Source organism: Mesorhizobium sp. M0052, from assembly GCF_040323255.1.
Lineage (GTDB): Bacteria > Pseudomonadota > Alphaproteobacteria > Rhizobiales > Rhizobiaceae > Mesorhizobium.
In genome coordinates, this window is record NZ_JAMYUS010000018.1 from 1 (window position 1) to 57091 (window position 57091).

Annotated in this window: 51 protein-coding genes and 1 tRNA gene (1 of these 52 cut by a window edge); 29 read left to right on the top strand and 23 right to left on the bottom strand. The window is 62.7% G+C overall.

Annotation, left to right across the window (positions count from 1 at the left end; genetic code table 11):
- Positions 1-132 precede the first annotated feature (132 nt).
- The gene (locus NKJ77_RS22735; RefSeq protein WP_023672168.1) at positions 133-1236 is read right to left on the bottom strand and encodes a saccharopine dehydrogenase family protein; all 1104 of its coding nucleotides are present in this window, start codon (positions 1234-1236) and stop codon (positions 133-135) included.
- Positions 1237-1386: 150 nt separating this feature from the next.
- Here NKJ77_RS22735 and NKJ77_RS22740 point away from each other — a divergent pair, with 150 nt between their 5' ends.
- Positions 1387-1815 (top strand): Lrp/AsnC family transcriptional regulator, encoded by a 429-nt coding sequence (locus tag NKJ77_RS22740; RefSeq protein WP_023726713.1) that lies wholly within the window; start codon positions 1387-1389, stop codon positions 1813-1815.
- Positions 1816-1991: 176 nt separating this feature from the next.
- Here the strand turns inward: NKJ77_RS22740 and NKJ77_RS22745 are convergent, their stop codons facing one another.
- The 5 genes from NKJ77_RS22745 to NKJ77_RS22765 form a co-directional block, all read right to left on the bottom strand.
- The gene (locus tag NKJ77_RS22745) at positions 1992-4025 is read right to left on the bottom strand and encodes an aldo/keto reductase (protein ID WP_023698108.1); all 2034 of its coding nucleotides are present in this window, start codon (positions 4023-4025) and stop codon (positions 1992-1994) included.
- 29 nt (positions 4026-4054) lie between these two features.
- Positions 4055-5134, bottom strand: coding sequence for an ABC transporter ATP-binding protein (locus NKJ77_RS22750; RefSeq protein ID WP_352535793.1), 1080 nt, complete (start codon positions 5132-5134; stop codon positions 4055-4057).
- A 13-nt stretch (positions 5135-5147) separates the two neighbouring features.
- Complete coding sequence (locus NKJ77_RS22755; RefSeq protein ID WP_023672164.1) at positions 5148-5984, bottom strand: carbohydrate ABC transporter permease; 837 nt, start codon at positions 5982-5984, stop codon at positions 5148-5150.
- A gap of 13 nt (positions 5985-5997) precedes the next feature.
- Positions 5998-6858 carry a carbohydrate ABC transporter permease gene (locus tag NKJ77_RS22760; protein WP_023672163.1) on the bottom strand — a complete coding sequence of 287 codons (861 nt, stop codon included), beginning with the start codon at positions 6856-6858 and terminating at the stop codon, positions 5998-6000.
- 203 nt (positions 6859-7061) lie between these two features.
- Positions 7062-8330, bottom strand: a complete 1269-nt coding sequence (locus tag NKJ77_RS22765) for an ABC transporter substrate-binding protein (protein WP_023831917.1) — start codon at positions 8328-8330, stop codon at positions 7062-7064.
- 106 nt (positions 8331-8436) lie between these two features.
- Between NKJ77_RS22765 and NKJ77_RS22770 the strand changes: the two genes are divergently transcribed.
- Complete coding sequence (locus tag NKJ77_RS22770) at positions 8437-9306, top strand: helix-turn-helix domain-containing protein (protein ID WP_023831916.1); 870 nt, start codon at positions 8437-8439, stop codon at positions 9304-9306.
- A 192-nt stretch (positions 9307-9498) separates the two neighbouring features.
- Here the strand turns inward: NKJ77_RS22770 and NKJ77_RS22775 are convergent, their stop codons facing one another.
- The 5 genes from NKJ77_RS22775 to NKJ77_RS22795 all read right to left on the bottom strand — a co-directional run bounded on the left by NKJ77_RS22775 (position 9499) and on the right by NKJ77_RS22795 (position 13480).
- Entirely contained in the window at positions 9499-10887 is a 1389-nt protein-coding gene (locus NKJ77_RS22775) for a HAMP domain-containing sensor histidine kinase (RefSeq protein WP_023692904.1), read from the bottom strand.
- A gap of 56 nt (positions 10888-10943) precedes the next feature.
- Positions 10944-11615: a winged helix-turn-helix domain-containing protein gene (locus tag NKJ77_RS22780; protein WP_023672160.1), complete on the bottom strand. Its 672-nt coding sequence runs from the start codon at positions 11613-11615 to the stop codon at positions 10944-10946.
- A gap of 120 nt (positions 11616-11735) precedes the next feature.
- Entirely contained in the window at positions 11736-12356 is a 621-nt protein-coding gene (locus NKJ77_RS22785) for a cytochrome b (protein ID WP_245266152.1), read from the bottom strand.
- Positions 12357-13157 (bottom strand): COG4705 family protein, encoded by an 801-nt coding sequence (locus NKJ77_RS22790; RefSeq protein WP_031195614.1) that lies wholly within the window; start codon positions 13155-13157, stop codon positions 12357-12359. It lies immediately after the preceding gene.
- Positions 13158-13222: 65 nt separating this feature from the next.
- A complete protein-coding gene (locus NKJ77_RS22795) occupies positions 13223-13480 on the bottom strand; it encodes a hypothetical protein (protein WP_023685058.1) in 258 nt (85 codons plus the stop codon).
- A gap of 228 nt (positions 13481-13708) precedes the next feature.
- On the opposite strand from NKJ77_RS22795, the gene NKJ77_RS22800 reads away from it, so the two are divergent.
- Positions 13709-14341: a methyltransferase family protein gene (locus NKJ77_RS22800; protein ID WP_023685059.1), complete on the top strand. Its 633-nt coding sequence runs from the start codon at positions 13709-13711 to the stop codon at positions 14339-14341.
- Here NKJ77_RS22800 and NKJ77_RS22805 read toward each other — a convergent pair.
- Positions 14335-14550 carry a hypothetical protein gene (locus NKJ77_RS22805; protein WP_023672157.1) on the bottom strand — a complete coding sequence of 72 codons (216 nt, stop codon included), beginning with the start codon at positions 14548-14550 and terminating at the stop codon, positions 14335-14337. The two genes, NKJ77_RS22800 and NKJ77_RS22805, sit on opposite strands and share 7 nt — an antisense overlap.
- Positions 14547-15302: a COG4280 domain-containing protein gene (locus NKJ77_RS22810; RefSeq protein ID WP_352535794.1), complete on the bottom strand. Its 756-nt coding sequence runs from the start codon at positions 15300-15302 to the stop codon at positions 14547-14549. The genes NKJ77_RS22805 and NKJ77_RS22810 overlap by 4 nt, the downstream gene beginning before the upstream one ends.
- Before the next feature lie 95 nt (positions 15303-15397).
- Here NKJ77_RS22810 and NKJ77_RS22815 point away from each other — a divergent pair, with 95 nt between their 5' ends.
- A complete protein-coding gene (locus NKJ77_RS22815; RefSeq protein ID WP_023831912.1) occupies positions 15398-15550 on the top strand; it encodes a hypothetical protein in 153 nt (50 codons plus the stop codon).
- A 90-nt stretch (positions 15551-15640) separates the two neighbouring features.
- Positions 15641-16642: a LacI family DNA-binding transcriptional regulator gene (locus NKJ77_RS22820; protein WP_352446137.1), complete on the top strand. Its 1002-nt coding sequence runs from the start codon at positions 15641-15643 to the stop codon at positions 16640-16642.
- Positions 16643-16648: 6 nt separating this feature from the next.
- On the opposite strand, the gene ocd is transcribed toward NKJ77_RS22820, so the two are convergent.
- Positions 16649-17710: an ornithine cyclodeaminase gene (ocd, locus tag NKJ77_RS22825; RefSeq protein WP_023692901.1), complete on the bottom strand. Its 1062-nt coding sequence runs from the start codon at positions 17708-17710 to the stop codon at positions 16649-16651.
- Entirely contained in the window at positions 17707-18642 is a 936-nt protein-coding gene (gene rocF, locus NKJ77_RS22830) for an arginase (protein WP_352535795.1), read from the bottom strand. Before rocF ends, ocd begins: the two co-directional genes overlap by 4 nt.
- A 145-nt stretch (positions 18643-18787) precedes the next feature.
- On the opposite strand from rocF, the gene NKJ77_RS22835 reads away from it, so the two are divergent.
- The 5 genes from NKJ77_RS22835 (at position 18788) to NKJ77_RS22855 (ending at position 23422) form a co-directional block, all read left to right on the top strand.
- Entirely contained in the window at positions 18788-19228 is a 441-nt protein-coding gene (locus tag NKJ77_RS22835) for an Lrp/AsnC family transcriptional regulator (protein WP_023685065.1), read from the top strand.
- 98 nt (positions 19229-19326) lie between these two features.
- Entirely contained in the window at positions 19327-19587 is a 261-nt protein-coding gene (locus NKJ77_RS22840) for a hypothetical protein (protein ID WP_352535796.1), read from the top strand.
- Between the two features lie 229 nt (positions 19588-19816).
- Positions 19817-21031 carry a glycosyltransferase family protein gene (locus NKJ77_RS22845; RefSeq protein WP_023672150.1) on the top strand — a complete coding sequence of 405 codons (1215 nt, stop codon included), beginning with the start codon at positions 19817-19819 and terminating at the stop codon, positions 21029-21031.
- 1 nt (position 21032) lies between these two features.
- On the top strand, positions 21033-22277 hold the full coding sequence (locus tag NKJ77_RS22850; protein WP_352535797.1) for a glycosyltransferase: 1245 nt from the start codon (positions 21033-21035) through the stop codon (positions 22275-22277).
- Positions 22274-23422, top strand: a complete 1149-nt coding sequence (locus NKJ77_RS22855; protein ID WP_352535798.1) for a glycosyltransferase family protein — start codon at positions 22274-22276, stop codon at positions 23420-23422. The genes NKJ77_RS22850 and NKJ77_RS22855 overlap by 4 nt, the downstream gene beginning before the upstream one ends.
- Here NKJ77_RS22855 and NKJ77_RS22860 read toward each other — a convergent pair.
- The gene (locus tag NKJ77_RS22860; protein WP_084558991.1) at positions 23400-24071 is read right to left on the bottom strand and encodes a class I SAM-dependent methyltransferase; all 672 of its coding nucleotides are present in this window, start codon (positions 24069-24071) and stop codon (positions 23400-23402) included. The genes NKJ77_RS22855 and NKJ77_RS22860 overlap by 23 nt on opposite strands.
- A 266-nt stretch (positions 24072-24337) precedes the next feature.
- Here NKJ77_RS22860 and NKJ77_RS22865 point away from each other — a divergent pair, with 266 nt between their 5' ends.
- The 3 genes from NKJ77_RS22865 (at position 24338) to NKJ77_RS22875 (ending at position 28517) form a co-directional block, all read left to right on the top strand.
- Positions 24338-27052 carry an ABC transporter transmembrane domain-containing protein gene (locus NKJ77_RS22865; RefSeq protein WP_023672145.1) on the top strand — a complete coding sequence of 905 codons (2715 nt, stop codon included), beginning with the start codon at positions 24338-24340 and terminating at the stop codon, positions 27050-27052.
- A gap of 34 nt (positions 27053-27086) precedes the next feature.
- Positions 27087-27554, top strand: coding sequence for a cyclic nucleotide-binding domain-containing protein (locus NKJ77_RS22870; RefSeq protein ID WP_023672144.1), 468 nt, complete (start codon positions 27087-27089; stop codon positions 27552-27554).
- 111 nt (positions 27555-27665) lie between these two features.
- A complete protein-coding gene (locus tag NKJ77_RS22875) occupies positions 27666-28517 on the top strand; it encodes an MBL fold metallo-hydrolase (protein ID WP_352535799.1) in 852 nt (283 codons plus the stop codon).
- 1 nt (position 28518) lies between these two features.
- Here the strand turns inward: NKJ77_RS22875 and NKJ77_RS22880 are convergent, their stop codons facing one another.
- Both NKJ77_RS22880 and NKJ77_RS22885 read right to left on the bottom strand, forming a co-directional pair.
- Entirely contained in the window at positions 28519-29277 is a 759-nt protein-coding gene (locus tag NKJ77_RS22880) for a polysaccharide deacetylase family protein (protein ID WP_352535800.1), read from the bottom strand.
- On the bottom strand, positions 29274-30362 hold the full coding sequence (locus tag NKJ77_RS22885; protein ID WP_352535801.1) for a glycosyltransferase family 4 protein: 1089 nt from the start codon (positions 30360-30362) through the stop codon (positions 29274-29276). The genes NKJ77_RS22880 and NKJ77_RS22885 overlap by 4 nt, the downstream gene beginning before the upstream one ends.
- 74 nt (positions 30363-30436) lie before the next feature.
- Between NKJ77_RS22885 and NKJ77_RS22890 the strand changes: the two genes are divergently transcribed.
- From NKJ77_RS22890 to NKJ77_RS22920, 7 genes are all read left to right on the top strand, one after another.
- Positions 30437-31615, top strand: a complete 1179-nt coding sequence (locus NKJ77_RS22890) for a DUF3095 domain-containing protein (RefSeq protein ID WP_027050460.1) — start codon at positions 30437-30439, stop codon at positions 31613-31615.
- Positions 31616-31918: 303 nt separating this feature from the next.
- Positions 31919-33259 carry an adenylate/guanylate cyclase domain-containing protein gene (locus tag NKJ77_RS22895; protein WP_023726703.1) on the top strand — a complete coding sequence of 447 codons (1341 nt, stop codon included), beginning with the start codon at positions 31919-31921 and terminating at the stop codon, positions 33257-33259.
- A 151-nt stretch (positions 33260-33410) separates the two neighbouring features.
- Positions 33411-35306: an ABC transporter ATP-binding protein gene (locus NKJ77_RS22900; protein ID WP_023831902.1), complete on the top strand. Its 1896-nt coding sequence runs from the start codon at positions 33411-33413 to the stop codon at positions 35304-35306.
- Entirely contained in the window at positions 35303-37201 is a 1899-nt protein-coding gene (locus NKJ77_RS22905; RefSeq protein WP_023740137.1) for an ABC transporter substrate-binding protein, read from the top strand. Before NKJ77_RS22900 ends, NKJ77_RS22905 begins: the two co-directional genes overlap by 4 nt.
- 2 nt (positions 37202-37203) lie before the next feature.
- The gene (locus NKJ77_RS22910; protein WP_023672136.1) at positions 37204-38202 is read left to right on the top strand and encodes an ABC transporter permease; all 999 of its coding nucleotides are present in this window, start codon (positions 37204-37206) and stop codon (positions 38200-38202) included.
- Positions 38199-39380, top strand: a complete 1182-nt coding sequence (locus NKJ77_RS22915) for an ABC transporter permease (protein ID WP_023702557.1) — start codon at positions 38199-38201, stop codon at positions 39378-39380. The genes NKJ77_RS22910 and NKJ77_RS22915 overlap by 4 nt, the downstream gene beginning before the upstream one ends.
- A 147-nt stretch (positions 39381-39527) precedes the next feature.
- A complete protein-coding gene (locus NKJ77_RS22920; protein ID WP_023831901.1) occupies positions 39528-40007 on the top strand; it encodes a class I SAM-dependent methyltransferase in 480 nt (159 codons plus the stop codon).
- A gap of 15 nt (positions 40008-40022) precedes the next feature.
- On the opposite strand, the gene NKJ77_RS22925 is transcribed toward NKJ77_RS22920, so the two are convergent.
- A complete protein-coding gene (locus NKJ77_RS22925; RefSeq protein WP_023685078.1) occupies positions 40023-41438 on the bottom strand; it encodes an adenylate/guanylate cyclase domain-containing protein in 1416 nt (471 codons plus the stop codon).
- Positions 41439-41739: 301 nt separating this feature from the next.
- Between NKJ77_RS22925 and NKJ77_RS22930 the strand changes: the two genes are divergently transcribed.
- The 3 genes from NKJ77_RS22930 to NKJ77_RS22940 all read left to right on the top strand — a co-directional run bounded on the left by NKJ77_RS22930 (position 41740) and on the right by NKJ77_RS22940 (position 44589).
- Positions 41740-42561 carry a hypothetical protein gene (locus NKJ77_RS22930; RefSeq protein WP_023831900.1) on the top strand — a complete coding sequence of 274 codons (822 nt, stop codon included), beginning with the start codon at positions 41740-41742 and terminating at the stop codon, positions 42559-42561.
- A 136-nt stretch (positions 42562-42697) separates the two neighbouring features.
- Positions 42698-43216, top strand: coding sequence for a GNAT family N-acetyltransferase (locus NKJ77_RS22935; RefSeq protein WP_023672131.1), 519 nt, complete (start codon positions 42698-42700; stop codon positions 43214-43216).
- Entirely contained in the window at positions 43216-44589 is a 1374-nt protein-coding gene (locus tag NKJ77_RS22940) for a hypothetical protein (RefSeq protein WP_352535802.1), read from the top strand. Before NKJ77_RS22935 ends, NKJ77_RS22940 begins: the two co-directional genes overlap by 1 nt.
- A 20-nt stretch (positions 44590-44609) precedes the next feature.
- Here NKJ77_RS22940 and NKJ77_RS22945 read toward each other — a convergent pair whose 3' ends face one another.
- Complete coding sequence (locus tag NKJ77_RS22945; protein ID WP_023831899.1) at positions 44610-46373, bottom strand: adenylate/guanylate cyclase domain-containing protein; 1764 nt, start codon at positions 46371-46373, stop codon at positions 44610-44612.
- Between the two features lie 290 nt (positions 46374-46663).
- Between NKJ77_RS22945 and NKJ77_RS22950 the strand changes: the two genes are divergently transcribed.
- A complete protein-coding gene (locus tag NKJ77_RS22950) occupies positions 46664-49948 on the top strand; it encodes an adenylate/guanylate cyclase domain-containing protein (RefSeq protein WP_023672128.1) in 3285 nt (1094 codons plus the stop codon).
- A 19-nt stretch (positions 49949-49967) separates the two neighbouring features.
- Positions 49968-50648 (top strand): redoxin domain-containing protein, encoded by a 681-nt coding sequence (locus NKJ77_RS22955; protein WP_023672127.1) that lies wholly within the window; start codon positions 49968-49970, stop codon positions 50646-50648.
- A gap of 20 nt (positions 50649-50668) precedes the next feature.
- Here NKJ77_RS22955 and NKJ77_RS22960 read toward each other — a convergent pair whose 3' ends face one another.
- The gene (locus NKJ77_RS22960) at positions 50669-52891 is read right to left on the bottom strand and encodes an SAM-dependent methyltransferase (protein ID WP_023831898.1); all 2223 of its coding nucleotides are present in this window, start codon (positions 52889-52891) and stop codon (positions 50669-50671) included.
- Positions 52892-53019: 128 nt separating this feature from the next.
- Positions 53020-53094 (bottom strand) — tRNA-Gly (locus NKJ77_RS22965).
- Positions 53095-53311: 217 nt separating this feature from the next.
- Between NKJ77_RS22965 and NKJ77_RS22970 the strand changes: the two genes are divergently transcribed.
- From NKJ77_RS22970 to NKJ77_RS22985, 4 genes are all read left to right on the top strand, one after another.
- Positions 53312-53809 (top strand): prolyl-tRNA synthetase associated domain-containing protein, encoded by a 498-nt coding sequence (locus NKJ77_RS22970; protein ID WP_023710270.1) that lies wholly within the window; start codon positions 53312-53314, stop codon positions 53807-53809.
- An 80-nt stretch (positions 53810-53889) separates the two neighbouring features.
- A complete protein-coding gene (trxA, locus tag NKJ77_RS22975) occupies positions 53890-54897 on the top strand; it encodes a thioredoxin (RefSeq protein WP_352535803.1) in 1008 nt (335 codons plus the stop codon).
- Positions 54898-55007: 110 nt separating this feature from the next.
- Positions 55008-55679: an LON peptidase substrate-binding domain-containing protein gene (locus tag NKJ77_RS22980; protein ID WP_023730286.1), complete on the top strand. Its 672-nt coding sequence runs from the start codon at positions 55008-55010 to the stop codon at positions 55677-55679.
- A gap of 30 nt (positions 55680-55709) precedes the next feature.
- A complete protein-coding gene (locus NKJ77_RS22985; protein WP_023672122.1) occupies positions 55710-55952 on the top strand; it encodes a Trm112 family protein in 243 nt (80 codons plus the stop codon).
- A gap of 119 nt (positions 55953-56071) precedes the next feature.
- Here the strand turns inward: NKJ77_RS22985 and NKJ77_RS22990 are convergent, their stop codons facing one another.
- Positions 56072-57091: the end of an error-prone DNA polymerase gene (locus NKJ77_RS22990; protein ID WP_023745940.1), read on the bottom strand. Its footprint extends 2253 nt past the window's final position; only the last 1020 of its 3273 coding nucleotides appear in the window; its start codon lies off the right edge, out of view — the gene reads right to left on this strand; it ends in the stop codon at positions 56072-56074.

Consider the following 57091-nt stretch of genomic DNA (forward strand, 5'->3'; position numbering starts at 1 on the left):
AGGGTCGATCCGCGGAGCGGAGCGGGGTGGGGTCCTCGCCGACCGTCAGCGCTCACCCCCACCCCGTCTCGCCATCTCCGCTTCGCTCCGATTGCGCGCCGACCCTCCCCACAAGGGGGAGGGTGAAGTAGCTCAGCTTGCGAGCCGGCTCACCATCTCGTGCTGCGCATAAGCGCGCCCAAAACGATTGGCGAGAAACGCATCCAGCGCGATGTCTTCCTGCTTGACGAAACCGGTCGCCGGCAAGGTGCCGTCGGCCAGCATGTCGAGCACGGCGCAGATGCCGGACGCGGTGGTGATCTGGATTGCGCTGCGCACCTGGTTGCCGATGCGCTGCGAATAGATCTTGTTGGCGTAGGTTTCCTGCAGCAGGCGGCCATTGCGGCGGCCCGAGACGGTGACGAAGACGATGACCACGTCCTGCAGCGTTGCCGGCAGGGCGCTCTCGAAGATATCCTTCAGCACGTCGCGGCGGTGGCGCAGGCCGAGATCGTTGAGCAGCGCCTTCATGATCGCCGCGTGGCCGGGATAGCGGATGGTGCGGTAGTTCAGCGTGCGCACCTTGCCCTTCAGCGTCTCGGCCAGCGTGCCGAGACCGCCAGAGGTGTTGAAGGCCTCATAGGTGACGCCGTCGAGCGAGAACTCTTCGCGCTCCTCCAGCGGCGGCACCTCGATCAGCTCGCCCTCGACGATCGCCTCGCAGGGTTCGCAATATTCGTTGATGACGCCGTCGGTGCTCCAGGTCAGATTGTAGTTCAGCGCATTGGACGGGTATTGCGGCAGCGCGCCGACGCGCATGCGAACGCTTTCCAGCGTGTCGAAGCGGCTGGCGAGATCGTTGGCGACGATCGAGATGAAGCCCGGCGCCAGGCCGCATTGCGGAATGAAGGCGCTGTTGCCCGACTTGGCCAGCTCCTTGACGCGGCGGGTCGAGACGACATCCTCGGTCAAATCGAGATAGTGCACGCCGGTGGCGGCGGCCGCTTCGGCGATGCGCGTGGTCAAATGGAAGGGGGCGGCGCTCAGCACGGCGAAGGCGCCGGCAAGGGCGGCCTCGAGTGCGCCCGGCGCTGCGATATCGAGCTCCAGCCCCTCGACGCCGGCGGGAAGTTCGGCCGCGGCAAGCTGCGCCGCCGCGCGGTCGATAACGGTGACGTGGTAGTCGCCGCTGTCGGCGAGCATGCCTGCAATGGTGGAGCCGATCTTGCCGGCGCCGACGACGATGATTTTCTTCATGACCTTGCCCCTCGTGAAAACTCTTTGGCCCAGACCGCCGCGCGGTGGACGCGATGCCTTCAAGAATCGCAGCTTGCCTGTCGAAAGGAAGCGTGGGATCGTTCGAAATGAACCCTGCAATTGAACGATACGCCGACGAGGTTCGTCGAAATGCTCAGTGACGCCGAACAAAAACTGCTTTCCCTGCTGCGCGCCAATGCCCGCGCGTCGACCACTGAGCTGGCGCGCCAGCTCGGCGTTTCGCGCACGACGGTGCAGAGCCGGATCGAGCGGCTGGAACAGCGCGGCATCATCACCGGCTATGGCGTGCGGATGGCGCCGGACTACGAGCAGGGGCTGGTGCGGGCGCATGTGCTGCTCACCGTCACGCCCAAGCTCGCCGACAAGGTGGTGCGGGCGCTGCAGGCGCTGACGCCGGTGAGGACGCTGCACTCGGTGAGCGGCAATTTCGACATGATCGTCATCGTCGACGCGCCGTCGATCAGGGATCTGGATGCGTTGCTGGACGAGATCGGGGCGATGGACGGGGTCGAGCGGACGTCGTCGTCGATAATTTTGTCGACCCGGATCGATCGGTAGGTGGAACGCATGAGCCGCTAATCTCCCCCGTGCCGGGGAGATGGCCGGCAGGCCAGAGGGGGTCGGTTCGACTGGGCTCGGCCTACCTGCCGCTGCAGAAGGAGGTTAGCGCTCCACGCGAGGCGACCCCCTCTGTCACCTTCGGCGACATCCCCCCCAAGGGGGGAGATTAGCTGCTAAGCCCGCCGCCTTTCCGGCCCGCTATCCAGCCACGCCACATCCTCCGCCGACAGCTTGATATCCAGCGCCTTCAAACTGTCCTCCAACTCGTCCAGCGTGCGCGGGCCGATCAACGGCACCGACGGAAAAGGCTGCGCCAGCACATAGGCGAGCGCGATGTGGATCGGACTTTTGCCCAGGCGCTGCGCCAGCTCGATGGCGCGGTCGCGGCGGCCAAAGTTCTTCTCGGAATACCAGACCCGCACCAGCTCCTCATTGTCCTGCTTGTCGCGGCCGGCGCGGTCGGTGAAGAAGCCGCGGCCCTGGCTCGACCAGGCGAAGTTGGGCATCTGCCTTTTCGTCAGCCAGGATTTCCAGTCGTCGGTCGACGAGGTGATGCAGCCGGCCCAGATCGGCTCCAGCATCTCGGCCAGCGAGAAATTGTTGGAGAGCACGCCGGGCTTCTGCTTGCCGGTGCGCTCGGCATAGGCAATCGCCTCGTCCATGCGCGCCATCGTCCAGTTCGAGCCGCCGAACGGGCCACGGATGCGGCCGGCCTTGACCTCGGCGTCCATCGCATCGACGAATTCGCCGACCGGCACATCCGGGTTGTCGCGGTGCATGAAATAGAGGTCGACATGGTCGGTCTGCAGCCGGTCCAACGACTGGGCGAGCTGCTTGCCGATGACATCGGGATAACAGAGCGGCGAGTGCGCGCCCTTGGCGATGATCACCGACTGCTCGCGCACGCCGCGATTCCTGAGCCACTGGCCAAGCAGCGTTTCGGTGTAGCCGGCGCCGTAGACATAGCCGGTGTCGAACAGATTGCCGCCGGCCTCGAAGAAGGCGTCGAGCAGGATTGCGCCCGACGAGAAGGTGCGGAAATCCTCGAAGCCGAGCGCCACCACGGAGGCCGGCTTCGACAGGCCCGGAATCTTGCGCTTGCCGATGGCGGTGCCGCCGGTGCGCAGCGGCCGGCCCGAAAGGGTGTTGGTTCGCTTAGCCGGCTTTTCGATTTCATATTCGAGCCCTACGGCAGCGCGCCATTTGTCGAGCACACGCAGCGTGCCGAGACTGTCGGCCCAGCCCATGCCCGGCCAGGCGAATTCCTGTTTGCCGGCCAGGATCGCCTCGCCGGCGGCGTCGACCTCAAAGGAATAGAGATGGCGGGTTTCGTTGAGGCTGATGGTCTCGCGCGTGTCGTCGGCGAGAATTACATCGATCCGGCCAGGGCCGCCATCGCGGTTGCCGCCGCCGGCGAACCAGAAATCCGGCACCTCGATGCGGCCCTTGGTGCCGAGGATGCGCAGGACATTGTCCTGTTTGAGCGAGATGCTGCAGGATACCTCGGCAACGATTCCACCGGGAAAATGCAGCAGCGCCGAGGCCCATTCGTCGACGCCGGACTTGCCGAGATGGGCGGTGCCGACAACCTTGTCCGGCTCGGCGAAGGGTTTGCCTGTGGCAGCGCCCGCGATCAGCCGCACCATGGAGACGGGATAGCCGCCGACGTCGAGAATGCCGCCACCGGCGAGATCGTTGGCGTAGAGCCGGTGCTCGGGCATGAAGCCCGGCATGGCGAAGCCGAAGCTCGACTTGATCAGCCTGACATCGCCAATGACGCCCGACTGGATCACCTCGACCAGCTTCGCCGTCTGCGGGTGCAGGCGGTACATGAAGGCTTCGCCGAGGAAGGTGCCGGCCTTGCGCGCGGCATGGATCATGGCGTCGGCCTCGAAGGCGGTCAGCGCCAGCGGCTTTTCGCACAGCACATGCTTGCCGGCTTCCGCCGCCTTGATTCCCCATTCGGCATGGCCGGGATGCGGGATGGCGATATAGACGGCGTCGACCTCGGGGTCGGCGAGCAGCGCGTCGTAACCGTCGAGGATGCGGGCGCCGGGAAACGTCTCGGCCAGGCCTGCCTTGCCGGGATTGCGGGCGCCGAGCGCCACGATCGTGCCGGTGCGCGAGCCTGCCACGCCGCGGGCGAACGCTTTGGCGATGTCGCCGGGCCCAAGTATCCCCCAGCGGAGGGGCGCGGTTGCAGTCATGGTCATTCTCCTTGCAAGGCTGGAAGCGCTCAGCGCAGCCGCTGGCCGTCTTCATCGAACAGATAGGATTTGCGGATGGACACGGTGATCTCCTGGGTGTCGGGGACCTTTGCCGCGTCGCGCTGGATCACCAGGTCTTCGCCATGGGCGGTCCTGGCATAGATGAAGCTGGTGCCGCCGAGATGCTCGACCACGTCGATGCCGACGGTGAGGTCGGCTTCGCCTTCGCCGCCATTGCCGAAATGTTCGGGCCGCACGCCGACAATGACCTTGGCTCCTGTTTGCGGCACGGCGCCGGTCAACGGTTGCATAATGCGGGTCTTTTCCTCGCCCGCCAGCTCGACGGTGACGCTGCTCGTGTTGCGCCCGACGACGCGGCCCTTGATGAAATTCATCTTCGGCGAGCCTACAAAGCCGGCGACGAACTGGTTGTCGGGATTGTGGTAGAGATCGAGCGGCCGGCCGATCTGCTCGACATGGCCACCGCGCAGCACGACGATCCGGTCGGCCAGCGTCATCGCTTCGGTCTGGTCGTGGGTGACATAGATCATCGTTGTGCCGAGTTCCTTGTGCAGGCGCGAGATCTCGACCCGCATCTGGACGCGCAGCTCGGCGTCGAGATTGCTCAACGGCTCGTCGAACAGGAAGACTTGCGGTTCGCGCACGATGGCGCGGCCGATGGCAACGCGCTGGCGCTGGCCGCCGGACAATTGCCTCGGCCGCCGCGCCATCAACTCTGTGATGCGCAGGATTTCGGAGGCCCGCTTCACCCGCCGCTCGGTGTCCTCCTTGGGGTTGCCGGTCATCCTGAGGCCAAAGCTCAGATTCTGCTCCACGCTCATGTGCGGGTAGAGCGCGTAGGACTGGAACACCATGGCGATGCCGCGCTCGGCCGGCTCGACATCGTTCATCACCTTGCCGCCAATGGCGATCTCGCCGCCGCTGATATCCTCCAGCCCGGCGATCATCCTGAGCAGCGTCGATTTTCCACAACCCGACGGGCCGACAAAGACGACGAACTCGCCATCGGCGATATCGATGTTGGCGCCATGGATGATCTCATAGACGCCGAAGCGTTTTACGACATTGGTGAGGGTGACTGCCGCCATATCGCTGTTGTCCCTACTTGACGGCACCGGCGGCGATGCCGGCGATGAAATGGCGCTGCAGCAGCACGAAGACGACCAGCATCGGTACGGTCAGCATGACGGCGCCGGCCATGATGCCGCCCCATGAGACCTTGGTCAGGCCGATCAGCGTGCCGAGCGCCACAGGGGCCGTCATCGCGCCGGGCTGGCTGTTGATCAAAAGCGGCCAGAGATAATTGTTCCACGAGGCGAGGAACAGGATGATGGCGAGCGCCGCCAGCATCGGCCGCGCCAGCGGCAAAGCGACGAACAGGAAGATACGCCATTCCTTGACGCCCTCGACACGTGCCGCGTCGAAAAGGTCGGCCGGCATCATCGAGAAAGCCTGGCGCATGAACAGCACGCCCAGCGAATTGAACAAGGGTGGCACGATCAGCGCAATCCAGGTGTTGGCGAGCTGGAAGTCGCGCGCCACCATGATGAATTGCGGGATCAGCACCACCGCATAGGGCAGCGTGATGGTGCCGAGGATGATCGCCACCACCGCGCCCTTGCCGAAGAACTGATAGCGGGCGAGCGCCCAGCCGGCCATCGAGGTCAGCAGCACCGAGAAGAAGGTGTAGGTCACCGCCACCGCCACCGAAATGCCGATAGCGCCGACGAAATTGGTGTCGCGCTGCAGGTTGTTGAAATTGTCGACGAAATTGCCGTGCGGCAGAAGCTCGATGCCGGGGCTGAAAATGCCGTTGTCGGGCATGGTCGAAAACACCACCATCATCCACAGCGGAAACAGCCAGATCACCGCCAGCGGTGTCAGGACCAGATGCAGCAGGACGCTGCGGCCGAGCCGGCGTTGCGACAGCGAACTCATTTCGGCTCCCCTCTCATTTCGGCTCTCGTGTCAGCCACAGCTGCACCAGCGTGATGGCGATTGCCAGCCCCGCCATGGTGTAGGCGACGGCCGAGGCGTAGCCGAAATTGAGCGAGCGAAAACCCTGGCGGTAGAGCAGCAGGCCAAGCGTCTCGGTGCCGCCGCCGGGGCCGCCGCGCTCCGTGATCAGGAACGGCTCGGTGAACAGCTGCATCGTGCCGATGATCGACAGCACGGCGCAAAACACGATGACCGGCTTGAGCAGCGGCAGCGTTATGTAGAAGAACTGCTTGAGCTTGCTGACGCGGTCGAGCGTCGCTGCTTCATAGACGTCCTCGGGGATCGACTGCAGGCCGGCGAGCAGGATGATGGCGTTGTAGCCGGCCCAGCGCCAGGTTACCGCGATCATGATCAGCGCCATGGCCGGTGTGACGTTGGAGAACCAGTCGATCTTGGCCAGGCCGACGCCGGCGAGGAGCTTGTTGATGATGCCGAAATCCAGGTTGAACATCAGCCGGAACACGGCGGAATAGGCGACCTCGCCGACCACCACCGGAGCGAAGAAGGCAAAGCGGTAGAGGCCACGTGCTTTCAGCAGCGGCGAGTTCAGCAGCACCGCCATGATGATCGCCAGCGAGATCATCACCGGCACCTGGATGACGAGGATGAGCAGCGTGTTCTTCAGCGCGTTGAAGAAAGCGGGGTCGCCGATCAGGCGGCCCCAGTTGAACGTCGGCGCAAAGCGCCAGGGCACCGTGCGCGTCGCCTGGAAGGAAATCATGAACGAGGAGATGATCGGCCACACCCAGAAGATGGCAAAGATCAGAAGGTAGGGCGTAAGGAAGCGATAGGCCGTGGCGTTCTGGTAGCGCATGGTTTCCTCCTCCTTCCTCTTTCCCGGTTGATATCCGGCGTGTTGTTAGCCGGCGGACGCCGCCGGCAATTGGCGAACTGTTGGGCGAGAGCGTCCCTTTCCCCGCCACTATACGGGGAGAGGATGCCGGCAGGCAGGTGAGGGGCAGCGCCAACAGTCCGGCAAATTGCCCTATATCTGGCCCGCCAGCATCACCGCCTTGGTCACTTGATCGGCAGTCCCGTCGCCGAAGCGATCTGGCTGGCGGCGTCGTCGAGGGCGGCCTTGGCATCGGGATAGCCGCCGCCGAGATATTTGGTCTGCACGGCGCGCATGATGATTTCGGCGTCGCTCTGGAACGGCGTGCCGCGGCTCGGCACCACCTTGGGCAGCGTGGCGAGAATGTCCTTCCACACTGCCTGGCCGCCCCAATAGGGCAGGCCCTGCGAGACGTAGGGGTCGTCGAGGGCCGAGATCAGTGACGGCACCAGGCCGAAATCCCTGAGCATGGTGATCTGGCCTTCATTGGTCTCGAGCGTGTATTTCAGATAGGCGTAGGCGGCCTCCTTGTTCTTCGAGGCTGAGGTGATGGCGAGCGACGAGCCTCCGAGATTGGCGGCGCGCGGGCCGTCGGCGGTCAGGCTCGGCATCAGATAGACACCCCATTTGCCGTTTTCGCCGGCGGATTCGGTGCGGATGGTGCCCTCATACCAGCCGCCATAGACCTGGGTGGCGACGGTGCCGGCGGTGTTGTTGGTGATCTTGGTGCCCCAGTCGGCCGACGAGATGATGCCGGCGTCCTTCATGTCCTTGATCTTGGCCAGCGTGTCGACGCATTTCGGCTGGTTGACGGTGATCGACTGCCCATCGGCGGCGAAATAGCCGCAGCCCTGTTCGTTGGAAATCATGCGGAAAAATTCGGTGTCGCCGTTGAAATCGGCATTGGTCATGGTGACGCCGGGATTGGCGGCCTGGACCTTCTTGCCGGCGGCGATGAAATCGTCCCAGGTCTTGATTGAGGCCGGATCGACGCCGGCCTTCTCGTAGAAGTCGCGGCGGTAGAAGGCGGCTACCGGGCCGGAATCCCACGGCATGGCATAGGCCTTGTCGCCGACCTCCAGTTCGGTGCGCTTGAAGTCCGGGAATTTCTTCTGGTCGTCGGCGGTGTAGCCCAGCGTGTGCAAATCGACGAAGCAATCGGGGAACTGGCTCCAGTAATTCTCGGCCTCGCCGTTTTCGATCGAGACGATATCGGGCAGGCCGACGCCGCCGGCCGCGCAGCCGGCGATCGACTTGTCATAGGTCGGCTGGTTGCCGAGATCCTGAACGGTGACCTTGACGTTGGGATGCTGCTTGTTGAAGCCGGCCACCGTCGCCTTCAGCGACGAAGCGGCGATATTCCAGCTCCAGATCGTAATTTCGCCGGACTGCGCCAAAGCCGGGGCTGAGCCCAGGCCAAGCGCCAGCGCGGCACAGATCAGTGTCGTGCGCATTGAAATCCTCCCATTTCATTTGCTCTCTCTTCGCGAGCATGGCTAGACTAGGCGGCGCGGAAGGCTTGTCCCTGACAACGGGAATAAAAGATGGGCGGAAAGTAAGATGCCGGAACGGCCGTTTTACCAGCCTGGCGCCAGCAGCGTCGAAGGCCTGCCGATGGCTTTGCAGATGTTTCACAACCATCCGCTGGTGATGCTGAAGCCGCACTGGCATGCCCAGGTCGAGGTCAATTTCATCGTCCGCGGCAGCGTGCACTACCGCATGAACGAGCACGAGATCGCGCTCACGGCGGGCGACATGTGCCTGTTCTGGGGCGGGCTGCCGCACCAGATGGACGATCTCTCCGACGACGCCATCTATGCCGGCGCGCATCTGCCGCTGGTGCATTTCTTCCGCCTGCATCTGCCGACGGATGTCCGCCACAGGCTGATGACCGGCGCCACGCTGGTGACATCGGCGACCGACCAGGCCGACCATCACAATTTCGAGCGCTGGAACCGCTATTTCCGCTCGGGCGATGCGGCGATAACCGAGCACGCCGTGAACGAGCTGCTGCTGCGGTTGGAGCGGGTGCGCTTCGAGCCCTACCGGCTGGTGCCGGAAACCGCCATCGGCCAGGAACCCGGCGGCCCGTTCGACCAGCAATCGCTGCGCAATGTCGGTCGCATGTGCGACTTCATCGCCGAGAATTTCCTCTACGACATAGACTGCGTCGACATCGCGGCGGCGGCCGACATCCATCCCAAATACGCCATGAGCATTTTCAAGAAATCGACCGGCATGACGCTCAACGAATATATGAATCTGCTGCGGCTGAGCTACGCGCAGGCGCTGCTGATGCATGAAGACGCCAATGTGCTGCGCGTCGCCATGGATTCAGGCTTCGGCTCGCTCAGCGCCTTCAACAAATCCTTCCGCAAGCTGGCAGGGATGTCGCCCTCGGATTTTCGCCGGGGTGCGGTGGGCCGATAGGTTCAACGGTCATCTTGATCAACCCGCAGCCGTTCCGGGTGGAAACATGTGCAAGGCTAATCGCGACCGCCTTTGTCGGATGCGATCATCAACTTGGAGAAAGTTGTCAGCGACTTGGCGTTTCATGAGCGCCTTCCCCCACTCCGTCGCTGCTTCGCTCGACGGAGTGGGGTCGACCTGGCTCTGGCGTTGTCATTTCAAGCCGGGACCGGTGCCCTCCGCCCGAGGAAACCCGACAATTACCGCCAGCCCAGGCCGGCGATCCTCCAGCGCAATCGTTGCACCATGCAGGTCGGCGATGGCCCGCACAAGGCTGAGGCCCAGGCCGCTGCCGGGCGTGGTGCGGCTGGAGTCCAGCCGGTAGAGCCGCTGGAACACTTTTTCGCGCTCCTGCGCCGGGATGCCGGGGCCATTGTCGGCGACCTCAGCCAGAATGCGGTCGCCTTGCCGCCGCACCGATAGAAGGATTGCCGTGCCATCGGGGCAATGCCGCAGCGCGTTCTCAACCAGATTGGCAAACAATTGCGTCAGCAGGTCGCGGTCGCCGTGGACCAGGCATGGGGTGCCGTGGACGATCGTGGCCGACAGCGACTTGCCGTCATCCTCGGCGACACCGGCGTAGATTTCGGCAATGGCATCGATGACGCCGGTGAGGTCGAGATCGACAAAGCGCGACTTGCGGGCGCCGGCCTCGATCTGGGCAATACGCAACAGCGCATCGAAAGTATCGTTGATCTGCAGGCTTTCCCCACGTGCCTCCGCCAGCTCATCGGCAACGGCCTCACCCCGCGCGGTCCTGTCGGCCGCAGCTTCCAAAATCATCTGCAGCCGGTTGAGCGGCGTCTTCAGATCATGCGCGATGTCGGCGCTGACCTGGCGCATGCCGTCCACCAGCGCCGCCAGCCGCTCCAGCGCGGCGTTGACCTGGCGCGAGACGCCGTCAATGTCGTCGCCATTGCCGAGCAGTGGAATGCGGGCGTCGAGCCGGCCGTTGGAGACATCGTCCATGGTGGTGGCAATGCCGTCGAGGCGACGCTGCACACGCGACGCCAGCAAGGCGCCGCCAGCCACCGCCAGCCCTGAAATGATCAGGGTGGCCCAGCCGAAGCTCATCAAAACGATGCGTTCCAGCTCCTCGGTTTCGGAGAGCGAGAAGGCGATTGTCAGGCTGTTGGGCCCGACCGAACCGGTCCAGGCGCGGTACATAGTGTCCGGCGCAACGCCTGGCAGGGAAGCGGCAAAATCCGAAAAGCCATCGGGAAGGTCGGCGGCGGTGAAATTCCCGGCCAGGCGATTGCCGGCGGGATCGGTGAGCGAGAACAGCTGTTCCTTGCTCGGGCTGAGCGCGGCGTGGCTGTCGACTGCCGAAACCAGATCCTCCCGGTCGTTTCCGGCATAGGTCACCGCCACGACCGAATAAGTCTCCTTGACCGACTGGTCGAGCTGCTCGGCAAGATCCGCGCTCATCAGCTGGTAGACGATGGCGCCTGACAGGATGAAGGCGAGCACGAACAGCAAGGCGAAGGTCAGGGCCAGCCGAAACGGCGTGCTGCGCAGCAGGCGAGAGCCTGTCTCAGTCATAGTGCGTTTCAGTCATGGCAAGCTTCAGTCATGGCAAGTTTCTGTCATGCCGCGCCTCAGTCGTGAACACTGTAGCCAGTGTTGCGCACGGTGTGGATCAACGCGGTTTCGAACGGCCTGTCGATCTTGGCGCGCAGCCGGCTGATATGGGTTTCGACGACGCTGGTCTTGGGGTCGAAGTGAAAATCCCAGACCCGTTCCAGAAGCATGGTGCGGGTGATGACGCGGCCCTCGCCGCGCATCAGCACTTCGAGCAGGCTGAATTCGCGCGGCTGCAGGTCGATCGCCTGGCCCTGCCTGGTGACGCGGCGCTGGATCAGGTCCATTTCGAGGTCTGCGATGCGCAGCGTCGTCTTCAGCTCCTGCACCGCAGGGCGACGGCCGAGCGCGTTGATGCGGGCGAGCAGTTCGGAAAAGGCGAATGGCTTGACGAGATAGTCGTCGCCGCCGGCCTCGAGCCCTTCAACCCTGTCGTCGACGCCGCCGACCGAGGTCAGAAAGATCGCCGGCGTGCGCACGCCCGCCGCCCGCACCGCCTTGATCATCGACAGGCCGTCGAGGCCGGGCAGCATGCGGTCGACGACGATCACGTCATAGGCGTCGCGTGTCGCGGCAAACAGCGCGTCATGCCCGTCGCGCAGCAGATCGCAGACATGCCCGGCTTCGCTCAGGCCCTTGACGACATAGTCTGCGGTCCTGGGGTCATCCTCAACAAGGAGAAGTCGCATCTCTGTTCCGGTCTGTTGCCGAGGCTTTGCCAGAGCGGCATGCTAGCACCGGCGGCGGTCCGTTCCTAGAATATCCGCCGGCGCCTGGTCGCTCGTGGTCGTTGCACATGTCCATAAGTGTCATCCGACCGGATCGCGCGCAGGGACAAGCATCCTGCGCAGCACGGCGCCTTTCAGAATAAAATGATGGAAGAGTGCCGCACCGGCATGAATGCAGATCAGAACGATGAATACCGGCTTTGCCCAAGTATGGACATCGCCCATCCAGCTCCAAACATAAAAGGCCAGAAGCCCGGAAACAGGAGCGGCAACGAGAAGGCCATAGAACAGCGCATGCGTTGTGCGTGAGGCGAAAGCCATCCATTTCGGCATTGTGGATTGCGGCTTGGGCGCACCGATGAAGAGGCGGACGGCCAGTCGCACGAACACCAGCAACAGGATCGCCAGGCCGACCCAATAATGGGCGGACCCCATGGTCTGCCCGTAGGACGACAGTTGGCGTCTGTCCGCTGCCGCATCGACATAGATTGTCATGTTTTCGCCGAACAGGAGCTGGAACAGGACAAGCGCCGCTATCATCCAATGCAGGCTAATTTGGAGGCCGCTATAACCGGATTTCCTGGAGTTCATTCTTCCGTCCATGAGGTGAGCGCGATAGCTGCCCAGGGCGACCCACGGCAGGGATCCATTGACGTTTTGGCGCGTTCTCGTCGCGTCAGGCGGGCGTGCAGGTGCTTGCATCTACTCCGATTCAAGCAGGATTTTGTCGGCTTCGCCGGTGCCCTTCTTCAGACTCATATAGAGAACGAGGGCGACGATGCAGCCCAGGAAGATCATGCTGGTGAAGGTGGTGCCGAAGCCGAGGCCGCCATATTCGACCGGCTGCGACAGCAGGTCGCCGAACGAGGCGCCAAGCGGCCGCGTCAGGATGTAGGCCAGCCAGAAGGCGAGGATGGCGTCGAGGCCGAAGGCGAAATAGCCGAGGGCGATGAAGACGATGACCGCGCCGAACAAGAAGCCAGTCGTGAGATAGCCAATGTCGAACGTCTCGGCGACAAGGTCGCCGGCCGCGGTGCCGAGCGAAAAGGTGAACAGGATCGCCAGCCAGTAGAAGATCTCGCGCCTGGTGGTGACGATCGTATGGATGGAGAGCGTTCTTTCGCTGGCGTACCAGACCGCGAATGTCGCGGCGAGCAAGACCGTGAAGGCAATCGTGGTGGTTTGCAGACGGACGCCCAAATTGTCGACCAGATTGTCGGTGATCAAGGTGCCGACGACGCTGATCAGCACCACCGCCAGCCAATAGGCCCATGGCACATAACGCTTCTGCGCGAATTGCAGCGCCAGCGCGACGACAAGGATGCCGGTCATGATCAGCGAGGTGACGGTCAGTCCGAAGCCAAGATTGACGGCCAGATAGTCGGCCGCCGTCTCGCCCATGGTGACCGCCAAAAGCTTGATTAGCCAGAATTCGACGGTGACATCAGGGACCCTGTTGGGTGATGCCAGTGCGGCGGGTGCAGTGCTTGCAGACAAGAGCATGATGGGATCCTTGTCGTTTCGGCGGGGACGGGCCTATTCCCCGGTACGTGCGGCGAGGCTTGGTCTTACTTCCCCATGATCTTCATGGCCTGCGCGAAGAAGTCGTCGGCGCGCTTGTCGTCGTCGGCATTGCAGCGCTCGACGCCTTTGGCCTCGAGATCGGATACTTTTGTCTTGTCCGCGGCGCTCAGCGCCGCCAAGGCTTCCGCCGCGCGCAGGTCCTTCAGAGCGTCTTCGCAAGGCGTCGCAGCGGAAGCGGCTGAAAAGACCGGGTTGGCGATGGCAATGGCGCAGAGCGAGAAAGCGAGGGTTAGCTTTTTCATGCTGGTGTTCCTGTCTTGCGCCGATATCCAGGCGGTGATGAAACGATGTCCGGCACGTGGCCGGCACAAGGACTATGGGCAGGCGACCTCGCCGCAATCTGTCCGCCCGCTTACAAATTCGTAAGAATGGCTGAAATTCCTGCCGGTTGCCTCGCCATCGCCGCACGGAAGCGCTAGTGGGTGGCGAGACACCGGCGCTATGAGCCCTGCCGGATAGCAGGAACTATGATGAGCTACGCTCCCCCCAAGCCGGCAGCGAAGGCGTTCGACCAGCACAAGCGCCTGCTCGTCATACAAGTGGCGGCAGCCCTCGCCGTCATGCTGTTGCTGTTCACCAAGCCCTTTCTCGTCGAAGGCTCGGACGGGCACGAATACATCGAGGCGCTGGGCATCGGCTTCGTGCTGGTCTGCTTCCTTGGCCGTCTGTGGAGCATTCTCTATGTCGGCGGCAGGAAGAACGACGAGCTGGTCACCATCGGCCCGTTCTCGATGAGCCGGAACCCGCTCTACTTCTTTTCCACGGTCGGCGCGGCGGGCGTCGGGTTGATGTACGGCTCGGTGCTGGTGGCGGCGGCGCTGGCTCTGGTGAGCTACCTGGTGTTCCGGGTGACGGCGCGCAAGGAAGCCGAGTTCCTGTTTGGAAAGTTCGGCCCCGCCTACAGCGTCTATGCCGAACGCACGCCGCCTTTCTGGCCGAACCCGCTGCTGTTTCACGATCAAGCCGAACGCCGGTTCTCGACAAAGGCGTTGCGGCGGACATTCACGGACGGGCTCTATTTCCTGGCGCTGTTCCCGGCCATCGAGACGATTGAGCAGTTGCGGATCAGCGGCATGCTGCCGGTGTTTTTCACCCTCTACTGACCGGAGCGCCGTGCAGCGCGGCGCACGCTGTAGAGCAGGATGACGAGGCAGCCGGGCAGAAGCAGGACGCCGCCGGCAAGCGGCGGCAACGCCAGCAGCTTCACTGCCGCGGCAATCGCCACGATCAACAGCAGCGCCAGCGTCGCAAGGCTGCCGTCGTCGATGAACATGCCGACGAGCTCCTTTAGAATGAGGCGGACGACGTTCATGGAGCAACTCCTTGTGCAGCCTTGGGGTAGCTGGCGCGCAACCAGCGCACCATGGCGAAGCACGCGACGGCGATGATTGCGAAGATGGCCAGCAGCGCCAGATCGGCGCCCGGCCACTCGGCGCCCAGGCCTTCGCCGGTCCAGAAAATGCCGAAGCTTGTCAACATCAGGCCGACGGCGAATTTGAGCGCGTTTTCCGGCACCCGCGCCAGCGGCCTGTGCACCGCAAGACCGATGATCGTTACCAGGACGAAGGCCGCTAACGCGCCAAGGCTGGCATAGAAGGTCTGTGCATGCGCGGCGCCGACGGCGATGACGATGAACACCACCTCGACGCCTTCGAGCAGCACCGCCTTGAAGGCTGCGAGCCCGGCCAGATAATCGGCGCGGCGGTCATTGGCCTGCTGCTGCAAAGCGGCGGTTTCCTTGGAAAAGGCTGCTTCCTCGTCATGCAGGGCGATGACGCCGACACTGCGCAAAATGGCCTTTCTCAACCAGCGCATGCCAAACAGGACCAGGAGCACGCCGACGACGAACTGCAGCACCGTAATGGGAACCAGCGCCAGCAGCGGTCCGAAGGCCAGCACCAGAGCCGCCAGCACCGCCAGCGCCAGCGCCGCGCCGATCAGCGCTGGCCGCCAGCTGCGGGTGACGCCGACCGCCAGCACGATGGTGAAGGCCTCGACCACTTCGACGAAGGAGGCAAGGAACGAGGCGGTCACGGTGGAAAGTATGGGTGTCAGGCCATTCATGAAGGTTTCCTGTCTGCGGGAATCACTGGGCTGAGAAGGATACAGCGCTCCGGCGGAAGGGAGAACGCGCCGGCATTCTCGCCATACTCTATCTGTTGCGTCTCACCATCGGTGGCCCGATCGCCGGCGTTCGCTACGAGCTGCTCGGCGTCGGCGACAATTTCAAGCCGATCGTGCTAGGCCTTGTCATTGTGCTTGCCGTCATCCTGGACGCCTATCGGGAAAAGCTGTTGAGGGTGATCCGATAAAGCGCGTCGCGCTTTTTGGTTTTTGTTTTATGGATGTCATTTTCCCAGATCCGCCGGACACTCCGGGCGACATGCACTAGGGGACAAGAAATGACGACGATTGCCGATGTCGCGCGCCATGCCGGAGTGTCGGTCGCAACCGTCTCGCATGTGATGAACCGCACGCGCCATGTCGAGCCTGAGACGGCCGAGCGCGTCCATTCGGCCATCGCCGCCTTGCGCTACAGTCCGAACACGCTGGCGCGGAGCCTGAGGCGCGGCGAGACCAAGACCATCGGCCTGCTGCTGCCGGACAATTCCAATCCGTTCTTCGCCGGCGTGGCACGCCAGATCGAGGATGCCGGCTTCCTTGCCGGCTATACGGTGATCCTGTGCAACTCCGACGGCAGCGCCGAGAAGGAGGAGCGCTACCTCCAGGTGCTGATGGCCAAGCAGATCGACGGGCTGATCTTTGCCGGCTCGTCCGATCATGCGCGGGTGTTCTCCAGCCTTCTGCCCGGCGTCCCGGCGGTGCTGATCGACCGCGAGATCCATTCGGTCAATGTCGATTCCGTGCTGGTCGATCACGATTATGGCGGCTATCTCGCCGGCTGCTATCTGGCCGGGCTCGGCCACGAGAAGATCGGCGTCATCGGCGGCCCGCGCGATTCCAGCTCCAGCCCGGCCCGCCTGCGCGGCTTCGCCAGGGCGCTGCAGGAAGCCGGCCTCGACCTGCAGCCGGCCTCGGTGGTGGATTCCGACTACCACTTCGCCGGCGGCCGCATGGCGATGGAGCGGCTGATGGCGCAGGCGCCGGGGATCACGGCGCTGTTTGCCTGCAACGATCTGATGGCCATGGGCGCGCTGACAGTGCTGCGCGGGCGCGGATTGCGGGTCCCCGGCGACATGTCGATGATCGGCTTCGACGACATACCCTATGCCGTCACCACCTGGCCGCCACTGACGACGATCGCACAGCCGGTCGAGAAGATCGGCACGCGGGCGGTCAGCCTGCTGCTCGAGCGGGTTGCCGAGCCGGCGGCGCATTCGCGCCGCGAAGTGCTCACCCCGGTGCTCGTCGAACGGGAGAGCTGCGCGCCGTTGCGCGGCTGAAGCCCCTCAGGCGGCTGCCGGCTGCAGCGCTGCCCTGAGCAGCATGCCGAAGAGGTCGCGCGGCTCGTCGGGATCGGCGAGCAGGTCGAGCTCCTCGTAGAGGCCGGTGGCCTGAAGCTGGTCTCTGATATAGCGCAGTGCGGAAAAATCCTCGGTGGCGAAGCCGACGGAATCGAACAAGGTGATCTGTTCCGCCGTCTTGCGGCCTTCCGCCTTGCCGGTCATCACCTGCCACAACTCGGTCACCGGATGGTCGGCGTGGAGCTGCTGGATTTCGCCCTCGATGCGCGTCTGCGGCGAGAACTCGACGAAGATGTCGGAGCGCAAAAGGATGTCGCGGTGCAGTTCCGTCTTGCCGGGGCAGTCGCCGCCGACCGCGTTGATGTGCACGCCGGAACCGACCATGTTGTCGGTCAGAATGGTGGCGGACAGCTTGTCGGCGGTCACCGTGGTGATGATGTCGACTCCTTCCACAGCATCCTGGCCGGTGGCGCAGATGGTGATGTCAAAGCCTTTGCCGGCGAGGTTGCGGGCGCATTTTTCCGAAGCCGAGCGGTCGATGTCGTAGAGCCGCAGCCGGTCGATGCCGAGCAGCGCTTTGAAGGCGACAGCCTGGAATTCGGACTGGGCGCCATTGCCGATGATGGCCATCGAGCGCGCGCCTTTCGGCGCCAGATATTTGGCCGCGACAGCGGAGGTCGCCGCGGTGCGCAGCGCCGTCAGGATCGTCATTTCGGTGAGCAGCATCGGATAGCCGGAGCCGACATCGGCGAGCACGCCGAAGGCGGTGACGGTCTGGCGCCCCTCGCGCATGTTCTTGGGATGGCCGTTGACATATTTGAAGCCGTATAGCCGGCCGTCGCTGGTCGGCATCAGTTCGATGACGCCGTCATGGCTGTGCGAGGCGATGCGCGGCGTCTTGTCGAACAGCTCCCAGCGGCGAAAATCCTCCTCGATATAGGCGGCGAGTTCGGTGAGGAACCGCTCGACGCCGATGGTCAGCACCAGCTTCATCATGCGGTCGACGCTGACGAAGGGGACGATGGCAAGGCGCGATGGCTGGGTCATGCAATGCTTCCGGAATGGCTGCGGGTCGGGCGGTCCATGATGCGCCGGCCCATCAGGCTGGCGGCGAGGTCGACAATCAGCGTGGCGGTGCGGCCGCGCTCGTCGAGGAACGGGTTGAGCTCGACCAGATCAAGGCTGGAGACCAGGCCGCTGTCGGACAGCATCTCCATCACCAGATGCGCCTCGCGGAAGGTGGCGCCGCCGGGCACGGTGGTGCCGACGGCCGGCGCGATGGAGGGGTCGAGGAAGTCGACGTCGAGGCTGATATGCAGCAGGCCGTTTGCCTTTTCGACGATGGCCAGGAAGGCGCGCAGCAAAGGTGCGACGCCGTGCTCGTCAATGGTGCGCATGTCGTGCACGGTCACGCCCGCTTCGCTCAGCGCGCGGCGCTCCGCCGGATCGACGCTGCGCAGGCCCATGACGCAGATGTGGGCAGGATCGACGGCGACGGGCAGGTCGGGGAAATAACCGCTGAAGCCCGGCCGGCCGCTGGCATAGGCGAGCGGCACGCCGTGCAGATTGCCGCTGACGGTGGTATCGAGCGTGTGGAAATCCGGATGCGCGTCGAGCCACAGCACGAAGAGCGGCCGGCCGCGTTCGGCGGCGCGGCGGGCTATGCCCGACACCGTGCCGGCCGATATCGCGTGGTCGCCGCCAAGGAAGATCGGCATGGCGTCCCGCGAAGCCGCATAGGCGGTCTCGGCAATTGCCGCCGTCCAGGCGGAAATCTCCGGCAGGGCCTTCAGCGCGAGATTGCCATGGACGAGTGCGCGCACTGCGGCCGGTTGCACCGCGCCCCAGTCCTCGACCTGGTGGCCGAGTTCCGACAGCACCGAGACAAGCCCGGCCGTGCGCAGCGCGCTTGGCCCCATCTCGCATCCCATCCTGCCGGCGCCGTCCTGCACCGGCGCGCCAACGATCCTGCAGCGCATGGTTCTTGTTGTCCTTGCAAATTGATTGGGCAATTGATGCGGGAATGAACCATCCTGGACCGGCAGTTTGAACAGATGAAATTGGCATTTCGAGAAGAATGATTTATCATTCCGATAAGTCGCTTTGGTCAAAGTGGATAGAATCATGGACTTGCTGGACGAAAGGCTGGTCACGCTGCTCAGGCATGATGCCCGGCGCAGCATCTCCGATCTCGCGGTCGATCTCGGGGTGTCGCGCGCCACGGTCAGGGCGCGCATGGAGCGACTGGAAAAAACGGGCGAGATCATCGGCTACACGGTGGTGCTGCGCGCCGACGCCGTCGACCAGCGGATACGCGGCGTGATGATGATCGAGATCGAGGGCCATGCCGCCGACCGCGTGGTCCGGGCGCTCGGCGGCCTCGCCGAGGTTTCGACCATTCACACCACCAATGGCCGCTGGGACCTGGTGGTCGAACTCGGAACGGCGTCGCTCACCGATTTCGACGCGGTGCTTAGGCGGATACGGCTCATCCCGGGGATAACCGGCAGCGAGACAAGTCTGCTGCTGGCGACGCCGCGCACCACAAGGGCAAGGTTGGCGTAGCCGTCGTTCCGGCCGGCGTGTTCACGCAAAGCTTTGTGACGGATCTGGCGAATGGGTCGCCTGCCTGCGAAATCTCATTGAGGCGGAGCTAGCTCCACGTGACGGAGGAAGCCGGCATGACGCGAGATTGCACCAGCTTCAACGGTGCAAGGACCGGACGCTTGCCACAGGCCAAGGCTGATGGCAGGATAAAAGGCCGCAACGTGCGGCCTCTGGCGGGCGTTGTGTTTCGATGGATTATGAAGCATTTTCCCAAGGTGCGGGTTCTCCTCACAATGTGCGGCAGCCTCGTTTCGCCTTGGTCGCCCTTGATTTTTCGCAATGTGCGCTTTGCCTGCCTCAGGCCGCAGGGCATTTAATTCCACGGGGTCAAGCCTCATGACAGAGATTTGTGCTCGGGCCGTCTATCGTCGGCGAAGACAAGGCATGGCGCCACAATCAGCGCCCCCTGGCATTCGTGCCAGGTGAAGAATGCCGTTGCGTACCTCTCGCCCCCATGTTTCAAAACAGGTCGTTAGACCCGCGAGAATGGTTTCGAAGCCTGCGGGGTTGCCCACGGTCCGGCGAGAATTCTAAAAGACGTTCACAATGACACAGCACGCAAAAGACGCACGAATTCTCATGTACAGCCACGACACGTTCGGGCTCGGCCATTTGCAGCGCTGCCGAACGATCGCGCATTCGCTGGTCGGGGATTTCCGCGGTCTTCAGGTGCTTATCATTTCGGGCGCGACCATCGCCGGCGCCTTCGACTACCGCGCCCGCGTCGACTTCGTGAAGATTCCCAGCGTCATCAAGCTGCGCAACGGCGAATACACCTCGCTCGAAAAGGACATCGATCTGCATGAGACGCTAAGGATGCGGCAGTCGATTATCCGCCACACGGCCGAGAGCTTCCGGCCGGATATCTTCATCGTCGACAAGGAACCGCTGGGGCTGCGCGGAGAGATCGAGGATACGCTGTCCTACCTCAAGACGCGGGGCACCACGCTCGTGCTTGGCCTGCGCGAGGTGATGGACGCGCCGCATTTGCTCGAAGCGGAGTGGGCACGCAGGGATGTGATGCGCAAGATCGGCCTGTTCTACGACAAGGTCTGGGTCTATGGCCCGCCGGATTTCTACGATCCGCTGACCGGCCTGGAGGTGCCGCCGGCGGTCAGGGCAAAGATGAAGTTCGTCGGTTTCCTGCAACGGAGCCTGCAGCAGAACCAGTTGCCCGGCCACCGGCCCGAGGGCGACTATATCCTGGTTACCACCGGTGGCGGCGGTGACGGCGCCGACCTGATCCACAACGTCATCGAGGCCTATCAGCAGGATCCGCGATTGCAGCACCGGGCGCTGATCGTGCTTGGGCCCTACATGCCGGCGCGCAAGCGCAACAAGCTGGTCAGGAAAGGGGCCAAGATCCCCTACGTCAAGATCATCGAATTCGACAACCGGATGGAAGAGCTGATTGCCGGCGCCAAGGCGGTGGTGGCGATGGGCGGTTACAACACCTATTGCGAGATACTGTCTTTCGACAAGCCGGCGCTGATCGTGCCGCGCGTCACGCCGCGCGAGGAACAGCTGATCCGGGCACGGCGCGCAGCCGAACTCGGCCTCATCGAGATGCTTTTGCCCGAGGAGGCCGAGGATGCCCAGCGGTTTGCCGATGCGCTGCAGGTTTTGCCGGGCCGGCCGCGCCCATCGCAGAGCAATGCGCATCTGACGCTGGAAGGGCTGCCTCATATTTCCGAAATCGTCGCGGAACTGCTCGACCGGCGGGCCGGCCATCACCTTTCGGTCATTGAAGGCATGAACTGAGTTGCAACACCGCAAGATCGTCGTGGTTCTGAAGGGCTACCCGCGGCTGTCGGAAACCTTCATCGCGCAGGAGCTGCTCGGTCTGGAGCGTGCGGGGTTCGACCTGATACTTTTCGCGCTCAGGCGGCCGACCGACGCAAAACGTCATCCCGTGCATGACGAGATCAAGGCCCCCGTCCATTATCTGCCGGAATATCTGCACAGAGAGCCGGTGCGCGTGCTTCGGTCGCTGTTTGCCTGTCTGCCGCGGCCTGGCTTCTGGCGCGCGCTCAAATCGCTGGCTGCCGATATCCGCCGCGACTTTACCCGCAATCGCGCGCGCCGCTTCGGGCAAGCGCTCGTGTTGGCCGCCGAATGGCCGCAAGATGCCGGATGGCTGCATGCCCATTTCGCGCACACGCCGGCATCGGTGACGCGCTATGCCAGCCAGCTTCGTGGCTTGCCCTGGAGCTGCTCAGCCCATGCCAAGGACATCTGGACGTCGGCGGACTGGGATCTGGCCGGCAAGCTTTCCTCGGCGCGCTGGACGGTCACGTGCACGAAAACCGGCTTCGACCATCTGAAAAAACTCGCCAACGGCAGTTCGTCCGTGCATCTGAGCTATCATGGGCTCGACCTTGACCGCTTCGGCAGTTTCGGCGAGGCGCGAAAACAGCGTGACGGCTCGGCGCCGGCCGAACCGGTCATGATCTTGAGTGTCGGACGCGCCGTTGAAAAGAAGGGCTATGATACGTTGCTGGAGGCTCTTGCCCTCTTGCCTGGCGATCTGGCGTGGTGTTTCGAGCATATCGGTGGCGGCGAGGAACTGAAACGGCTGAAGGCGCTGGCGCAAAGGCTCGGACTGGAGGGGCGCGTCTCCTGGAAAGGCGCGCTGGCGCAGGAGGAGGTGCTTGAGCACTACCGCAGCGCCGACATCTTCGCTTTGGCCTGCAGGATCACCGCGGATGGCGACCGGGACGGCCTGCCGAATGTTCTGGTGGAGGCGGCCAGCCAGCGGCTTGCCTGCGTGTCGACCGATATTTCCGGCGTGCCGGAGCTTTTATCGTCGGATGAAACCGGGCTGCTGATTCCCTCGGAAAACCCGACTGCCCTGGCACAGGCGCTGGAGCGCCTGATCCGCGATCCCGTCCTGCGCGTCCGCCTCGGCGACGCCGCGGAGCGGCGCGTGCGAAGCAATTTCGATCATGTGGCAGGCATTGGACAGCTCAAGGAACTGTTCGAGCGGGAGTGGCGGGCCGCCGAATGAAGCGGCTGCGCGCTTTCTTCTATGTTCAGCACCTGCTCGGCATCGGCCATCTCGCGCGCGCCAGCCGCATTGCGGCGGCTCTGGTCGATGACGGGTTCGACGTCACCGTCGTGACCGGCGGAGCGCCGATCGCGGGATTTCCGGGATCGGGTGTAAAATCCGTGACCCTGCCGCCTGTCACCTCCGGTGACGAAGGATTTTCCGGACTTGTCGACCTGCAGGGCAAAGCCGTCGACGATGATTTCAAGACGCGGCGCTCAGAGATGCTGCTGCAGGCTTTCCGGGATTACAGGCCCGACATCGTCATTATCGAGGCGTTTCCCTTTGGACGCCGGCAGATGCGTTTCGAACTCTTGCCACTGATCGAGGCCATCGAAGCGACATCGCCCAGACCGCTGCTGGCGGCGTCCGTCCGCGACATCCTTCAGGAGCGCGTGAAGCCGAGCCGAAACGAAGAAACGGTCGATATCGTCAACAGGCATTTCGATCTTGTCATGGTCCATGGCGATCCGGCTTTCGCAACCATCGACAAGACATTTCCGCTGGCTGGGGCGATCAGGGCCGAGGTCGCCTACACCGGGCTCGTTGCCGCGCCGCCGACGCAAGCGGCCTCAGAGCGCTTCGACGTTCTGGTGTCGGTTGGCGGCGGGGCGGCCGGAAAGAGCCTTGTCAGATCCACCGTCGCGGCGGCGCGAAATGCCGATAACGCCTGGACATGGTGTTTGATCACCGGCCCAAACCTGCCGAAGGACGAGTTTGACGCGATTTCACGCGATGCCTCCCCACGCCTGTCCATCTTCCGGTTCCGCGAGGATTTCGCCAGCCTGTTGACCGGCGCCCGCCTGTCGGTCTCGCAGGCCGGTTACAACACGGTCTGCGATGTCCTGCGCGCGGGGTGTCGCTCGCTGCTCGTTCCATTTGCAGCCGGCGGGGAAACCGAGCAGACGCGTCGCGCCCTGTTACTCGAAGAGCTCGGTCTTGCAACGGTGCTGACGGAACAGGACCTGACGCCTGAAGGTCTGGCGCATGCGACCGAGCAGGCGCTTGCGGGACCGGCGCCAGCCGCGCATCGCCTCGATCTGGAAGGGGCGCGGCGCTCGGCGCAAATCCTGCGCGAGCGCTTCAAACAGTTCCAATCAGCATGAAGCGTGTATAATTTTTTGTCGGCAATTCGCCGGAGAACCTGATCTGCCGCAGCGCCGCCATTGCTTCGAAGGCTGCAAGTGACGCCACGCAGTTGATGTGCGTCGGCTCGCTGAAATAGTCGTTCGACTGCAGCAGCACGTTCGTGCCCCGCGGAAGCAGGGCAAGCCAGGCGCTGAGGTCGGCTATGTGTTCGCAGCTCGTATTGACCACCAAGTCGGGCCCGCCGGCGGCATAGTCGAGTGCGTACATATCTGCCGTCAGCGCTTGAAACCGGTCGCCGGCTTGCCGGTTGAGTGTCCGGGCGACCGCGCCGACTTCGGGATCAATGTCGATGCTGTCGATCGCCGCGATGTCGAAGCGGGCGTCGTTGAAAAGCATCGCCGGCAATACGCCGTACCATCCACCCAGAACCCATATGCGCTCGAACCGACCGCCGCAGCTTTCGAAAAGCCTGTCGAGCGCCCACATCTTGCAGGCGACCTGCTTGTGGTTGAAGGCGTTCGCGATATTGGCCTGCGGATGCTTGGCGATGACGCGCGCCAGCCCGGCCACGAGAGGGTGGTCGACATAGGCGGCAATTCCCCGCGTGAGGTCCAGGGCTTGCTCATGCCCATCCATGCCGGCATTGCGTGGTTGCGTGACATCCATCATATTCGTCTTCTATGTTGGGATTTCGGGCGACACAACGCAATCTTGCCTCATGCAAGGCTGTTCGACTTGCGGACGCGATTGTGCCGCAAGCCGTTTCGCCATTGCCCGGAGGAGGCCGATTGCATTTGTCCGGACCATCGGCATCCATCCGCCTGGCGCGCAGCTGCCGCTTCGAGATCGTCGTTGGCGGCGAAGACATGGCCGATACACCATTCGCCAGCAGGTGCCTTTACATTCTGCATCCTTCAAACTGACAATCGCATATGGAAACCAGCCTAGCCCGCTATATCTGGACGCACACCAGGAAGCAGCAGCTCTGGATATTGATGATCGTCGTGCTTTCGATGGTCCCGTATTTCATGTCGTTCGACCTGCCGAAGCTGATCGTCAACGGCCCGATCCAAGGCAAGGGGTTCGAGCAACCGGGCGCGACCCTGCCATTCATGCGGTTGCACTATAACCTGCCGTTCATCGGCGAGGTCCAGTTCTTCTCCGGTTTTCAACTGGACCGCACGTCGACCCTGCTTGCGCTCAGCCTTGTGTTCCTCTTGCTGGTCGTCATCAACGGCTTGTTCAAGCTCTACATCAACACTTACAAGGGCCGGCTCGGCGAACGCATGCTGCGGCGTATTCGTTTCGACCTGGTCGATCGTGTGCTGCGGTTTCCGCCGGTTTACTTCAAGCGGGTGAAATCCGCCGAAGTGGCGACCATGGTGAAGGACGAGGTGGAGCCGCTGGGCGGCTTCATCGGCGATGCCTTCCTGCAGCCGGTGCTGCTCGGCGGCCAGGCGCTGACGGCCATGCTGTTCATCATGGTCCAGAACGTCTGGCTCGGAATGATAGCGGTCGTGATCGTGGCGATCCAGATCGTGCTTATCCCGCGAATGCGGCGGCGGCTGCTCGTGCTGGGGCGCCAGCGGCAGTTGACGGCGCGCGCGCTGTCGGGCCGGGTTGGCGAAATCGTCGACGGCATCGGCGCGGTTCACGTCCACGATACGTCGAATTACGAGCGCGCCGACATAGCAGCCCGGCTCGGGCTCATCTTCAAAATCCGCTTCGATCTTTACCAATGGAAATTCATGGTAAAGTTCCTCAACAATTTTCTCGCGCAGCTCACGCCCTTTCTGTTCTACATGATCGGTGGCTATCTGGTCATCCAGGGGCGGCTGGATGTCGGCCAGCTCGTGGCCGTGATTGGCGCCTACAAGGACTTGCCCGGACCGATGAAGGAACTGATCGACTGGGATCAGGACCGGCAGGATGTCCAGGTCAAATATCAGCAGGTCGTCGAACAGTTCACCGTCGAGAATATCATCGCGCCGGAAATCGGAGCACTGACGATCGACGATCCCGATCCGATGACCAAGCCGCTGTCGGCGATCAGCCTGTCGATAGCCGACGATGGCGGCGCAATGCTCCTCAATCGCATCTCGCTCGAGGTCAAGCCGGGTGAGACGGTGGCGCTGGTCAGCACCGCAACAGGGGGAGCGGAGGCGCTTGCGGAAGCCTTTGCGCGGCTGACCTGGCCGGATAGTGGAAGGATCGTTTCGGGCTCCGATGACTTGCTCGATCTCCCCGAAGCCGTGACCGGCCGGCGCATGTCCTACGCTTCGTCGGATGTTTTCCTGTTCCAGGCAAGCCTGCGCGACAATTTGCTCTACGGGTTGAAGCATGCGCCGCTGACATCGGTGACATATGACGGCGCCGCGGCGGACCAGCACCGTTGGAATATCGACGAGGCGCGCCGGTCGGGCAATCCGGATCTCGATATCCGCAGCGACTGGATCAACTATGCCTCTGCCGGCGCCACCGGCCCGCACGACCTCTTTGAAGCCGTGCGCCGGGTGCTCGACGCGGTTCTTCTGTCGCGCGACATTCTGGATCTAGGCTTGCGCTCTTCGGCCGACCTCAAGCGCCACACGAAGCTTGCCGGGCGGATCGTCGAATTGCGTGCGGCGCTGCGAACCCGGTTGGAGGAAGAAGGCCTGAGCGCGCTGGTGGTTCCTTTTGAACCGGGCGCCTACAACAAGGAAGCGACGATCGGCCAGAACCTGCTCTTCGGCGCTGCGGCCGGCCCCGAACTGGCTCACAAGGCACTGGCGTCCAATCCCTATTTTGCTTCCGTGCTGAAGCAAGCCGGCCTCGACCGCACGCTCTACGAAATGGGCATGGAGATCGCCGAACAGGCGATCGAGCTGTTTGCCGACCTGCCGCCCGAACATCAGTTCTTCCAGCAGCTCGCCTTCATGAGCGCCGAGGAGATACCCGCCTACGAAACCTTGCTGCAACGGCTCAAGAATCGCCCCTACGATGCGGTTTCGGAGAACGACCGCGCCATGATGGTCACCTTAAGCTTTGCCTATATCGAGCCCCGGCATCGCTTCGGCCTGTTGACCGACGAGCTGATGAGCAAGATCATCGCTGCACGCAACCAGTTCTATGAAAACCTGCCGGCCGAGCTGGAGAAAGCTGTCGAACGGTTTGATCCTGCCAAATACATCGCCGCGGCCACCGTCATGGACAACGTCCTGTTCGGGCGTGTCGGCAACAACCATCCCGACGCGCCGGACCGTATTCGCTCCATCGTCTATGATATTCTTGACGAACTGGGACTTTATGCCGAGCTTCTGGATGTCGGCCTGGACTTCAACGTCGGCGCCGCCGGCAGGCGGCTGACCGGCGGACAGCGACAGAAGCTCGATGTTGCCCGCGCCTTGCTCAAGCGTCCCGATTTCCTCATTCTCAATCGGCCGCTGTCAGCGCTCGACCAGCGCGTGCAGGACAAAGTGTTGCGGAATGTGCTCGACGAAGCCAGACGCGACGGCCATTCGCCGGCAATTGTGTGGGTGGTGACGAATCCGGCAATGGCGGCGATGTTCGATCGGGTTGTGGTCTTTGACTCAGGCCAATTGGTGGAAGACGGAACACACGAGACACTCTTGGCGGGAAACGGTATCTTCAAGGAACTTGTGTCATAGTCTGGCAAACGCGAATTCAGGAAGGTTTGCGACAATGCTGCTCAAGGATGAAGTTGGAATGCTGCAACGCGTTCCCTTGTTCTCTGGCATCGAGCCGACAAAGCTCAAGCTGCTCGCGTTCACGTCCGATCGCGTGAACTACAGTGCCGGCCAGATTCTTTTCCGGCAGGGCGACGAGGCAGACGCGGCCTATGTCATCCTTTCGGGCAGCGCGGATATTCTGGTCGATTCCGACAATGGGCCGATCAAAGTTGCTGAATTGCTGCCAAATTCGATCGTTGGCGAGATTGCCATATTGTGCAACAGCTCCCGTACTGCCACCGTCAAAGCGGCAAGTGAGCTGGAAGCCTTGAGAATCCGCAAGGACCATTTCCTGAGGCTTATGAAGGAGTTTCCCGAAATGACCATCGAGATATTGCGGGTTCTTGCCGATAGGCTAAGCAGTACGACCGCGGACCTGATCGACGCACGAACGGCCGAGAGCGATTCACAGTTGCACTGAAGCGGCGAGCCGCTCTGTTTCTTTGTTTTGATGCAGTTTCCGGAACCGTGTCACACCTTTCCTGGAACGACTCTGGCAGCAGTTGGTTGGCTACGATGGGCGAAAGGGTGCATGGACGACGATTTCTTCCTTGTCAGGTTTTGGGGCGTGCGCGGCAGCATTGCGGTGTCGGGGCCAGAATTTGCTCGCTATGGCGGCAACACGATCTGCATCGAGATGCAATGCGGCAAGCATACGCTTCTGTTCGACGCGGGCTCCGGCCTGCGGCCTGCCGGCAGGACGCTTCGAGCGTCGGGCGTCACCGATTTCGACCTGTTTTTTACCCATTGCCATTACGATCACATCATCGGGCTGCCGGCTTTCAAGCCTATTTATGAACGAGGCATCAAAGTTACGCTTTGGTCCGGGCATCTCGCTGGACGCATGACGACGCGGCAGATGGTCGATGAATTCATTCGGCCGCCATGGTTTCCGGTGACACTCGGTGTCTGCAAGGCGAGCCTCGACTGCCGCGATTTCGCATCCGGAGACGTGCTTCGGCCACGCGAAGGAGTTGTTGTGCGGACCGGTAGTCTTACCCATCCGGGCGGCTGCATCGGCTACCGGGTCGAATGGGGGGGCCGCGTCGTGGCGGTCATCACAGACACCGAGCACGAGCCGGGCAAACTCGATCCGGCGGTGCTCGGCCTGATCGAGAATGCCGACCTCGTCATTTACGATTGCACCTACACCGAGCAGGAAATGGAGCGCTACCGCGGCAACGGGCACTCGACATGGCAACAGGGCGTCAAGCTCTGCGAGGCGGCCGGCGCGCGCGGGCTTGCGCTGTTTCACCACGATCCGGCACGCACCGACGATGAGCTGGACGAGATGGAGAAACTGGCCAAAGACAGGTTTGCCGGCGCTCTTGCGGCGCGGGATGGCCAGACGCTCACATTTCCAGTCTTGCACAAAAAGCGCTGAGCTATTTTCCGGCGCTGCGTTCTGTCAGTGTGCTGATCGGAAGCCATGCGCAGGCTTCTGCCCGCGCGGTGATCGTGAACAGCCGTTCGAGGAAAAGCCAGGCCGATTCATCATGGACGAGATGGTGGGTGAGCAGGCCGACCGGTTCGCCGCCGTCGAATGCACGCTGCAATTGCGCGACGATGGCCTGAACCAACAAACCATGATCGCGGCAGCCGCGCGTGCCATGCCAATCCATGATGTCGACATTGCTGTTGATGACCGCCAGGGAAGCCGGCCTTGGCGGCCCGAACACCGACAATGCCGCAAATCCTATCGATCCGAGGTCGGGTACCAGGCCGACATCGATCCGGTTCCAGGGCGGCACCAGCATCGGAACCGCACGTGCGCCGTGCAGGCCGGTTACACGCGACAGCCCGCCGGCCAGCTCATCCAGCACCACCTCGCGTGGCCGATGCGCGCCGAGCTCCTGCTTTTTTTGACCCTCGGGCGCATGATTTCGGTGCGCCCAGCCATGAATGGCGACCGTGGCATGCGGCGCCGCGTCAAGCCGGACGACAAGCGTCCCGTCGGTCCGGGCCGGAATGACGGCCAGAGTGACCGGAACCGCGAAGTCACCGGTGAGGTCGAGCAACCGATCGAGCGCCGGCGTCGGATCCACGGCGTCGTCGTCGCGCAGCCAGAACTCTGCCTTGCGGCCCGCCCGTTGCCGGTACGCCAGCTCGTCCACCAGGGGCTGCCAAGTCGGGTCGGATGTCATGACAACGGGATCATCTTGAGAAGTTCCGCCAGACGGGCCTTTGCAGCACCGAGAGAGCGTTCTTCGAGAACGAAACGTCTGGCCTCTGCAGCCATGATGGTTCTTTCATCATTATTGGCCAGAAGCCTTGCAATTGCGGAAGCGAACGCCGCCACATCGCCTGGCGGGGTGAGAAGCCCGGTCTGGCCATGCCGCACGACCTCCGGCACGCCGGCAATGTCCTGAGCCACCACCGGAAGGCCGGCGGCCTGTGCTTCAAGATAGGCAATGCCATAGGCCTCGCCGTAACCCGGCCAGACGTAGATTCCCCCGCGATAGAGGACATCCGGCACGGCGACCGGCTCAATCGCGCCAAGCCATTCGATACGGTCGGCGGGCAAGCCGGCGAATTGCGCCTTTACCTCGTCACGGGCAGGTCCGTCCCCGACGACCGACAGCGTCCAGGGGAGGTGGCCGATCAACCCGAGCGCCTGCGCCAGCATGCGATAGCTCAAGACCTTGTCGCCCGGGCGCATCATGGCGACGGTCACGAGGCGCGTCGGATAATCCAGTACCGGCATTTCGTGGAATGCCGACGTGTCGATGAAGGGTGAAAGCATACCGAGAGCGGCGTGGGGAACAGCATCCGCCAGCCCCTGGCGATCCCTTTGCGTGAAGCAGATGTTCAGCGCCGCCTGCTCGATGGCTCGCGCCACCAATGCCTGGCTATCGGCCCACGAACCGGCGTTGCGCCGTGCGGAATAGGAGGCTTCGGCCGTCACATAGGGGATGGCAAAGGCCAACGCCAGCTCGGGCCCGATCAGGTCGGGCGCCTTGTAGTAGGGATGATAGGAGAACCAGAGATCGGGCTTGCCGTCACGGTCCCAAAGCCTTGTCAGTCGCGCGGCTTCGTCCCGGGCCTCGATCATGAGCGCATCGAAACTTTTCGGTTCCGGCTGGCGTAGATAGAAGCGCAACTCCGATGCCAGTTCGACGCTATGCCCGCCATGCTGCAGCGCCTGGACCAGCATCCGTGCCATCTGGCGGTCGCCGGAGACAACGGGATGATTGGGCGACTTCAGCGGGGCGTAGAAGGCAATTCGCATCGCGCGATCCTATCATCGCAAAGCCTGCCCAAGTCAATTTCGAGGCATGATCGACTTCACCTTCAAGCGCTGGAATGTGCTATCTGATGCTTATGGAAACAGCAGTCGCGTCCGACCCGTTCGTCGCTTCTTTGCCGGTCTTCGCAAAGTTCGAAAGCGTTGCCGATATCGATAACTATCGGCCTCTCCCCGATGGCTGGGCGCTGGCCACCGCCGACATCGTCGGCTCGACCAAGGCGATCGAAGCCGGGCGCTACAAAACCGTCAATATGGCCGGCGCCAGCGTCATTTCGGCGCTGCTCAATGCACTGGGCCGGCAAGATCTTCCCTTCGTCTTCGGCGGCGACGGCGCGCTCGTGGCGTTTCCCGGCTCGGCGCTGGAGATCGCCCGTAACGCGCTGGCTTCTGTCCAGAGATGGGTGGCGGACGAACTGGACCTGACCTTGCGTGCCGCAATCGTGCCGATAAAGGACATAAGAGCGCAAGGCCTCGACGTCCGCGTGGCGAGGTTCCAGGCCTCCGAAGCAGCCTTCTATGCCATGTTCGCCGGCGGCGGCGGCAGTTGGGCGGAAGCCGAAATGAAAGCCGGGCGCTACCGCGTCGACCCCGCCCCGGCCGGCGCGCGGCCGGATCTGACCGGCCTCTCCTGCCGCTGGAACCCGATCGAAGCCCGGCATGGCGAAATTGTCTCGATCATAGCCGTGCCCGGGGCATCGCGCGACTTGCGTGGTTTCCAGTTTCTGGCTTCCGACATCATCACCCTTGCCGGCAGGCAGGAGCGCGATGGCCACCCGGTGCCGGTGGACGGTCCGGCCTATAGTCTCTTGCCCGCCGGTCTCGATGTCGAGGCACGGGCCACGGCGCCGCCGGGGCGGCGGTGGCTGGCCAAGCTGTGGGTGATCTTCCTGATGACGCTTACGGCCGTCACCGACAAATTGGGCTGGACGATCGGCGGTTTCGATCCGAAGGTCTACAAGCGCGAGGTGGCCAGCAATTCGGATTTCCGCAAGTTCGACGACGGCTTGAAGATGACCATCGACGTCGACGCGGATGTGTTGCAGCGGATCGAGAACCGGCTGAAACAAGCGGAAGAGGCCGGCATCTGCAACTATGGCCTGCACCGCCAGAAGTCGGCCTTGATGACATGCCTCGTCATCTCGCCGCTGCAGCGCGATCATGTTCACTTCATCGATGGCGCCGCCGGCGGCTATGCAATGGCTGCCGCAAGCCTGAAGGCGAAGGCGCCGGTCTGATGACGGCTTGGGGAATCGATTTTCCGCAATGCGCCGCGGCCATGGTTCTTGGGACCCGGCGAGCCCAACGGTGCCTGAGCCGACCAATTATTTGCGCGATGTCAGGATCGGGATTGCACTTCGCCGGCAGCCTCGCCACATAGTGTTGCAGGTGATTTGTGCGGTCGACGTCTGCTTGCTTCCTGCAAGGACAGTCATTCGGGATATTCTTCGCCGGCTTCTGCCCCCGAAGCCGGCTTCATTGACTTCGAGAATTTTGCGGATCAAAGGAGATGGCTCGTCTTCGACGGGTTTCGAGATAGCATGAGCACAGCGCAAACAGAAATTTCCAACATTCTCATGGATAAGGTTGCCGATTGGCTGACCCAATCGGCGCTGGCGGGCGACGACCTGGAAACATTGGTCAAGGGTTTTTGTGAACGGCTGGCTGCTGCCGGCCTGCCGCTGAAGCGGGTGCATTTGAGCTTTTCGATGCTGCATCCGCTTTATGACGCGCTCGGTTTCACCTGGATTCGCGGCCAAGGCCTGGAAGTGGAAGGCTTCCGGAGTGAGAACGGCGTCCATTCCGACAGATTCCTGACCAGCCCATACTACCATCTGCTCAGCAACAAGCTCGACCATCTGCGGCGCCGGCTCGACCCGTCGGTGCGGTCGGAGTTTCCTGTTTTCGATGAGCTCAGGCTTATGGGCGTCACCGATTACATGGCTTTCGTCCATCCCTTCAACGGCGATACAAGTCAGGGCATGTTGGGGTCCTGGTCCACCGACAGTGCTTCAGGCTTCAGCGACAGCATGATTTCGGCGCTGCTGCGGATCCAGAACCATCTCGCCATAGCAAGCAAGATGGCGGTGCTCACCAAGCTCGCCGACAACATGATGACCACGTATCTCGGCGGTGACGCCGGCAGGCGCGTGCTGGACGGCCAGATCAAGCGCGGCGAGGGCGACACAATCCGGGCCGCGCTGGTGATGGGCGATATGCGCGGGTCGACAAGGCTCGCCGAAACCTCCGGCCGCGAAGTCTATATCGATACGCTGAACCAGTTTTTCGATGCCATCGCAGCACCTTTCAATCGCAAAGGCGGGCAGATCATGAGTTTCCTGGGGGATGGATTCATTGCCGTCTACCCCTGCGAAAGGCACCGGGCGCAGTCAGAGATCGCCTGCCAGGCTGCTCTTGCGGCTGCGCACAAGGCCAGCATGCGCATGATGGAGCTCAATCTGCGCAGAAAAGAGCAAGGACTGGGCGACATAAAATTTGGTATCGGCCTTCATGTCGGCAATGTGATGTTCGGCAATGTCGGGCTTACCGACCGACTCACATTCTCCGTCTTCGGCTCGGCTGTAAACGAGGTCCAGCGTCTCCAGACCCTGACTAAGAAATATCCGCACAGCGTTCTCGCCAGCAAGGACTTCGCCGGCTATTGCGGGGCCAACAGCTGGCTGACGCTCGGCGAGGAGGAACTGGCGGGCAGCAAGCAGAAGCTGACGGTGCTTTCACCCGATCTGTCGGGTGCTCTCGCACTCGATGAAGACGCTGCGCTGCAGCCGTTTCACGATCGGATATCGGACGCCGAGCAGGTCATGCTGCTTCATCGCGATGCCGCGCGGCTGTCGGCGGGCGACCGGAGGAAGCTCCAGTAGTCACCACCATCCGATCTGGACGCCCTGGTATGCTGTCCGGCCGCCGGTCGCCGGGGAATTCGTTTCGAATCCAAGTTGCTCTGCGCTGACAATGCGCTAGTCTTGCTTTTTGGGGCCGGTCGGGAGGCGCCAGATTGGGGCTGGTGTGGGAATGGATGCAGGCGTTGATCTGCTGCGGATCGAGGATGTTGGCATCTCTTTTGCCATTGTCGGGGGACCGTTGCATGCCGTCAGGCGGGCAAATCTTCGCGTCCTGCCCGGCAAGGTCACCGCGCTTGTCGGTGAGTCCGGTTCCGGAAAATCGGTTCTCAGCCAGGCCGTGATGGGCATCTTGCCGAACACGGCCCATGTTCGCGGCCGTATCCTGTTTTCCGATCCCAAAAAGCCCGGCACGACGCAGGATATCCTGCAGATGCCGCGAGACGGACCCGAAATCCGGGCGTTGAGAGGCAGCCGCATCGGCAAGATCTTTCAGGAGCCGATGACATCGCTGTCGCCGCTGCACACGATCGGCAACCAGGTCAGCGAATCCCTGCAGATTCATACGCACATGGACCGGACGGAGCGCAAGGCACGGACCGAGGAAATGCTCGGCCTCGTCGGGTTTCCCAATCCCAAGCGCGCCTACGACATGTATCCGTTCGAACTTTCGGGAGGATTGCGGCAACGCGCCATGATCGCCATGGCGCTTATCTGCCGGCCCGCTCTGTTGATCGCCGATGAGCCGACAACGGCGTTGGACGTCACCATCCAGGCGCAAATCCTGCAATTGCTTCGTGGACTCCAGACCAAGCTCAACATGGCAATGCTGCTGATCACACACGACCTCGGCGTGGTTGCCAATGTCGCCGACGAGGTGGTGGTCATGTACCATGGCGAGATCATGGAAGCGGGCCCTGTGGAGGCAATATTCCGCCGGCCAGGCCACCCTTACCTGAAGGGCCTGATGGCAGCCGTCCCGCATTTCGACCTGAAACCTGGCGAAAGGCTGAAGGCGCTCCGCGAGGTGCCGGTGAATGTCGGGACCCTGCTGGGCAAGCAGACGGCGCCGGAAGCGAAGGGGCCGGACGACATTCTGCTGTCGGTCAGGGATCTGAAAAAGGTCTACACCATCCGCAACTCCGGATGGTTCAGCGGGAGCCATCAAACCTCTGTTCGCGCCGTGGACGGCGTGAGCTTCGACATCAGGCGGGGTGAGTGCCTGGGCCTGGTTGGCGAAAGCGGCTGCGGCAAAACCACCGTCAGCAAGATCCTGATGCGGGCCGTCACCCCTACCGGCGGCTCCGTGATCTTCAACGGCCGCGACGGACCGATCGACGTCCTGGAAGCAGAGGGAGACGCCCTGCGCTTGCTGCGGGCGAAACTCCAAATGGTCTTCCAGGATCCGGTTTCGTCGCTTTCGCCTCGCATGACAGTGGAAAACATCTTGAGCGAGCCGCTGGAAATCCATCAACGTGGCAATGCCGCGTCCCGGCTAGCCACAGTCAAGAGCCTGATGCAGGCAATCGGGCTCGATCCGCGCTTCATCCAGCGTTATCCCCACAGCTTCTCCGGCGGGCAGCGTCAGCGTATCGGCATTGCGCGCGCGTTGGCGCTGGGGCCTGAGCTGCTGATCTGCGACGAGCCGGTTTCGGCGCTCGATGTCTCCGTGCAGGCGCAGATCCTGAACCTTCTGAAGGACCTGCAGAAGGAACTGGGCCTGACCTACCTGTTCATATCCCACAATCTTGCGGTGGTGGACTACATGGCGGACCGCATCGCTGTGATGTGCGGCGGGCGTATCGTCGAGCTTGCACCGCGCGAAATTCTGCTCAGGAAACCGATCCACCCCTACACGCGCTCACTGCTCGCCGCAGTCCCCTTCCCCGATCTCGACCGGCCGATGGATTTCAAGATGCTGAACCTCGGCGGCGCTTCCGACACCAGCGCATGGGGACCGCAATTCCACGACGAGGGTGAGGAGGATACGCTGTCGCCGATCGATCTTGGCGGCGGCCACCTCGTGCTGGCCCGACGTTCGGCCGATATCAGCGAGCTACGCCATTGATCAGTCGTCGCACCGTCCTTGGACTGATGGCTTCGGCACTTCTGCCGGGCACGGCGCGTGCCGGAGATCTGGAGCCGGATTTTCTTCAGCCGCAGCTGACGGCCAAGGCGTTGCCGGCACTCGCTGAGCGCTTGCCCAAGAGCCCGCGCGCGTTGAACCTCGCTGCGATGGGCCGGCAGCCCGGCCAGTATGGCGGCACGCTGCGTACGATCATCGGCAGCCAGAAAGATATCCGGATGATGACGATCTACGGGTATTCCCGGCTGGTCGGTTATGACGAAAAACTTAACTTGCATGCCGACATTCTCGAAAGTTTCGACGTAGCGGATGATCGCATCTTCACTTTCAAGATACGGGAAGGCCATAAATGGTCCGACGGCAGCCTGCTGACGCCGGAGGATTTTCGCTATTGCTGGGAAGATGTCTGGCTGAACGATGAGCTTTCGCAAGGGGGGCTCGCCCCGACCCTGCTGGCGGACGGCCAGCCGCCGCGCTTCGAGATCGTCGATCCGCTGACGGTGCGCTACAGTTGGGACGCGCCCAATCCCGACTTCCTGCCCAAGCTCGCTGCTGCCGCGCCGATATCGCTCGTTCTGCCGGCCGCCTATCTCAAGCAGTTCCACAAGAAATACCAGGATCCATTCCGGCTCGCCGGCCTGATGAAGGAGAACCGGGCCAAGAAATGGACGCTCCTGCATATCCGCATGTCGCGGCAGTATCGCCCAGAGAACCCGGAATTGCCGACGCTCGATCCCTGGCGGAACCGGACCAAGCCGCCAGCCGAGCAGTTTATCTTCGAGCGCAACCCGTTCTTTCATCGAATAGACGAGAATGGCCGGCAACTGCCCTATGTCGACCAGATCATCATGAATGTCAGCTCGTCGGCGATCATCTCGGCCAAGACCGGTGCGGGGGAGAGCGACCTGCAATGCATGGGAATTGACTTCAGCGATTACTCGTTCCTGAAGGATGCGGAGAAGCGCTACCCGGTGAAGATGCATCTATGGAAACGCACTCAGGGCTCGCGGCTGGCGCTGCTGCCCAATCTGAATTGTGCCGACCCGGTGTGGCGTGCCCTTTTGAGAGACGTGCGCGTGCGCCGCGCACTTTCGCTTGCTGTAGACAGGCGTGAGATCAACATGGCCGTGTTCTATGGATTGGCGCAGGAAAGTGCCGATACGGTGTTGCCGGAGAGCCCGCTCTACCGGCCGGAATACGCGAAAGCCTGGATCGCCCATGATCCCGACAAGGCCAATGCCCTGCTAGACGAGGTCGGGCTTCAGGCACGTGACGATGACGGCGTGCGGATGCTTCCGGATGGACGCTCTGCGCAGATCATCGTGGAAACGGCCGGCGAAAGCACGCTGGAAACCGACGCGCTCGAACTTATCACCGATCACTGGCGCAAGATCGGCATCGCTTTGTTCATCCGGACTTCGCAGCGCGACATCTTCCGCAGCCGCGCGCTTGGCGGCCAGATCATGATGTCGATGTGGTCGGGCATCGACAATGGCGTGCCGACCGCCGACATGAATCCGTACCAACTGGCCCCCACCATCGACGACCAATTGCAGTGGCCGCTCTGGGGTGCTCACTATCTGTCCCATGGCAAGATGGGTGAGGCGCCCGATCTTCCTGAAGTGGTCGAGTTGATGGCTTTGCTCAAGCGATGGAACGGATCGACCGAAGCCAGCGAGCGCGCCGAAATCTGGAACTCTATGCTGTCGATCTACACCGATCAGGTGTTTTCAATAGGCACGGTGAACGCAACGCATCAGCCGATTCTGGTATCCTCGCGGCTGCGCAACCTGCCTGACAAGGCACTTTTCGGCTATGACCCGACCTCCTATTTCGGTGTCTACATGCCGGACACATTCTGGCTTGGAGGCTCCTGAGCGTGCTTCGATATCTTGTCTGGCGCATCGCCGTGATGGTTCCAACGCTGCTGGTCATATCGGCGCTGGTGTTCACCATCATCGAACTTCCGCCGGGCGACTATTTCGACAGCTATGTCGCTGAGCTCCGGGCCCAGGGCGAAGCGGTGGATTCCGACCGCATCCAGATGATGCGCAAGGAATATGGTTTCGACCAGCCGCCGGTCATTCGCTACTTCTACTGGGTTGGCGGGATGCTGCACGGCGATTTCGGCTATTCCTTCGAATATGAGCTGCCGGTTCGCGACGTCGTGGGCGACCGAATGTGGCTGACCGTGCTGGTTTCCTTCGTCACGATCATCTTCACCTGGCTCATCGCCTTTCCGATCGGCATGTACTCCGCCACGCATCAATACAGCTGGGGCGACTACGGCCTGACTTTCTTCGGCCTTCTCGGCCTTGCCATTCCGAATTTCATGCTGGCGCTGATCCTGATGTATTTCGCCAACATCTGGTTCGGCACGTCCATCGGCCACCTCATGGACCAGCAATATCTCGGCGAGCCGATGAGCTGGGCCAAGGCGAAGTCGATCCTCGCCCATCTCTGGATCCCGGTCCTGATCATCGGCACCGGAGGCACGGCGAGCATGATCCGGCGGCTGCGCGCCAATCTGCTCGACGAACTGCACAAGCAATATGTCGTGACGGCGCGCGCCAAAGGCCTTCATCCGTTCAAGGCGCTGGTCAAATATCCGCTGCGCATGGCACTCAACTTCTTCATTTCCGACATCGGCTCGATCCTGCCGGCCATCATTTCCGGCGCCGAAATCACGGCTATCGTTCTGTCATTGGAAACGACCGGGCCGATGCTGATCAAGGCGCTGCAAAGCCAGGATATGTATCTGGCTGGGTCATTCCTGATGTTCCTCGCCTTCCTTACGGTCATTGGCGTGCTGATTTCCGACCTGGCGCTGGCGCTGCTTGATCCACGAATTCGTTTGCAGGGTGGCAGCACCAAATGAAGCAGGACTCGCCGCTGCCCGCTCCGGGTGCTCCACTGCAACACTACATTTCCGGCGCGCCCTTCGACCTGCAGTCGGTCGAGGCGATGACGCCGGAGCAATCGAAGGTCTTTCAGGCATCGCAGTTGCGGCTGATGTGGTGGAAATTCCGCAAACACCGGCTTGCGCTTATATCCGGCATATTCCTGGCAGTGCTGTATTCCGGGATACTTATCTGCGAGTTCCTGGCGCCCTACAATCTGCACTCGCGCAACATGGACTACATCTATGCGCCGCCGCAGCACGTGCACCTGTTCCACAATGGCGAGTTCGTCGGGCCGTTCGTCTATGGCCGCCAGATGACGCTGGATATGGACACGCTCAAGCGGAACTACATCGAGAACCACGACGACGTTCAGCGGCTCCGTTTCTTCTGCCAGGGCGACACTTATCGGTTCTGGGGCCTGATCGAAGGTGACAGGCATTTTGTCTGTCCTGCCGAAAACGGGCAGCTGTTTCTGGCCGGCACCGACAGGCTGGGGCGCGACGTGCTCTCGCGCATGATCTATGGCGCACGCATTTCACTGACTATCGGCCTCGTCGGCATCAGTTTCAGCTTCCTGCTCGGCATCGTCATCGGCGGGCTGGCCGGCTATCACGGCGGTATCTTCGACCTGATCGTCCAACGGATAATCGAAGTCCTGCAATCGATTCCCAGCATTCCGCTATGGCTGGCCCTGGCGGCGATCATGCCGATAACCTGGAGTCCGATCCTGATCTATTTCGGCATCACCGTCATCCTCGGGCTGCTCGACTGGACCGGACTGGCGCGGGCCGTGCGTTCAAAGCTTCTGGCCTTGCGCGAGGAGGATTACGTTCTGGCCGCGCAGTTGATGGGCGCCGGGAGCAGCCGCATCATCAGGCGGCATCTCATTCCCGGCTTCATGTCGCATCTGATCGCGACGGCGACGCTCTCCATCCCTGGCATGATCCTGGGCGAAACGGCGCTGAGCTTCCTCGGGCTCGGCCTGAGGGCGCCGATAACCAGCTGGGGCATCCTGCTCACCGAGGCGCGCAGCGTCAGCGTGATCGCGTTCTATCCATGGCTGCTTTTGCCGATGCTGCCGGTCATCCTCGTCATCATGGCGTTCAACTTCCTCGGCGACGGCTTGCGGGACGCCGCAGACCCCTACAAGTGATATCGCTGTTCCACCGCGCGGCCTGCCGAACACTCCACCCGGTATGACGCTTGTCGGCGGCCGGTTGCGTTATTGCAGGGTTCGTCGTTCGCCTTTATATGCAGCAAGCCTCGATCGGGGCTGCTGGTTCAGGACACACAATCGCATATGAGTCGCCTCGATAATTTCATCAGCAGGATGACCGCGCAGCGCGACATTCTCAATCGAATCTGCCCCGAGGTGGCGAAGATGGAGGGGCTTGTGCTTGAACTCGGCCTCGGCAATGGCCGGACATTCCACCATCTGCGCGAGCTTCTGCCCGGGCGCCGGATCGTGGTGTTCGACCGCGAAGTTGGCGCGCACACTAGCTCAATTCCCGAAGCTGAAAACCTCGTGCTCGGCGAAATTCGCGAGACGGGCCGCAAGTTCATTGGCATCGAAGCCGCCCTTGTTCATGCCGACATTGGCACCGGCTATGACGATCGCGATGCAGTGACCGCTACCTGGCTTCCCGATCTGATTGCGAGCCTGCTTCGCGTCGGCGGCTTCGCGGTCAGTGGCACGCCGCTCGATCACCCGCTGCTGCAACAGCTCCCGGCGCCCACTTCGGAGCCCGCCGACCGTTATTTCCTCTGCAGGCGCGTGTGAGCGGCAGAGAACTCTTCAGGGGATCGTATAAACCGCAATCTCCCGCTCGATGCCGCGCAGCGAGACCTCGTGCGGCACGGGCGTCAGCGCGTTCCTGTGCAACAGATCGGCGGTGAGATTATCGTCGACCACCGCACGCGTGGCGAAGATCGCCTGTGCGTTGGCGAGGTTCTGGACCCGCGAAGCAATGTTGACCGTCTGGCCGAAATAATCCTGCCGCTCGTTCATGGACACGGCTATGCAGGGGCCGGCGTGAACACCGATCTTGAGCAGAAGGTCCTCGCGCCCGCTTTTGTCATTTAGGGCCCGCATGGCGTCGCGCATCCGCAGCGCCGCGGCAATCGCACGGTCAGGCGTCGCGAAGGTCGCCATCACCGCATCGCCGATCGTCTTCACAACCGCGCCTGCCTCCGCCGCGACGATCTCGTGCAGAACCTGGAAGTGCTCGCGCACGAGATCGAACGCTGAAAGATCGCCCACCCGCTCGTAAAGCTCGGTCGATCCGCGCAGATCGGTGAACAGGAAGGTCAGGCTGGTGATCTTCAGGCGCTGGTTGATGTCGAGCGTATCCGTGCGATAGAGATCCCGGAACGTCTGGTTGGTGAGCAGGCGCTTGGCGGTCACGAAGGGCCGGCGCTTGCCCAGGAAATCATGCAATACCGGGCAGGCGATGAAGACCGTCGGCAGCACGCGCGTGTCGGTCCTGTTTTCCAGCGAAATGCGCAACGGGCCGGGCTGCATCTCCAGCGTCTGGCTCTGGACATGGTCGCGGTCGAAGGCCAGAGAGAGGTTTCGCCGCTCTTTTGCCGGTTCGCCCTTCGCGTCGATGAACTGGGCCGAATGCGTGACCGGCTCGAAGACGATGATAAATTGGGGCGGAAGCTGGATGTGCAGAACCGCCTTTTCACCGGGCGCAAGCTCAATATCTTCCAGCGAGAACGCTTCCATCTTTTCCGCCAGATCCTCGTCCGGCAGATCGGCCCCGGACGCCCAGTAGATCTGGCGGTAATATTCCACCAACGGCAGTTCGTGTGGATTGTGGGCGGCAATCCTGCGCACACGGGGACTGACGGTGAATGTCACCTCGACCATCTCGTCGAGTGTCGGCGAATAGCCCTGGGAGCACAGCGCGCAGGTGTATTCGTCCTTCTGCATGGTTTTCAGCGTGGCGTTGGTGTCGAGCACGCCGCCACAGCCGGGGCACAGAACATTCCAGGAAATGTCGAAGATGCCCACCCGCGCCGCATGGAGAAAGGCGCTTATGGTGCGTTCCTCGTCGAGGCCATGCTTGCTGGCGAAGGCCAGCGCATTGATGCGGCAAAGTTCGCGGTCCTTGCCCTCGGCGATGGTTTGCCGGATTGCGTCGATTGCCTGCGGATCGACATCGGTCGATTGCCGCAGAAGCGAGAACAGATCCTGAGCTTCGGTCATCGTGCAGGCTCCGGAAATTGCGCCGTTAGGGCATGATGCCGAAAAGTGTGAAGCGGTTTTCGGACGACATCATGCTCTATTTCCTGATTTAGAGGCGGATTCAGATTTCAGGTCGGACAGACCTGAAATCATCCGGCTCTAGGCGTGTTGGCCGGACCGATCTTCGACCCGAACGCTCCATCATACTGCGAAATGGACCGTACGGCCATTCGAATGGACAAGCCTGGTGACAGGTCAATTTCCATTTGTTGAATTCCAAACTATGATAGCCCATGGGGCATTCATCTCTGGGGTTTTCTCCATGCCGACACGCGACAACCCGCCGTTTCCGGCGGCCCTGCGCCTTTTCTCGGCGGGGGTCATCATCGTCCTGATCGTCGGGGCCGGCCTGTTTTTCGCGCCCGCGCTGGTCAAGCCGCGCTGGCCCTGGGCCGTCACGCCGTTCAATGCCCGCTTCCTCGGCGGCTTCTACACCGCCGAAATGGCAGTGATGGCGGCGCTGCTGGTCTGGAATCGCTGGTCGCCCGGCAGGCTCGTGCTGGTCATGGCCTTCATCTTCACCGTCATCGTGTCGGCGGCTTCGTTCATCAACCTTGGCTATTTCAACTTCGAGCGCAAAGCCCCCTGGCTATGGTTTCTGGTCTATCTTGCGTCGGCCGCTGTATCCGCGCTGTTCCTGTGGCGGGCAAGGGCCCGCCCTTCTGCAAAAGGCGTGATCTTAAACCCCGCATGGCGCGCCTACCTACCGGTGGAAATGACGATCCTCGGGGTCTACGGCGTCGGCCTGTTGCTGTTTCCCCTGACATTCGGTGGCTTCTGGCCATGGCCGATCGATGCCTTCCACGCCCAGGTCTACAGTGCCATCTTCCTCGCGGGTGCAGGCGGCACCTATCTCCTCTGGAGAAGTGCGCCGCGTGAGGAATTGCTGGTGCTCGGCCTGGCGCAGTTTCTGGTTGGCCTGCTTGCCGTTCTTGGCCTCGTCATCACCGACGCCGCCGTGCACCGGATCGACTGGACGGCGGCCGGGACATTGTGCTGGCTTGCCCTTTTCGGCTGGATCGGCATCAGCGGTATCCTCAAATTCTACGCCGCCCCCCGGCATTTTGCCGCGCAATCGGCATAGGTCGCAGAGACGGCTGGATTTTCAGGTGACGTCCGGTGCATCGTGCCGGGCATATTGCCTCTGTCCTTTGTTCTGACGCAATTCCGGACGGAAAACCGCTCACACTTTTCCTGGAATTGCTGTAGCCGGAAAAGCCATGACCAGCACGCCACCCCTAGAGAAAATCCAGCCGCAGCTCCGGGCCGTCCGGCCAAGCGATGCCGAGGCGCTTTGCGCTATCTTCAATATGCCGGGCTTCCGCTGGGGCACACTCAGGATGCCATTCGAGATGGTGGAGCAGGTGGAGCGGCGCATCGCCAAGTCCGGCCCGGAAACCACCTGGATCGTTGCCGAGTCGGACGGCAAGGTTGTCGGCCATGGCAGCCTGGTCGCGCAGGGTTCGCCGCGCCGCTCGCATATCGGCGAGATCAATATCGGCCTTGACGATGGTTTTGTCGGCAGAGGCATCGGCTCTGCCATCCTAGGCGCGCTGCTTGACGTGGCCGACAATTGGCGCGCCCTTAAGCGGGTCGAGTTGACTGTCTATGCCGACAACGAACCGGCCATCCGTCTCTACACAAGCCATGGCTTCGAGGTCGAAGGCCGGCATGTGAAGGCCGGTTTTACCGACGGGCAGTACCACGACCTCCTGAGCATGGCCCGGCTGCGGTTCTGATGACCACCGTCCCTGCCCTTGCCCCTCCGGTGGACATTTTGGCCGTGCTGTCGCTGCTCTGCCCGGAGGTCGTGCGTGACATCGAGCAGAACTGGAATGCACCGGTTTCCGATTATGCCCGCCATCTGTGGCGGCCGGTGGCAAGGCCTGGATCGGCCCCGTCGATTGCTGCCCGCTCGATCCTGCGCGACGTCCTGCAGCAGCGCCTCGGTGCGATCATGCAGCCTGAAGCGATCGGCAAGGCCCTCAACGAATTCGACCACAGACCGGTTATCCAGTCCGGCCTGCACTGCCTGCTTCTGATGGATCGCATCACCTTCGATGCCCTGCTGCTTGCCTGGCTCGGCGCGGTCGAAAACAGGCTGTCGGCTTTTTTCGGCTTCATGGGAACGACCATGACCATGGAGACAACCGGCCGGGAGGGGCCGGGATGGCTCGAAGTCGGCGACGACAAGGTCAATTTGTTTGGCATGGGGCGCCACAAACTGTGCCGCAAAAGCGCCTGCGCGGCCGGTCCCGTCGCCCTCAACGGGCGCGCGCTCGAAACGGTGGGCAATGAGACGGATGCCAGAAGCTGGCTGGGCACGCTGCTTGCCAGCCAGGACAAGGTGTTTGCAACCGCCGCCGATGCGCTGACAGAACTCAACGAGGATCTGGTCGCCGATTGGGATCGTTCCGGCATGGCTCGGCCGGTTTTCATCGATGATAGGCTGGCCGCGACTGTCGTGTCGCGGCATCTGGAAGATGAAGGCAGCCTTCTTTCCAGGCTGCTCCTCGAGCCCGCAAGGCGCCGGCGTCTCGACCATGCCTTGCAAGAAGCCGCATCGGGCCCATTTGGCAGGTTCCTGCCCAATGCCACGGACTATTTCTGGGGCATCCGCGAGCAGCGCGTGCGCAAGCTCGTCCTCGAGAACGGGCGGCTGATCGAGCCTGACAGGCCGCATGGTCTTTCCATCCCGTTCGAGCGGCCGCATCTCCAGCAGGCACTGCTGGACGGCCTGCTTTTGCCGGACTTGTTCCTGATGTTCCTTGCCCTTGCCATATTGCCGCGCGTGCGGGTTGTGGGCGGCCTGAGACAGATTGGCTATGTCGCGCTTTTCCACTCGATCCTGCTGGCTGCGCTTGATGAAAACGCGCCAGAAGAGCGCGATCTGGCCGCCGAGCTGCAGGTTCGGGAAAATGCCTGGGGCATGCGGGTCATCGATGAAAAGATCTCGGTCCGCGAGCAGCTTGCCGGACTGCCGGAAGGGGCGCTGTTCCCGGACCTGCTGCGGCAATACCGGTTGCGGACATTTGCCGAGACGACCGATGACCTGAAACCGGTTCGCGAAAACGCCCGATGGCGCAAGATCGGCCGGGCCTCGGGCCTCTGATCCGGCCGGGCTTTAGCCCGTCATTGCACCACGCCGGCCTTGCGGAGCCCCTCGACCATGAGTTCGAAATCGGCAGGGTTCTTGTAAGGCAAGACCTTGCGACGGTGTTCCAGCGAATAGGCGGGATTGACGCGAAGCAGGTCCTGCCATGCCGTATGGGCCTCCTCCAAACGGCCCAGATGGCCGTAGCATGCGGCCAGAAGCGCACGCGAGACGTCGGTGACAGCGTTGCGAGCCAGCCGTTGCAGCAAGAGGTCGACGGCCTCTTCGTACCTTCCCAGTTGAAACGATGCCAAAGCCTGGAAGTGCAGAAGCACATCCGGAAAGTATGGATTCAAGGTCTTTCCCCGGGCGAAACTCTCTAGCGCCTCCGCGGGTCTACCCGAATAATACAGCGCCTCGCCGCGGGCGACGTGCGCTTCGGCGAAGTTCGGATTGAGAGCTATCGCGCGCTCGACCTCGCCGATGGCCTCATCGTGCCGTCGTGTGTAAAGCTTGGCCGATGCCAGCGCCCAGTGCGCCCAGGGATTGCTGTCATCCAGCGTTACCGCTCGCGTTGCTGCCTCTTCCGCTTGCGCCATCGAGTCCGACGCACCCCACCTGTTGAGGTAATCGAGCCCGTGCGTGAGGGCTAGGAAAGCGTGGGCAGAGGCAAATTTCGGGTCCAGTTCGATGGCCCGCTGCAAGAGCTCGCGGGCCGCGACGTTCGTGTCCTTCGTCAGCCGGTGCCACAGCTCCCGGCCCCGCAGGAAACAGTCATACGCCTCCGGATTGCGCTGGTGTTCGGGCGCCAGCCGCAGACGGTCATCGTCGGTCAGATTGAGCGCCAGCGCACCGACGATGTGCTGCGTCACGTCATCCTGCACGGCGAATATGTCGGTCAGATCGCGATCGAACCGCTCCGCCCAAAGATGGCCGCCTGAAATTGCATCGATGAGCTGCGCGGTGATGCGTACCTTGTTCCCCGACTTGCGTACGCTGCCTTCAAGGACATAGCGCACGCCGAGCTTCGTGCCGACATCCTGCACATGGACGTTCTGGCCCTTGAAGATGAACGACGAATTGCGAGCGATGACGAAGAGCTGTGACAGTTTGGACAGCGCCGTGATGATGTCTTCGGAGATGCCGTCGGCGAAGTAGTCCTGTTCGGCATCACCGCTCATATTGGCGAACGGCAGCACGGCGATCGACAGTTTCGGCGGCGCTGCCGCAGCCGGAGGGCTCGTCGGGGTTTGCGAGGTCACGGCCACCTTGGCCCCGGCGCCGACCTGCAGCGAATACACCCGGATCGGCTCGGCGATGTTCTTGAGCTGTGTGCTGCCGAGATCGCTGACCGAGAGGTCAAGCCTGGCCTTGACCTGGCGATAGGCATCCTCGGACAGGCAGATGGCGCCGGGCGCCGCAACGCCCTCCAGACGCGAGGCGATGTTGACGCCGTCACCCATCAGGTCGCCATCGCTCTCTTCGACCACGTCGCCCAGATGGATGCCTATCCTGAACTCGATGCGGCGCTCCTGCGGTACGCCGGCATTGCGCTCAACCATACCGTTTTGAATCTCAACGGCGCAGCGCACGGCATCGACCACACTGCGAAACTCAACCAGTGCCCCATCTCCGGTACGCTTGATAACCCGCCCGTGGTGCACTGCAATGATCGGATCGATCAGGTCGCTGCGCAGTGCCCGCAACCGCGCCAAGGTACGATCTTCGTCCGCGCTCGCGAGCCGGCTGTATCCGACCACATCTGCAGCCAGGATTGCGGCCAGCTTACGGTTCTCGCTCATGGGTCGCCTCCTCATCTCCATCATAGCAGGAAGACGGCGGGACGAGGAAATTTTCGCAAATCACGGCCACGCAGCCGCCCGTATCGGCAGTGCTCCACCGCCGAACCCAGACCGATGCCCATTTGCGCTGCCGCTTGCCGGTTGACGACTATCGGTTCATCCTTGTGAATACCCCGGCCGTGACGAGCGTGGCGAGATCACGCGTCATGGCCCAAGGTCAAAGAGATAGAGCATGATGTCGTCCGAAAACCGCTTCACACTCTTCGGCATCATGCTCTGGTGAGGTGTCCATGAACTGCTCGGGCTGCGGTTTCGAGATCGAGGGCGGTTACGCCTTCTGTCCGAAGTGTGGCCGCCGCCAGCCCGTGCCATGCGCCAGTTGCGGCTACGCCTGCGCACCTGATTTCGAGTTCTGTCCTAAATGTGGGGCAAGCGTCGGTGCGTCCGCAAAAGCTGCCGAACGGCCTGCTCCGACACCAAGCCGCACCATTGCGCAGCCCTCTCGAGCTCCATCGCCGAACATCGAAAGCGAAGAGGGGCCGCATTCCGTCTCCGACGCCGATCGACGAACGGTAACGGTGCTGTTCGCCGATCTCTGCGGCTTCACGACACTCAGCGAGCAGCTCGACCCCGAGGTCATGCAGGCGCTGCAGAACGAACTGTTCAAGGAATTGACGGCGGCCGTGCAAGGCTTTGGTGGTTTCGTCGACAAATTCATCGGCGACGCTCTGCTCGCCTTATTCGGTGCGCCGGTCGCGCATGAGGACGATCCGGAACGTGCGCTTCGAGCCGCTCTCGACATGATCGCCCGGACGGCGCGGCTCGGTGAAAGCACCCGCCACTCCGGCTCGCCGCTGCTGCTCCACATAGGCATAAACACGGGTCCGGTCGTTACTGGCGGATTGGGCATCGGCACCGCCAAATCCTATTCGGTGACCGGCGACACGGTGAATACGGCGCAACGCCTGCAATCGCTGGCTGCACCGGGTGAGGTGCTGGTGGGCGAACTCACGCACAGGCTGACCCGGCATGCCTTCTCGTACGAGTCGCTGGGCGATGTCGTCTTTCGCGGCAAGGCTGGCAGTGTGCTCGTCCACCGACTGGATGCACCGCTTGCGGCGCCGCGTGCAGCGCGCGGGCTCGAGGCGCTCGGCCTCAGTGCGCCCATAATAGGTCGTGATGCGGAGCTCAACAGAATGCTGGCGAGCCTTGACTTGGCGTGCGGCGGCTCGGCCCAGCTTGTCCGCCTCGTCGGCGAAGCCGGTATCGGGAAGTCGCGGTTGGTGAAGGAGTTCGTCGCCCGCGTCGGCGACGAGGATCGTTTTCGCAACGTCGCCGTGCGGCAGGCCACGTGCTCACCGCTGGGTGAACAATCATTTGGCGCCCTGGGTGCAGTGGTGCGCAGCGCTGCCGGGATGATGCAAAACGACAATGGGGACGAAATGCGGGGCAAGCTCGCAGCCTTGCTTGCCGATCTCGGCCTGCAGGGCGAGGAGGCGAAGCGGCTGATGCCTTTGCTCTACCATGTGCTTGGCCTCGGCGACCCCGATGCCACCTTGCAGCATGTCGAGCCCGAGCAGCTGCGGCGGCAAATTCTCTACGCGGTCCGCACAATCATGGAACGGCGGCTTGCGTTGTCGCCGCTGTTGATTGTCGTCGAAGACCTGCACTGGGCCGACTCCGTCTCGCTCGAGGCACTGCGTTTCGTGATGGACAGACTGGAACGCACGCGGCTGATGTTGCTGGTCACGCATCGTCCGGCGTCGGACAACGACCAACTCGACTCAAGTCGGGTCAGCCACACAGCGCTCAGGCTTTCGCCGCTCGACAGCGATGACGGACGCCGCCTGGTGGCGGCGCTTTTCGGCGAGAGCTGGGTAAACGCCGCAGGAGGGCTTCTCGACCAGATCCTCGAGCGCGCGGGCGGCAACCCGCTTTTCTTGGAGGAGATCGTTCGCGGCCTTATCGATCGCGGTGTATTGGTGCGCGAGGGCCAGCAATGGCGGACCGTGGCAGGCGAAGTCGCAACCGGCATCCCCGCCACGATCCAGGCAATGTTGCTTGCTCGCGTCGACCGGCTGCCGCAAGAGGTGCGCCGGTTGGCCCAGGAAGCCGCGGTAATCGGCCCGCGCTTCGATGCCACGCTTCTGAAAGCCGTGGCAGCCGACCCCGGCCGACTGGAAGCGGGCTGCGAACTGCTTTGCGATGCGGAAATCATCGAGGAAGTTGCCGGATCAGGCTCGGTCTCGTCGCAAAGCTACCGCTTTACGCAAACATTGCTGCAGGACGTGATCTACCAGAATCTGCTCCTGCAACGCCGGACCGACATCCACCGCCGGGTAGGTGCCGCCCTGGAGCAACTGTGCGGCGACAAGCCGGAACGGTTCGAGGATCTGGCCGTGCTCGGTCATCATTTCGCTCAGAGCGCCGAGCGGGAGAGGGGCGCGCATTACCTGCAGGCGGCGGGAGATCGCGCTCGCATGATATACGCCAATGACGACGCCCTTCGTTTCTACGAGCGAGCACTGACTGCGTTGGGCGCGATCGGGCAAACACCGCTCAAACTGGCAATTGCAGAGCGCATTGCCGATTTGAGCGGCCCGGCAGGCCGCCGCGAGATTGCACACCGCCACTACGAGGCGGTGCTGCAGGCCTATCGCGAGTCAGCCGATCGTGTCGCGGCGGCGCGCGTTTTGCGCAAGATCGGTCGGCTGTTTTGGGACGTGGGCAAGCGGGACGACGCGGAATCGCGCTACGCTGAAGCGGCAGCGCTCCTCGATGGAGCGGATGCCCCGATCGAGCAGGCGCATCTCTGGCAAGAACGTGGCCGACAGGCGTTCCGCAGCGGAGATCACACTCTCGCGGCAAAATGGGCAGACGCGGCGCTGGATTGCGTACGCTCTCTGACAACGGAACATGTCTCCGATGATGCCACCCTCGTGACCGCCGAGGCACTTAATACCAAGGCTGTTGCGCTGGCTCGCCTTGGGCGAAACCATGAAGCCGTGCGTGAGGTTGAGCGCAGCATTGAATTGGCCGAAGCCGCCGGTCTGCTGGGCGCGGCCTGCCGCGGCTACACCAATCTCGGGGTGCTCTACACGACCATCGATCCGGCGAAGGCGATGGAGGTCTGTCGGCGCGGTCTTGAAGTGGCGCGCCGTATTGGCGATTTGGGTTTCCAGGCGCGCCTCCTCGCCAATCTGGCGGTAGCTTGTTGTACTTTCACGGATCGCTGTCCAACGGAGGGCGTGCCTGCTGCCGAGAAGGCCATCGAGATTGACCGGGCGCTCGACCAGCGCGAGCACCTGCCAGTGCCGTTGATCGTGCTTGGGCAGATCCACCAGTGCAACGGCCATCCGGAACTGGCGATCGGCTTGTTCCACGAAGCACTGGAGGTAGCCCGCGAAACGGGCGAGCCCCAACTGCTGTTTCCGTGCTATGATGGACTCGCAACGCTTAATCTCGACCTCGACAATCTGGCCGAGGCCGAACGCTACTTTTCCCTGGCGCAGGGTATATGCGCCCAGCACGGGCTCGACCCGGAAGCGCTTGTGGTGCTGCCTTTTCTCGACTAGCCGGGATAGGGGGTTTGACATGTCCGCGCCTAGTGGATTGATACCGCTTCAACCGGGCGACCGGGCGCCGAACCTGATACTCGACGCCATTACCCAGGAAGGCAAGATTGCGCTTGACGACTTTCGCGGGCAAAAACCGGTGCTGGTCGGCCTGTTTCGAGGTCTGCATTGTGCGTTTTGCCGGCGCCACATCGCCGCTCAGGCGCGTCTCGATCCGGAGCTGCGCGAAAAGGGCGTGGAGAGCCTGACGGTGGTCAACACGCCGATCGAACGGGCGCGGCTCTATTTCCGCTACCATCCAATGCCGAACCTGCTTGCGGCGTCGGACCCGGAACGCGCTTCACATCGTGCTTTTGGACTGCCCAATCTCGAATTCACCGAGAACGAGACGAACTGGCCGTACAAGGTCGCGATGGCAGCGGCACAGGACATGCGGGTCGACATACCTGGCGAATTGCCCGGTCCCATGGATCCGATGACAGCCGCCGCAATCCTCGACAAGAAGGACCACTACGAACTGACCGAAGCCGACGAGCAGATGATGGCCACGGGACACGGACAACTGGTTGGTCAGTTCCTGCTGGACCGGCAGGGGATCGTCCGCTGGAGCTTCACGGAGGTCCCGGAGGGTGGGCGATACATGTTTGGCGCCCCAAACCCGAAGGAGCTGATGTCAGCCGTGTCGCAAGTCGCCCAATAATGAACTGACAAGTTCACCGTTTATCCGAGCACGGCCTCGACAGTGGCGACAAAGTCATCGAGCGAGCGGTCGCCGCGAATCTCGATGCGCGGAAGGTCGATGAGATCGCTATGGAGGTCCGCCGGCCCGTGCCTGCGGCCGAAGCCTACTCGATAGCCGCACTCCCTAGCCAGCCGGCCAAGCCGTCGGTCGGTGACGGAGAAGGGGGCCGCGAACGCCCTGGTTGGCCGGCCGGTCCAGCGTTCGATGAACAGACGAGAGCGCAGGAGCTCGGCGGCCAGGTCAGCGCTCGACAGACCATCTATGGCGCGATGCGTCGCCATGTGGCTGCCGAAGAAGGCGCCTTCGGCAGCGAGGCGTCGCACCGTCCCGGCGCCCATAAGCGGCGTCGGCGGACCGATGTCGGTGTCCCACTTTGCACTTTCGCCCACCAGGTCCGTCACCAGGAACACTTCCGCGTTCAGGTCGTTGGCGCGCAAGATCGGCCAGGCATGGTCGGCGAAGTTCTGGAAGCCGTCATCGAAAGTGATGAGCACCGGGCGGCCGACGAAAGGCTGACGGTTGGCGATGGATGCTTCCAGCTGCTCGGAGCCAATGGCGTGAAAGCCATTGGCGCGCAGCCATCCCATCTGGCTGGCGAATGCGGCGGGCGTGAGCCGAAAGCGAGCGAGCGCGGCCGGACCTTCATCGGCAACGCCGTGATACATGAGGACAGGGATATGCTGGCGCTGCTCGTTACGTGCGACGTCGCGGCGCAAGGCTCGCGCCCCACCCCAGACGATATTTCGCGCGACGCCGATTTCGATGGGCGCGCGGATCGGCACATGATCGATCACCGGGTCCGTCGCCACATCGCCCGGCGATAGGCGGCGGAAGCGGTCTATGCGGTAGAGCTCGGTCTGGATCGATTGCTCGAGCACCAGGCCTTCGGTCGCTGCCAGCGTCTCGGAGATCGCCTGGGCACCGAATGTGTTCCAGTCGAAGCCCGTCTTTTCGACATTGTCACGCAGCACGAATGCGTGTGCGCTGATGAAACTACCGCCAGGCGCCAACGCCTCGGCAAATTTCTTGGCGATGCGCCGCAACTCGGCGAGATCGTCCAGATAGTAGAGCACCTCCGAACAGAAGATCAGATCCATCTCACCCGGCAGCGTGTCGGCAGCGAAATCGAGTACGCCGAACTCGACATTCGGCTGATCGGTGCATCGCACGCGGGCCCGCCCGACGGCTATGGCGGAGATGTCGGTTGCGGTCAAATGGCCGACGCGAGGCGCCAGCTGCCGCGTGAAATGACCCTCCGCACAGGCCAGTTCAAGCGCCCGCCCAATGGAACCGCGAGGCAGAATTTCGAGCTGGCGCTCATATTTTTCCTGCTCATAGGACGAACCGTAGTTCCAGGGATCCTCGGTTGCGAAATGGCGATTCCAGAACGCCGTGCGGTCCCTGTCGTGCTTGTCCGCGACCCGTGCCCGGCGCGGCGCAACAGGCTCTGACGGTTCAGCGCTCGACCGAACCAGGTCGCGCGCCTGTGCGGCCAATTGCGCGAGTTTGCCGAAGTGGCTTTCCGGATCGGGCTCGCTTCCCGCCATGGTCAACGATGCCTCGGCTGCAGGCGTGTTTGACGTGGTCGCGCCGGCGCCCTTTTGCGGTGCAGGCGATCCTCCCGCAAGCCGCTCAGCAGGCACTACATCCAGGATCAATTCAATCCAATGATCGCTCGTCACAGTCCCGAGTGCACCGAACTGCACGACAGCCTCGATCCGGCCATCCAGCATCAGATGGGCATAAATCTGATCGATGCCTTCCGGCAGTTCGGTCGCGGTCGGATTGCGAGCGTCGACGCGAACTCCGAGCGTTCGCGCCAGCCTGCGCGGCGCGGCAAGATCGTCGGCTTCGAGAAGCATTTGCTCAAGCTGGTACTGGACGCGGCGAGCCGCTGCGGGATTGTCCCAGATCTTGCTGAGTTCGATGATCAACGCTGTGATGGCACCGCCGAAGCTGTCCCACCGGGCAGCCAGTTGCCCCGGCACCGAAAGGCTTCCTGCCACAAGGCCATCGAAGATCACCTTGGCGATCTCATGCGCCCACTTGCGTCCCGCCGGGAGTGCGCGCAGGGGCTGCGGGTCGATCAAGCGCGAGCCTGAGCCGCATTCGGACGCGGCGTTCCGCAACGCCAGCCAAGCAAGCGCTTCGGATGCGGTGCCGCCTTTCGCCGAAATTGAACCCGAGGGATTGTGCGCCACGCCGTCTTACCTGCGCCTGGTTCTGAGGGAGAACAAGTGTCCCGCAACGCGCTTACATCGCCGGTCTGGAAAAAGCAAAAGGCGCCCCGAAAGGCGCCTCTTCATCGCTTGATTCCCCTAGAGGAAACTGGAGCGGGTGAAGCGATTCGAACGCTCGACCCCAACCTTGGCAAGGTTGTGCTCTACCCCTGAGCTACACCCGCTCACACGGCCCTCGGGGCCGCAAGCCGGGCCTATATGGCTGAAGAGCGCGGCGATTGCAACAAGGAAATGACGGGCTTTTTGGTCGCGCCAAATCGCTTGGCGGAACCTTGTCGGCCACGCGGGTGGTTCATCGACTTCCCGCATGACGGTCTTGTCTCGGCGGCATCATTGGCCGTAAACGGCTTTGCCGCGCGCCGATACAGGGGAAGACCACCAATGCCGAAGACCGAAGCCGAGCTTTTCGCCTTTCTTGCCGATCTCGGCATATCAGTGTCGACCGTGCGCCATCCGCCGCTCTATACGGTGGCCGATTCGCAGTCGCTGCGCGGCGAGATACCGGGCGGGCACACGAAAAATCTGTTTCTCAAGGACAAGAAGGACAATTTCTTCCTGGTCAGCGTCGGCGAGGAGGCGGTCGTCGACCTGAAGCAGATCCACACGATCATCGGCGCCGCCGGCCGGGTGTCGTTCGGCAAGCCGGAGATGCTGATGGAGCTGCTCGGTGTCATTCCGGGCGCGGTCACCGTGTTCGGGCTGATCAACGACACCGAAAGACGGGTCAAAGTGGTGCTCGACCAGGATTTGATGGCACATGCGACAGTCAACGCGCATCCGCTGACCAATGAGGCGACGACGTCGATCGCGTCCGCCGACCTCATCAGATTCGTCGAGGCAACCGGACATGATGCTGCTATCTTGAAAGTCTCGGCTTGATCGCCACATGGATGGCGAAAACTGACCTCTAGTTAAGGACGTCGCGCTGCTCCGCTGGGCGCGATCGGAAGGGCGACGACATGAGCGACAACAACAATCCGTTTGGCGGCCAATTCGGCGGCAATTCTGGCCAGTACACCACGTCCGTGCAATATGGCGGCGCCGAGCCGGCCAAGTCGGCACTTGGCCCGACACCCGGCGCAGCACCTGCCGCTGGCGAGCTGATCAAGGACACCACGACCGCCACTTTCGCCGCCGACGTCATCCAGGAATCGCGCAAACAGCCGGTACTGGTCGATTTCTGGGCGCCGTGGTGCGGGCCCTGCAAGCAGCTCACGCCGCTTCTGGAAAAGGCGATCAAGGCCGCCGGCGGCAAGGTCAAGCTGGTCAAGATGAACATTGACGATCATCCCTCGATCGCCGGCCAGCTCGGCATCCAGTCGATCCCGGCGGTCATCGCCTTCAAGGACGGCCAGCCTGTCGACGGCTTCATGGGCGCCATCCCCGAGAGCCAGATCGCCGAGTTCATCACCAAGGTCGGCGGCAAGGGCAATGGCGCGCCGCCCGTCGCCGAAGCACTGGCCGCGGCGGCGGAAGCGCATGCGGCGGGCGATGCGCAGACCGCAGCCGACATTTACGACGCCATCCTGGCGCAGGCGCCGGAGACGATCGAGGCGATTGCCGGGCTGGGCGAGCTTCTGTTCGAGGCCGGCGACAGCGACGGCGCCGAGGCGCTGCTGGCAACGGCGCCGGAGGCCAAGAAGAATGCGCCGGCACTTGCCGCGCTGCGTGCCAAGATGACGCTGGCTGCGGAAGCGGCAGCACTTGGCAATCCAGCTGAATTCGAGCAGCGACTGGCCGCCAATCCCGGCGACCACCAGGCGCGTTTCGACCTCGCCATGATCCAGAACGCCAGGGGCGAGCGCCATGCGGCGGCCGACAATCTTCTGGCGATTATAAAAGCCGACCGGACGTGGAACGAGGACGGCGCCAGGGCGCAGCTGCTGAAACTGTTCGAGGCCTGGGGCATGACCGACGAGGCGACGCTGGCGGCACGGCGCAAATTGTCGTCGCTGCTGTTTTCCTGAGCCGTTTGCCGGCCAAATTGCCGGGCGTGGCTGTCGGGCCTTGCGGTCGGCGGCCGCCGCGCCAGATTAGGCCGATAACATCGCGCCCGAAGCGGGTCGGAGGAGTGAAGGTGCAGGTCGGAAACGCATTTTACCGGGTCGGCAAGGATCTGCCGGCAACCATTCCGGTGTTTCCGCTTGCCGGCGCGCTGCTGCTGCCGGGCGGGCGCATGCCGCTCAACATTTTCGAGCCGCGCTATCTGCAGATGGTGGATGAGGCGATCGTCGGCGCGCGGCTGATCGGCATCGTCCAGCCCAGCCTCAATGGCGCGTTGCGCGCCGACGGCGAGCCGGAACTGTGCAATGTCGGCTGCGCCGGGCGCATCATCTCGATGGCCGAGAGCGGCGACGGCCGCTATCTGATTTCGCTGCAGGGCGTCTGCCGTTTCCGCATCACCAGCGAATTGCCGGTGAAGACGCCGTTCCGGCAATGCAAGCTGGCGCCGTTCCTCACCGATCTCGCCGAAGACCAGGCGGCAAGCGAGATCGACCGGCCGGCGCTGTTGAAAGCGTTTCGCGCCTATCTGCAGGCCAACGATCTCGAAGCCGATTGGGAAAGCGTCAGCCGCGCCGAGAACACCATGCTGGTCAATGCGCTGTCGATGATGGCGCCCTACGGACCGGCCGAGAAACAGGCGCTGCTGGAGGCGCCCGACCTGAAAGCCCGCGCGGAGACGCTGATCGCGATCACCGAAATGGCGCTGGCGCGCGAGAATGAGGACTTTGGCTCCAGCCTGCAATAAGGGCTGAGCCGATGGCTGAAGGGGGATCCAATGGCTGCGGATGGGCGTGACGGCAAGTCGGTCAATGTCGATCCAAAATTGCTGGAGCTGCTGGCCTGCCCGCTGACCAAGGGGCCGCTGGCCTGGGACCCGGTGCGCGGCGAGTTGATCTCGCGGCTTGCCAAGCTCGCTTATCCCGTGCGCGACGGCATCCCGATCATGCTGCCCTCGGAGGCGCGGACTATTTCGGCGGAAGACGTGCTGTCGCCGCCGCGATTGGGTGGGCCGGGCTGAAGGGCCAGGGGTGGTTCAAACGGACCTCAGCCTAAGAAGCCATTCTGTTGGCGATCCTTGCGCCCCCCTCTGCCCTTGCCGGCATTAATGTCATGGGCTCCCGACCGCCCTGCATTTGCCTACTGAAAATTCCGCCCCTTGGGCATGACCCTTTCAGCTTTGTCCGAGAGGGTGGCAATGTCGGGCCGGGCAGCCGGCGTCATCTCTTCCAGCAGCACCGTCAGCCACGGCGTCAAATCCTCGATCTTCTCGGCGACGATGTGGATGACGTCGGATTCCGACTGCAGCTTGCCGGTGACCTTGACGAAGCGCGCGCCCATGACGATGGGCCGGAAACGGGTAAAGGTCCGCTCCCAGAAAATGACGTTGGCGACGGCCTTGTCGTCTTCCAGCGTCAGGAAGATCGCATTGCCCTTGCCGGGCCGCTGCCGCACCAGCACCAGGCCGGCGACCGAGACCCGCCTGCCGTCGCGCACCGAGCCGAGATTGGCATTGGGAATGACGCCGGCGCGGTCGAGCCGCTCGCGCAGGAAGGCGACCGGATGCGCCTTCAGCGACAGGCCGAGCGCGCGGTAGTCGTGGATGACGTGCTCGCCGAGCGGCATTGTCGGCAGTTTTGTCTCGGGCTCGAGTTCGCGCAGCCGGATCGCCGGCTGGTCGAACAGCGGCAGCCGTTCGGCGGCGCTCTTGCCATCCAGCGCGCGCACCGCCCACAAGGCTTCACGACGGTCGAGGCCGAGCGAGCGGAAGGCGTCAGCCTGCGCCAGTCTTTCGATTTCGCCGACATTGAGACCCGAGCGCAGCCAGACATCCCTGACGCTTGTATAGCCGGCGCCGCGCCGCGCGGTGAAAGCTTCCATACGCTTCTCGGCCAAGCCCTTGATCTGACGGAAGCCAAGCCGGACGGCGCACCGGGTCTTGATGACACCGCGCATTTCGGCATGGCGCGCAAGGATGCGGCCCGGATCGAATTGGGCTTTCTCCAGGGTGCAGTCCCAGTCGGAAAAATTGACGTCGACGTCGCGGATATCGACGCCATGGTCGCGCGCGTCGCGCACCAGCTGGGCCGGCTGGTAAAACCCCATCGGCTGCGAATTCAGGATCGCGGCGCAGAACACGTCGGGATAAAAGGTCTTGAA

Bases quoted from the DNA above. Each gene is read 5' to 3' on its own strand.
- NKJ77_RS22875 (WP_352535799.1), top strand. From the start codon at position 27,666: ATGGACGACGATTTCTTCCTTGTCAGGTTTTGGGGCGTGCGCGGCAGC.
- NKJ77_RS22945 (WP_023831899.1), bottom strand. From the start codon at position 46,373: ATGAGCGAGAACCGTAAGCTGGCCGCAATCCTGGCTGCAGATGTGGTC.
- NKJ77_RS22750 (WP_352535793.1), bottom strand. From the start codon at position 5,134: ATGGCGGCAGTCACCCTCACCAATGTCGTAAAACGCTTCGGCGTCTAT.
- NKJ77_RS22760 (WP_023672163.1), bottom strand. From the start codon at position 6,858: ATGCGCTACCAGAACGCCACGGCCTATCGCTTCCTTACGCCCTACCTT.
- NKJ77_RS22865 (WP_023672145.1), top strand. From the start codon at position 24,338: ATGGAAACCAGCCTAGCCCGCTATATCTGGACGCACACCAGGAAGCAG.
- NKJ77_RS22915 (WP_023702557.1), top strand. From the start codon at position 38,199: ATGAAGCAGGACTCGCCGCTGCCCGCTCCGGGTGCTCCACTGCAACAC.
- NKJ77_RS22895 (WP_023726703.1), top strand. From the start codon at position 31,919: ATGAGCACAGCGCAAACAGAAATTTCCAACATTCTCATGGATAAGGTT.
- NKJ77_RS22985 (WP_023672122.1), top strand. From the start codon at position 55,710: ATGGCTGCGGATGGGCGTGACGGCAAGTCGGTCAATGTCGATCCAAAA.
- NKJ77_RS22855 (WP_352535798.1), top strand. From the start codon at position 22,274: ATGAAGCGGCTGCGCGCTTTCTTCTATGTTCAGCACCTGCTCGGCATC.
- NKJ77_RS22735 (WP_023672168.1), bottom strand. From the start codon at position 1,236: ATGAAGAAAATCATCGTCGTCGGCGCCGGCAAGATCGGCTCCACCATT.
- NKJ77_RS22890 (WP_027050460.1), top strand. From the start codon at position 30,437: ATGTGCTATCTGATGCTTATGGAAACAGCAGTCGCGTCCGACCCGTTC.
- NKJ77_RS22880 (WP_352535800.1), bottom strand. From the start codon at position 29,277: ATGACATCCGACCCGACTTGGCAGCCCCTGGTGGACGAGCTGGCGTAC.
- trxA (WP_352535803.1), top strand. From the start codon at position 53,890: ATGAGCGACAACAACAATCCGTTTGGCGGCCAATTCGGCGGCAATTCT.
- NKJ77_RS22780 (WP_023672160.1), bottom strand. From the start codon at position 11,615: ATGCGACTTCTCCTTGTTGAGGATGACCCCAGGACCGCAGACTATGTC.
- NKJ77_RS22785 (WP_245266152.1), bottom strand. From the start codon at position 12,356: ATGCAAGCACCTGCACGCCCGCCTGACGCGACGAGAACGCGCCAAAAC.
- NKJ77_RS22870 (WP_023672144.1), top strand. From the start codon at position 27,087: ATGCTGCTCAAGGATGAAGTTGGAATGCTGCAACGCGTTCCCTTGTTC.
- NKJ77_RS22935 (WP_023672131.1), top strand. From the start codon at position 42,698: ATGACCAGCACGCCACCCCTAGAGAAAATCCAGCCGCAGCTCCGGGCC.
- NKJ77_RS22940 (WP_352535802.1), top strand. From the start codon at position 43,216: ATGACCACCGTCCCTGCCCTTGCCCCTCCGGTGGACATTTTGGCCGTG.
- NKJ77_RS22790 (WP_031195614.1), bottom strand. From the start codon at position 13,157: ATGCTCTTGTCTGCAAGCACTGCACCCGCCGCACTGGCATCACCCAAC.
- NKJ77_RS22755 (WP_023672164.1), bottom strand. From the start codon at position 5,984: ATGAGTTCGCTGTCGCAACGCCGGCTCGGCCGCAGCGTCCTGCTGCAT.
- NKJ77_RS22810 (WP_352535794.1), bottom strand. From the start codon at position 15,302: ATGAATGGCCTGACACCCATACTTTCCACCGTGACCGCCTCGTTCCTT.
- NKJ77_RS22795 (WP_023685058.1), bottom strand. From the start codon at position 13,480: ATGAAAAAGCTAACCCTCGCTTTCTCGCTCTGCGCCATTGCCATCGCC.
- NKJ77_RS22955 (WP_023672127.1), top strand. From the start codon at position 49,968: ATGTCCGCGCCTAGTGGATTGATACCGCTTCAACCGGGCGACCGGGCG.
- NKJ77_RS22860 (WP_084558991.1), bottom strand. From the start codon at position 24,071: ATGGATGTCACGCAACCACGCAATGCCGGCATGGATGGGCATGAGCAA.
- NKJ77_RS22765 (WP_023831917.1), bottom strand. From the start codon at position 8,330: ATGCGCACGACACTGATCTGTGCCGCGCTGGCGCTTGGCCTGGGCTCA.
- NKJ77_RS22930 (WP_023831900.1), top strand. From the start codon at position 41,740: ATGCCGACACGCGACAACCCGCCGTTTCCGGCGGCCCTGCGCCTTTTC.
- NKJ77_RS22805 (WP_023672157.1), bottom strand. From the start codon at position 14,550: ATGAACGTCGTCCGCCTCATTCTAAAGGAGCTCGTCGGCATGTTCATC.
- NKJ77_RS22740 (WP_023726713.1), top strand. From the start codon at position 1,387: ATGCTCAGTGACGCCGAACAAAAACTGCTTTCCCTGCTGCGCGCCAAT.
- NKJ77_RS22885 (WP_352535801.1), bottom strand. From the start codon at position 30,362: ATGCGAATTGCCTTCTACGCCCCGCTGAAGTCGCCCAATCATCCCGTT.
- NKJ77_RS22925 (WP_023685078.1), bottom strand. From the start codon at position 41,438: ATGACCGAAGCTCAGGATCTGTTCTCGCTTCTGCGGCAATCGACCGAT.
- NKJ77_RS22920 (WP_023831901.1), top strand. From the start codon at position 39,528: ATGAGTCGCCTCGATAATTTCATCAGCAGGATGACCGCGCAGCGCGAC.
- rocF (WP_352535795.1), bottom strand. From the start codon at position 18,642: ATGCGCTGCAGGATCGTTGGCGCGCCGGTGCAGGACGGCGCCGGCAGG.
- NKJ77_RS22820 (WP_352446137.1), top strand. From the start codon at position 15,641: ATGACGACGATTGCCGATGTCGCGCGCCATGCCGGAGTGTCGGTCGCA.
- NKJ77_RS22970 (WP_023710270.1), top strand. From the start codon at position 53,312: ATGCCGAAGACCGAAGCCGAGCTTTTCGCCTTTCTTGCCGATCTCGGC.
- NKJ77_RS22800 (WP_023685059.1), top strand. From the start codon at position 13,709: ATGAGCTACGCTCCCCCCAAGCCGGCAGCGAAGGCGTTCGACCAGCAC.
- NKJ77_RS22900 (WP_023831902.1), top strand. From the start codon at position 33,411: ATGGATGCAGGCGTTGATCTGCTGCGGATCGAGGATGTTGGCATCTCT.
- NKJ77_RS22770 (WP_023831916.1), top strand. From the start codon at position 8,437: ATGCCGGAACGGCCGTTTTACCAGCCTGGCGCCAGCAGCGTCGAAGGC.
- NKJ77_RS22845 (WP_023672150.1), top strand. From the start codon at position 19,817: ATGACACAGCACGCAAAAGACGCACGAATTCTCATGTACAGCCACGAC.
- NKJ77_RS22745 (WP_023698108.1), bottom strand. From the start codon at position 4,025: ATGACTGCAACCGCGCCCCTCCGCTGGGGGATACTTGGGCCCGGCGAC.
- NKJ77_RS22835 (WP_023685065.1), top strand. From the start codon at position 18,788: ATGGACTTGCTGGACGAAAGGCTGGTCACGCTGCTCAGGCATGATGCC.
- ocd (WP_023692901.1), bottom strand. From the start codon at position 17,710: ATGACCCAGCCATCGCGCCTTGCCATCGTCCCCTTCGTCAGCGTCGAC.
- NKJ77_RS22950 (WP_023672128.1), top strand. From the start codon at position 46,664: ATGAACTGCTCGGGCTGCGGTTTCGAGATCGAGGGCGGTTACGCCTTC.
- NKJ77_RS22775 (WP_023692904.1), bottom strand. From the start codon at position 10,887: ATGACTGAGACAGGCTCTCGCCTGCTGCGCAGCACGCCGTTTCGGCTG.